A 56,908-nucleotide genomic window follows, 5' to 3' on the forward strand; every position below is an offset into this window, starting at 1 on the left:
GTACGCAGATTGGTGGCGCCCTTTTGCGCAACCACCGGCTGCATGCTGGTCGGCTCACCGACAATCACGTGGGCGGTGGTGGAATAGTGCTCGTAAAAGCGCTTAATGAGACTTGGCGCCCCCACACAGCCGATCTCTTCATCGTAAGAGAAGCCAAGATAAATAGGCTGCTGCAAAGGCGCCTCAACCCACTTGGGTACCATGGCCAGCACGCAGGCGATAAACCCTTTCATATCACAGGTACCACGCCCATAAAGTCGCCCATCGCCGCCATTGCGCAGAGCGAAGGGATCACTCGACCACGGCTGCCCCGCCACCGGCACCACATCGGTATGCCCGGAAAGCATCACACCGCCCGGCGCCGCTGGGCCAATTCTTGCGATCAGGTTGGCTTTGGTACCGCAGGGGCTCATCACCCGCTCGGCGCTAACGCCGTACTCGGCCAAATAGCCTTCCACATACTCAATCAGCGCCAAATTGGATTCGCTGGAAGTGGTATCAAATGACACCAGCTTCGCCAGCAACGTGGTCACGTCAGTCATGCTGTTCTCGTTCGTTGGATTCTTTGTATTACCCTACCTTATATCACCCTATCACCGCCCTCTGTCTTTTCCTATTCAGCAGACCTGCTGGCAGCGTAATGTTGACTGTCACGGCAGGTTCATCGTGCATTCACTAAAACGTCATCTACACTTCTTACTGTTCAGTGCATCCAAAAATCTTAACAAACGCATTGTCGCGAGCTTATGAGCTACTCAGCTGATTAAGCTCAATCCCACAAGGAGCTGTTATGTCTCGTTTTACACTACACGCGCTAGCCGTAGGGGTGGCGACGGCCAGCCTAAGCCTGTCTGCTCAGGCAGCAACGGAGATTAACTGGTGGCACGCCATGGGCGGCCAGCTAGGCGAAATTCTCGAAGAGATGACCCAGGACTTTAACGCGTCCCAGGATGATTACCACGTTACCCCCAGCTATCGCGGCACCTATACCGAAACGATGACGGGCGCGATCGCCGCCTTCCGTGCCAATGAGCAGCCGCATATCCTGCAGGTATTTGAGGTCGGCACAGGCACCATGATGAACGCCAAAGGCGCCATCTACCCAGTGTACGAGCTGATGGAAGAGCACGGCCGCGCTTTCGATAACGACGCCTTCCTGCCCGCCGTTGTCGGTTACTACACCGACACCAGCGGCAATATGCTGTCGTTCCCGTTCAACTCCTCTACGCCGATTATGTACTACAACCGGGACATGTTTGAGGAAGCGGGACTGGATCCCGAGCAGCCCCCACAAACCTGGGAAGAAGTGGCCGATTTTTCACGTCAAATCGTCGACTCTGGTGCAGCCAGCTGTGGTTTTACCACCTCCTGGCCTAGCTGGGTGATGCTGGAAAACTTCTCCGCTTGGCATAACGTGCCGCTAGGTACGTTGGAAAACGGTTTTGGCGGCATGGAAACCGAGCTGACCTTTAACAATGAGCTGGTCGCTCGCCATTGGGACAACCTCCACGACTGGCAGGAAGAAGGTGTCTTTAAATGGGGCGGCCCTGGTTCTGGCCCCGACTCAGAGCCGATGTTCTACTCCCAAAACTGCGCAATTTTCTTCGGCTCTTCTGCTTCACGTGCGGACGTCGCCGCCAATTCAGAATTTGAAGTCGGCTTTGGCATGCAGCCCTACTACGATGACGTAGAAGGCGCACCACAAAACTCGATTATCGGCGGCGCCACCCTGTGGGCGCTGCAGGGCCATAGCGACGATGAGTATGAGGCCGTTGCGGCGTTCTTTGAGTACCTCTCCCAGCCAGAAGTACAGGCACAGTGGCATCAGCAAACCGGCTACTTGCCCATCACCCAAGCCGCTTGGGATTTGAGCAAAGAGCAGGGCTACTACGAAGAGAACCCCGGTGCGGATATTTCGCTTAAGCAGATGACGCTTAACGAGCCAACCGAGAACTCCAAAGGCCTACGCTTTGGTAACTTCGTGCAGATTCGCGACATCATCTCCGAAGAGATGGAAGCCGTGATGACCGGTGGCAAATCGGGTCAGGAAGCAGCTGATGACGCGGTGGCACGCGGCAATGATCTGCTGCGCGATTTCCAATCCGCCAACCAGTAAATAAGCACTCACTTCGCCGCTTACCCCATTGGGTAGGCGGCGATTTCGTTTTAATGCTTATTTACTAATACTTCCCAGAGCTGCCCATGCAAACTAAACGCATGACCTACCCTGGTCGCTTTTTGCCCTACGCGCTGTTGGCGCCCCAGGTAATTGTGACGCTGATTTTCTTTATCTGGCCTGCGGGCCAGGCGCTGTATCAGTCGCTACTGCGCGAAGATGCCTTTGGGCTTCGATCGACGTTTGTGGGGCTTGAGAACTTTGCTCGCCTGTTCCGCGACGGCAGCTATGTCAATTCCCTGTCGGTAACGGCGGTATTCGCCGTCGGCACCACACTGCTATCAATGACGGTGGCGCTTTTATTGGCCAGCACCGTCAACCGGATGATTCGCTCACGCAGTACCTACACCACCCTACTGGTGTGGCCCTACGCCATTGCGCCTGCGCTGGCAGGCGTTTTGTGGTGGTTTATCTTCAACCCCTCCATCGGCATTGTGCCTTATATGCTGGAGATGGTGGGGTATCAGTGGAACCACCGCAACTCGGGAAATGATGCCATGCTTTTGGTGATTTTTGCCGCCGCCTGGAAGCAGATCTCCTATAACTTCCTATTTTTCCTGGCGGGCTTACAGTCCATCCCGCAATCGCTAATTGAAGCCGCTTCCATTGACGGCGCTAGCCCAACCAAGCGCTTCTGGACGATTATTTTCCCGTTGCTCACGCCGACCACCTTCTTCTTGTTGGTGGTTAACGTGGTATACGCCATGTTCGACACCTTCGCGATCATTCACGCCACCACTGCAGGCGGCCCGGCCCAAGCAACCAACATTTTGGTTTACAAAGTGTATGCCGACGGTTTTGTAGGGCTCAACCTGGGTTCTTCTGCTGCCCAGTCGGTGATTCTGATGGTGATTGTGGTGGCATTAACCATGATTCAGTTCCGCTTTATTGAGCGCCGAGTCAACTACTAAGCCTTTGGGAGAACGTTAATGGTTGAAAACCGCCCTTGGGCTAACCTGATTGCCCATATTGTTTTGCTCTCTGGCGTCGCGCTGGTGGCTTTTCCGGTGTATGTCGCAATTGTCGCCTCTACCCACTCCCTGTCGGGTTTACTGCAGGGCACGCTGCCGCTGCTGCCCGGCGGCCACGGGATCGAAAACTACACTCGCATGTGGCAGTCCGGCGTCTCTAATGCCGGTGCACCGCCCGCCGCCCTGATGCTGTGGAACAGTTTTATCATGGCCATGGCGATCACCGTGGGTAAGCTGTCTATTTCACTGCTTTCCGCCTTTGCCATCGTCTACTTCCGTTTCCGCTTTCGGATGTTCTTTTTCTGGATCATCTTCGTCACCTTAATGCTGCCGGTGGAAGTGCGCATTATTCCGACGTTTCAGGTGGTTGCAGATATCAATATGCTCAATAGCTTTGCCGGGCTGTCGATTCCGCTGATTGCCTCGGCCACCGCGACGTTTCTGTTCCGTCAGTTCTTTATGACCATTCCCGAAGAGATGCTCGAAGCCGCCCGCGTCGATGGCGCCGGGCCGCTGAAGTTTTTTAAAGACATCTTGATGCCACTGTCGGTGACCAATATCGCCGCGCTGTTTGTGATCATGTTTATCTACGGCTGGAACCAGTACCTCTGGCCGCTGATTATCACCACAGACCCTGACTATTACACCATCGTGATGGGTATCCAGCGCATGACCTCGGAAGAGAACCCCCAGTGGCAACTCGTCATGGCGGCAGTGGTGATGGCAGCGCTGCCGCCGGTATTAGTGATTCTGTTTATGCAACGCCTGTTTGTGAAAGGCCTGACCGAGACGGAGAAATAGCATGGCCAGCATTACCTTGGAAGGGCTAAAGAAAACCTATAGCGGCGATGTTCACGCCGTCAAAGGCATCGACTTACAGATTGAGGATGGCGAGTTTGTGGTGCTGGTGGGGCCTTCCGGCTGCGGCAAATCCACCCTGCTACGCATGGTGGCAGGTTTGGAAACCATTACCGAAGGCACGCTTAAAATCGGCGATCGGGTGGTCAACAAGCTAGAACCCGCCGAGCGCGATATCGCCATGGTGTTCCAGAACTATGCGCTCTACCCGCATATGACGGTGTACAACAACCTCGCTTATGGTCTGAAAAACCGCGGCTTTAAAAAAGACGAGATTGATCAGCGCGTTCAAGTCGCCGCCAAAATGCTCGAGATTGAGGAGTTTCTGGAGCGCAAACCGCGCAAGCTCTCCGGCGGGCAGCGTCAGCGCGTCGCCATGGGCCGCGCCCTGGTGCGCGACCCGGCGGCGTTCTTATTCGACGAGCCGCTCTCCAACCTGGATGCCAAGCTGCGCGTGCAGATGCGTGTGGAGATAAAGCAGCTACAGCGGCGGCTGAAAACCACCAGCCTGTATGTGACCCACGACCAGCTGGAAGCCATGACCCTAGGCGACCGCCTGGTGGTGCTCAACGCCGGGCAGATTGAGCAGGTGGGCACGCCGATGGAGATCTACGCCCGCCCAGCCACCATGTTTGTGGCCGGGTTTATCGGCTCCCCCGCCATGAACATGCTGCCGGTGGACTACCTGAAAACACCCGGCGCCAACGGCCTGCTGGATAACCTGCCCGAAGGCACCGATACCGTCGGCATTCGCCCGGATGATATGCACTTAACGCCGCCTACAGCGCCTCACTTAACCGTCGACTCTACGCTTGCGCTGTTTGAAGCCGCCGGGGCCGAAAGCCACCTGTACGTGAACCTCGCCGGTAGCGACCAGCCCACGGTGATCCGCGTCTCGGGCCAACCGCCAGTCGCCGAAGGCGAAACCCTGCGATTTTTCGTGACCCGCGACGCGCTGCATCCTTTTAACAGCGCCACGGGTAAACGTACGGGGGATTGAAAGCTGATCACCAAAAAACAAGACAACAAAAACGAGTCAAAGGCTAAACCATGCGCTACGTTTGAGATAACGAGCAGCACGCGTGTCGGCTGCTCACCTCGCCTGTTATCCAAGTAGCGTACGGATTGATGAGTACTGAACCTTTATACGTGGATGGCCTGTATCGCGATCACTCCCGGCGCGTGCAGGCTACGTTGATCCGGCTGCTGGGCGATTTTGAGCTTGCCGAAGAAGCCATGCAGGATGCTTTTGTGGCCGCTGTTCAGCAGTGGCCGGTTAACGGCACACCTGACAACCCCACGGCGTGGCTCATTCGCACCGGCTACCACTGCGGAATCGACCAGATTCGTCGGCGCAGTACGGCACGCCGCCGGGCCCACTTGCTGCTACCCACAGAGTCGTTACTCTCAGAAGAGACGCCGGATCTTGAGCCCACCACCATCGAAGACGACGCCTTGCGGCTGCTGTTCACCTGCTGCCACCCAAGCCTAAGCATAGAAGCACGCATTGCCATGACCCTGCGTGAGATGTGCGGCCTCACCACCGAGCAGGTCGCCAGCGCCCTGCTGATGAAGCCCACGACGTTGGCACAGCGGATCGTGCGCGCCAAACGCAAGATTCGCGATGCGCATATTCCTTATGCCGTGCCACCCCAGGAAGAGCTGCCCGAACGTTTGCCCGATGTGCTCCAAGTCATCTACCTGGTCTTCAATGAAGGTTACTCGCGCAGCACTGGCGCCAGCGTGGTCGATATCAGCCTAACCCAAGAGGCTATGCGGCTGGGCAATGAGCTGGCACGGCTACTGCCTCAGGGGGAAGTATTTGGGCTAATGGCCTTGATGCTGCTTAATGATGCCCGCCGGGATGCGCGCCAGGATAGCGACGGGGAGCTGGTCACCCTGGATGTGCAAGACAGGCGCCTATGGCGCCAGGAAGATATCCAGGCCGGTATAGAGTGGCTGGAAAAAGCGCTGGCGCTCACCCCTACCGGGTACTACACCCTTCAGGCGTCGATTGCCGCCGTACATGCCCAGGCCAGCCGAGCAGAGCAGACCGATTGGGGGCGTATCGTCAGGCTCTACGATGCTCTCTGCCGACGCTTTCCATCGCCGATTCTGGCGCTAAACCGTGCGGTCGCCATTGCCATGAATGGTGCACCCGATGCCGGCCTGAAGCTACTCGACGACATCGCCCATCACCCACAACTGTCCCGCTATCATCTGTTTCATGCCGCTAAAGCGGATTTGCTGCGTCGCCAAGGCCAGCATGAAGCCGCGCGCAGTGCTTATCACCAAGCGCTGCAATTGGCCACCCTGGATCCAGAAAAGCGCTTTTTAAACAGACGGTTGGCAGAGCTCGAAAATATCCCATAAAAAATGCTCAGACTATGTCGATTCAAGACGCTGCCAAACGACTAAAGAGAGTCACTACCCTGACCAACCAGGAGACTCTCAATGAAATTCATGCTGATACGCCGTGCTGATGCCAGCACCGAGAATGGCGCTATGCCCTCTCAGGAGATGCTTGCCGACATGGCTGCTTATAACCAGCGCATGACCGAGGCAGGCGTGTTTTTGAGCGGCGATGGCTTACATCCGACCAGCAATGGGTGTCTGATCCGTTTCGAAAACGGTGAACCCACCATCATCCCCGGGCCGTTGTCGCCAGCCAGTGAGCGTATTGCCGGTTACAGCGTGCTAGAAGCCCCTTCCCTGCAGGCGGCCATTGAGTGGGCCCAACAATGGCCCACCCAGGATGCCGATGGCAACGTGACTCTTGAGCTACGGCGCTACTTTGCGCTGGAAGATTTCGAGCCCGGCGCCGGACTTGAGCAGCACCGCACCCTGGCGCGTGTACCCGATGCCATGAACGTGCACGTTGCCTTTCCCGGTACCTGTCGGGAAGCCATGCAGTTTTATGCCGACGTGACCGGCGGGCAGTTGGAGTGTCTGTTGACCTATGCTGACACGCCCGCCGCTGAACACTCCCCACCGGAACTCCATGACCGCATCATCCACGCCTCGCTGAACCTGCGTGGCCGTCGCTTAATGGGCGCGGATATGGCGGCTGACTGCTATACACCACCCCAAGGGGTAGAGGTTCAGTTGGAGTATCAGGATATAGAACAGGCCGCACGCACCTTTGCCCAACTGGCAGAGGGTGGAAAGATCACCATGCCGTTCGAAGCGACCTTCTGGTCACCTGGGTTCGGCATGACGGTAGATCGTTTTGGCGTGGGCTGGATGGTGAACGTTGCGTCAGATAACTGCCCCTTAGCCACTGAAGGAGATGCCCTATGAAGTACGTAGCGCTGGTGTATTACCAGGAACAGATTATCAACGCCATGAGCGAACAGGCGTGGCACGACCTTAACCAGGAGTGTATCGCCGGGGTAGAACGCCTAAGCGCCAGCGGCCACTACCTGGCCGGGCAGCCGTTACAACCGACGGAGACGGCGACCACCGTGCGCGTGCGCGATGGTGAAACGTTAATCTCGGACGGCCCCTTCGCCGAAACCAAAGAGCAATTGGCGGGTTTTTATCTGCTTGAAGCCCACGACTTGAATGAGGCGCTGCAGCTGGCTAGCCGCATACCACCGGCCCGGCTGGGCAGCATTGAAGTACGCCCCGTTCGAGAACTGCCACCTAAAGCAGCACCACAAACAGAAATAGGAGAATAATCATGAATAATAACGCCTACCCCTATGTCGATGGTTTCGTCGCTGCCGTGCCCAACGCTAATAAAGCTGAATTTATTGAGCATGCCCGTGCCGCGGCCGTTGTGTTCAAGGAACACGGAGCGCTCCGCGTGGTGGAGTGCTGGGGCAACGATGTGCCCGAAGGAGAAGTGACCTCCTTCTCTATGGCGGTTAAGCGCAAGGATGACGAGACGGTTATTTTTTCCTGGATAGAGTGGCCATCCCGCGCCGTGCGCGATGAAGCCATGCCCAAAGTCATGCAGGATCCACGCTTACAAATGGACGTTAACCCGATGCCATTTGATGGCAAGCGGGTCATCTTTGGCGGCTTTGAAAGCGTCATTAATGAGTAAGCTTTAATAAGTGGCCCAGGAATTTACTCAGAATCATCCTGGGCCACATCCTCTTCAGCTACAGCCTCTCCCACTACAGCCTCTTCAGTTGCAGCCTCTTCAACTGTAGCCTCTAGAACTACAGCCTATTGAGCTACATCAGTGATCCGCCCTTCAACTTGGTAGAACACTTCTTTGCGTTCCAGCATATAGTCGCGCAGCATTTCCCAATCCGTATTGCCGACAATGGTGTTACGGCCATCAGCGTAGGCTTCTCCGAGTACCGTATGGCTGTCCCCACCGGCGGCAGTAAAGTTATTGGTGGCGATGGTATAAGTACGCTCTGGATCAACCGCCTGCATCGCGCCTTCCCGGGCAATATTGAGGCTGATCACCCGCTCACCTGGTGGCTCGCTGCTGTCATAGGTCAACGCCACGCCTGCTGACACCTGCAGAAAACCGCCGTTCTCATCGGGCGCATTGGCCAGAGCAATTTCAAAGGTTTCCAGCAGTTCGGCGCCGGTGACGTCAAGCAGCGTTAGGCGATTGCCAAACGGCTGTACGGCGATTAAATCGCCTACGGACACATCGCCCCGCTCAATCGCTTCGCGGATACCGCCGCTATTTTGGATCGCCATGACCGTCTCGGGCGCCACCTGCTGCGCAGCATGCAGCTGGGCATCGGTGATTAAGTTGCCCAACGCTGTTTCATCGGCTCGCACACTCTGCTCATCACCGCTGCCGTGGCGGGGATTGGGCAGCTCTGAGATTGCCTTGGCGCCAACCAAGGTATCCCGCAGTGTTTCAATCTCAGCGGTGTAAGGCTCAAGCCGCTGAGCCGCGTCAGAATCCGCCTCGCGGTCGTCGGCGGCGAGCAGCTCGCCGCTGGCATCCACCACCACGCCGTTCTCGTCGAAGGTGACCTGCATCACCCCAAGATGCTGACCATACTCGCCTGCCTGGCCAATCACCGTCGGTGATGGGAGCGCCTCACCCGCGCGACTCTCACTAAGCAGACTAGGCGGCGAAACCTGGCTATGGCTGTGGCCGCCAATAATAATGTCGATACCGTCAACGTGCTCCGCTAGCAGCAAGTCGTTACCCACGCTGGGGTCGCTGTCATAGCCCAGATGGGTAAGGGCAATAATCTTGTTAATCCCCTGCTCTTCAAAACTTGCCACCATGGCTTCAGCCGCCTGGCGATAATCGCTAATGGTGACGTGACCAGGACTGGAGATCGTCTCGCTGTCCTGGGTGCTTAACCCAAATATGCCGATTGGCTCACCGTTATGCTCAACCACAATACCGTCATAGAGCTGCCCGGCTTGCGGATCTGCGCTAATTGACTCACCCAGCATGTCAGCAAACTCAGGGCCTTCTGAGAAATCCAGGTTAGCGCCTAGAATGGGAAACTCGGCACCCGCAAAAAATGCCGCTAACGCCTGATGCCCCTCTTCTGGGTCACCCAAATCAAACTCATGGTTGCCGGGCACAAAGGCGTCGTAGCCCATTAAATTCATGAATTCGAGGGCATCCTGGCCCTGAAACTCAGTGAAATAGAGCGTGCCAGAAAAAATATCGCCCGCTTCCAGCAGTAATCCTTCGCCGTAGGTCTCCCGCGCCTCATTCAGCGTGGTGATCAAATGGGGATACTGATCGGTACGCCCGTGTAGATCATTGGTGTGAAACAGGGTCAGGGTGTAGTTATCGGCAAAGGCGGGGGGAACGGTGACGAATAACGCTGTCCCTAGCGCCATGCCATAGTGATGAAAACGCATTTAAATGACTCCTTTCATATCAGTGTTCAGACACCTTAGCAGTAAAGGTAGCCTACCAGCGACGTTTCGTCTCCATGATAATTACCACCTTCACTAAACGCCAAAAACCGGTGTGGAATTATCCACACCGGTAAAGATCGAAACATGCGAGCTAACTAAAAGCTAAAGAACTATTACAAAAGCGAATACAAAAAACTAACACAAAGAACTAAAGCAACACTACCGCCAATATCACTCTATGAATTAGAAGTGATAGCGGGCACCCAGTGCGTAGTACATATCTTCTTCAAAGTCATTAACAGCATCCAGGTTACGATCGTTCAGCTCAAGGAACATATCGAAATTGCTAGACAACTTGTACATGGAGCCTAGCGCCCAAGCGTTACGCTCATCGCTAGCGCCATCTACATCGATGTTGTAGTAATCGGCGAAGAACTTCCAGGAATCGATAGCGTATGTAGCACCAACGCCGATTTTATCGAAACCGCCACCGTTAACATCGTCATCACCGCGGGTTTCATAACCTACACGAGCAGCGAAAGCATCTGTAATAGCAAACTCGCCCGTAGCGCCATAACGCACTTCACCGTTACCGCCACCGCGTACCGTATCTTCCACATAACCAAGCGCTAAACGAGCGGGGCCTGTTTCGTAAACAACACCACCCTGAGTGGCGATAACAGATCCTTCGGAAGTCTGCTGGGCTTCAGTCAAACCACGCTCAGAGAAGTGCTTGGCAGAAATAACCGCCTGAAAACCACTCATTTTAGGCGTTTTATAGCCAATCGAATCGCCGCGGGCCTGCAGGCCGCCACCAGCGAACTCGTAGCCGCGCTCAACGTAAACATCGAACGGCGTCATTACGTTTTTATCGTAGAAGCTATCGTAGTTACCGGCCATAAAGGTACCGAACTGCTGGCTTTCCAGACCCAGGTAGCTATTACGCACCTCATCGAAACCAGAGGAGGTATTACGCTCATCCCCCGTAAAGCGCCACTCTACACGGGCGAACGCACGCAGATCAGAGGAGATCTGGTGGCCGGCGGTAATCCGCAAACGCGAGCCGAAATTGCGGAACTCTTCGCCGTTATCAACACCATTGTCGATACCGCCGCCTTCAATCCCCATAGCGATACGACCATAAATTTCCAGATCGGTACCGTCTTGATCATAAACGGTGGCGGCTTGTGCTGCAGAGGCTGCCAATAAACCGCTAACGGCTAACGCCAGTGTCGTTTTTTTAAACATGATTGTTCCCATTGAAGTAGTTAATGCTTGCGCTTTGCGAAGGCACAATGAAGGACGAATAACGCCTCAACGCAGGGAACCTTAAAGGAGTTATATTTCATTAATTTTAAAGTTTTATTTTTTAGGGAACTTATTTTCAATATACTTTTTAATAAAAATGCCATTCAAATTTAACATTTCACTGATATTAAGAACTGGTATTAAAATGGGCACTAAGCAATGACCCTAAGAACGGATGCTCAGCACTGACCTTCAAATAAAACTGTTGCCCTTATCCTACAACCTATTTAAGCGTGTCATCACTTATTCACTTGTTTGTCTCGGCAGTGTCATTCGCCCCGCCCACACTGTTTGAAAACGTGATAAAGGGATGAATCGCTTATGCGGCTCTGCATCGTTAGTGAAACATGGTCACCGGACATCAATGGCGTTGCCCATACGCTAAGCCGGCTAAGCTATGAACTTAACCGGCAAGGAGTGCCGGTTGATGTGGTTCGCCCACGCCCAAGGGGCGCGGGTAATGCGACCGGTATTAACCGCGAACTACAGGTGCAGCGCTTTGCCTTACCCGGTTACACCGATGTACAGGTGGGGCTAGTCAGGCCCGCCACGCTGCGCCGCTTTTGGCGTAAGCATCGGCCAAACATAATCTACGTTGCCACCCAGGGCCCTCTAGGCTGGGCGGCCCGCCAAGCGGCGCGGCAGCTCAATATTCCTTTGGTAGCGGGCTGGCACACTAACTTTGACCACTACTGTGAAGATTACGGCGTCAACTGGCTAGCCTCGACCACACGGCGCTACCTGCGCTACTTCCATAACGGCTGCGATCTGACCTTAGTGCCTACACACCAGCAGGCAAAAGCGCTGCAGCGTCAGGGGATACGAGATGTCCATGTGCTGTCACGGGGGTTGGATGGTGAGCGCTTCTCACCCGCCCACCGTGACCCTGCATTACGCAAAGGCTGGGGGGTAAGCGAGCATCAGCCGGTGGCGCTTTATGTTGGCCGATTAGCCGCAGAAAAAAACCTCACCTTGCTACATGAAAGCTTTCAGGCCATGCGCGAGGTGCGCCCCGATATCGCCCAGGTGATCGTCGGCGATGGCCCCGCACGGGCACAGTTGGAGAAGGCACTTCCCGATGCCCATTTTACCGGTTTTGTGGGGCAAGAATCGCTTGCGCGCCACTATGCCAGCGCCGATATGTTTATTTTCCCTTCACTTTCCGAAACCTGGGGCAATGTGGTGGCAGAAGCCATGGCCAGCGGCTTGGCCGTGGTGGCCTATGACCATGCGGCCAGCGCCGAACTGATTCACAGCGGCCATAACGGCGTCACCGTGCCGGCTGGCAATAGCAGCGCGTTTCAACAGGCCGCGGTGGAACTATGCCAACACCCCGCTGACTACGCTCGTTTAGGCCGAGTGGCGCGCTTACGCGCACTTGAGCAGAGTTGGACGGGTATTGCCGAGCAATTTTTGCGTTATTTAAACCAAGCCCAGGAGGCTCATCATGCGCCCGCGTCCGCTTGTCGTATTCGACCGTCTTGACCTGTTGGAGTGGCAGCTCTGCCAGCGCATATCGCGGCTATCGATCTACCGCCCCTGGCGCATCACGCTTCAGGCCGCCAGCCGTTTAGGCGATTGGCCTGTTTGGGTGCTACTGATTCTCGCCCAGCCCTGGCTTCAGCCCAATGGCGCCTGGCGTGTTTTGCAATACAGCGTTATCGCCCTGTTTGCCGTGGCCGTTTATCGGCTGGTGAAAACCCGCTTATGCCGTGAACGGCCCTTTATTACTTACGGAGAGGGCATGGACGGTGGTGGCATTGAGTGCTGTGAACCGGCCCGCGACCGTTACAGCTTCCCCAGCGGCCACACCATGCACGCGGTGATGTTTAGCGTCTTAGTCGCCGCCCACACGCCCTGGCTGCTGCCAGTGGTGTTGCCATTAACACTACTGATAGCGATCTCACGGGTCGGGTTAGGGCTGCACTACGTAAGCGATGTACTGGCAGGAGCCGCGATGGGCTACGCTTTTGCCTTGGCCAGCCTGTATTGGATGGGGTAATGCTCCCTGTTTTCCCATAACTGCATTTCCATAACTGCTTTCGCATGACTGTTTTCGCGTAATTGGCCACTAAGCGCTATGGTTAATCCAACCTTGTCTTTTCTAAACGCACCCGCCCAGCATTAATCGCGGCGTGTCAGCATCAAGGAGTGATGTGATGACCATGACGGTTGGTGAATTATTTATAGCGCTAGTCACCATTGCGTTAGTGCTTTTAGCCAGTAATGTACTGCGTCTATGGCTTCCCTGGTTAAGACGACTCTTCCTACCTAGCTCCGTCATTGGCGGCTTACTGCTTTTACTGATGGGCCCTGATGTGCTGGGCCGAGCTCTACCCACTTTTTTTGAAGAAAGCCCCGGACTGTTTCCTGCCTATGTGCAGGAGAGCTGGGCAGCGCTGCCGGGGCTATTGATTAATGTTGTCTTCGCGGCATTGTTTATTGGAAAAGCGATTCCCGGACTCAGGACGATTTGGTTGCGCGCAGGGCCGCAAGTCGTCGTCGGCCAAACCATGGCGTGGGGCCAGTATGTGGTTGGGTTGAGCTTGGCGCTGCTGGTGTTGGTGCCGGTGTTTAATATGAACCCTATGGTGGGGGCATTAATCGAAATTGGCTTTGAAGGCGGCCATGGCACCGCAGCGGGCATGGCCGACACTTTCACTGAATTGGGCTTTGAAGAAGGCGCCGATCTAGCCCTAGGGCTGGCGACAGTAGGCATCGTCTCAGGGGTACTGATTGGTACGCTACTGATTAATATTGCCGCGCGCCGCGGCATCATCAAACTCAATGATGATAACCAACAGCCAGAAGATCCCGATGAGTTAATGCGTGAAGATGAGCGCCCTTCTACCGCAGAGTTCAGCGAATTTAAAAAAGATCTGGTGCAAGAGTCAGGCACCACCGATCCGCTCAGCCTACATATCGGTTTAGTGGGTATCGCTATTGTGATCGGCTGGCTAATACTGTCGGGCTTGCAATGGATTGAGCAAGTCACCTGGGCACGTGACGGCGGCTTGGAAATCCTCGCCCATGTGCCGCTTTTCCCTATTGCCATGATTGGTGGGGTAATTGTGCAACTGATTGTGATGCGGTTTGGATTAGAACGCCATGTATCTAGCCGTACCATGTCGCGCATTGCAGGCACCGCGCTGGACTTTACTATCGTGGCCGCACTCGCCACTCTTTCACTGACTACTTTAGGCGAGTACTTCCTGCCCTTTTTGCTGCTCGCTGTGACGGGAATTGCCTGGGGACTGTTCGTGCTGATCGTTATAGCGCCCCGAGTGATTCCAGAAAACTGGTTTGAGCGAGGGGTAGGCGATTTTGGGCAATCAATGGGGGTGACCGTTACCGGCCTGCTGTTGATGCGCATGGCAGACCCCAAGAACGAGTCTGGCGCGCTAGAGAGCTTTGGCTATAAACAGCTTATGTTTGAACCGATTGTGGGTGGTGGGCTTTTTACAGCCGCGGCCTTACCACTGATTGCCGAATTTGGCGCCTTAGCCGTACTGATTTTTGCCGCCTTATTAACAGTCGGATGGCTCGCGTTTGGCTTGCTCTATTTCGGACGCATGGTGCCAGATCGCGGGAAGGGCCGCTGGAAAAACTAACCCGATCCAAAAGCTCGGCCTCAAAAACTGAAACGCCCGCATCAGCGGGCGTTTCAGTTTTTCCTTTCAAAGCAAAAAGTTAGATATCGGGCGGCATATCATCACACTCATCAGCTCTAGCCATGAATGATGTCTTAAACATCATATACACGCCCAGTCCTGAGAACCCTAAGAACAAAACAAACATGCACAACATCAATGCCATTGCCATAATCTTGTCCCTGATAGTAAGCGGTCGTTACGTTGACGTTTTCTAACCGCAGCATTTTGATTTCATCGAAGGATAGACTAAAACAATCCATTAATCTGTGCGGTAGCGATCCGTGCAGGTACCGCATAACAAGACTCGTCGAAAAAGTAATTTAAAATTAATGACTTATTAAAAATTACGCACGCGAAAAAACCACCTCATTTTCATGAGATGGTCGTTTCGCATCAGTCCACTCCTGTGTTTGATGAACAGCGCCTCCCTGCGCTGTAACCAGTGAGTGGGCTAATTGTCCTTTAACATCCTGTTGGTCTTTCGGCGTCCTGCCTTCCTTTTGCTTGTCAGCCCACTCACTCAGTTACTGGTTAAACATTTCAAAATGGCTAGTGCTAAGTAACTGAATTTTTAGCTAACTGGCTAGCGCTTAAACACTCACATAAGTACATGCAGGCAGTGAGCCAACCCATGCCAATATAAACAAAAGCTATTAATAAACAGCACCTTATAAAAATAACAATTGATAAGAAAATCTATTTCAACCCTCTTTACCATGTATAGAAGTGGCACATGCGACATGAGCACAGGCCTTAGGGGCACACTTTTCCAGCTGGGCTATAGCGAAAAGTCCGCGCAAGTATTATTTTGGCTAGGGCCTGTTGACGTTTCATCGCGGCCGTGAATGAAACGTCAACAGGCCCTAAATTATCACTCAGCTTGTCACCAAATTTCAGGCTTCAAAAGCCGCCTCTTTACTTCCTACGGTTGACCCCATACGTTCGAGGAGAGCTATATGAAACGTCCAGTTGCTCTAAGCATACTCATCATCGCCCTAATGCTGGTCAGTGGCTGTAATACCCTCCGCGGTGCGGGTGAAGACCTTGAACAGGGTGGCGAAGCCATCCAGCGTGCAGCGAGTTAAACGCTATGATGACTGTTTATTTATCCCATGGCCTTGAGAGCGGGCCAGGAGCACTAAAAACCCAGGCGCTGAAAGGCGTAGCGGAAAAGCTGGATGACTGTGAACCGGTGGTCATGGACTATCGAGACATAGCAGAGCCTAAGCTGCGCCTGCAACATCTGCTGAGGGTATTAGCCGAGCGCGGTGACGACCCTGCCCGGTGTGTGCTGGCAGGCTCAAGTTTGGGGGGCTGGCTAAGCGCGGCGGTGAGTGCACAACAGCCGGTGTTGGGCTGCTTTCTGCTGGCACCCGCGCTAGGCTTAGCCGACTACCCAGAAACGTCACCGACTATTCAGGCCCGGCACACGCATATCATTCACGGCTGGCGGGATGATGTCGTCGCCCCGGAACCGGTCATTGAGCGGGCCCGCCTGCAGCGTCTATCGCTGCGAATGGTAGACGACGATCATCGTTTGCATGCCAGCCTGGAGACTATTTTGTGCGATTTTGAGCGCTTTTTACGTCAGTGCAGCGCGCCTGAACAATACGCTTCGTAAACCTAGATAAAACAAACATTCGACACGAGCACTCAAAACCTATACAAATGGTGTACATAAAAGCGGATATTGCACCAGAGTTTATATAGCTCTAGAGCTTATAGAGAAAGGAGATTGCTCATGTTAGGCATGTTTAAGCGCGACCCCAAAAAGAAACTTCAGCAAGAGTATGAGCGTAAACTTCAAGCGGCCATGGAGGCTTCACGCAATGGCGATATGCGCGCCAATGCCACGCTTACCGAAGAAGCAGAAGCGTTGCTTGCCGAGATACGGCGCATTGAAGCGACAGAATAGTCGTTTCGGCAGTAGACAACGCTACAGCTTACTCGCGGCTTTTGCGCTTGTTAGCCTACAGACCAGCGTAGCGCTGGCGGGGTGCCCCAGCCCAGGGCAGTGGTGGCAGAATGAGCGGCCGCTCGCGAACAGCGATTTGCTAACTACGGCGGCCCAGCAGCAGGTGGTATTGCTCGGTGAACAGCACGATGACATTGCCCATCACCGCTGGCAGTTGCATACCCTAGCGGGATTGCATGCCCTTCGCGATGATTTAGTGATTGGCCTGGAAATGCTACCGCGCAGCGCTCAGCCTGCTCTGGATGCCTGGATAGCCGGTGAATTGGATGACAATACGCTGCTTGAACAAACCCAGTGGGACGAGGCCTGGGGGTTTGATTCAGCCCTGTATATGCCGATTTTAGCGTTTGCCCGAATGGCACAGATACCGTTGGTCGCGCTTAATATCGCCCCAGAGCTGCGCCAGCGGCTGTTCACTGATGGCTGGGAGCGCGTACCCGCGGATGAGCGCTTTGCGATCCCGGCGCCACAGCCCGCCAGCGCCAGTTACCGCTCACGGCTCACCGAGGTGTTTAATCAGCACGCCATGGGTGATGACCCGGAATCGCTTGAGCGTTTTATTCAGGCGCAGCTCACCTGGGATACCGCCATGGCCCAGCGCTTGGCCGAAGCCACAGAGAGCGGCGCCCTGGCGGTGGGCCTAATGGGGCTAGGCCATGTGACCTACAACGAAGGCGTTGCCTATCAGCTCAATGCCATGGGCATTAACGACACCATTAGCCTGCTGCCATGGCAAATGAGCGACTGCACCTTGCCCGACCCCACCCTAGCCGATGCGGTATATATACTCGCTGACGACTAGGAGTCTGTCTGACTTCTAATAATTACTCGTCAGCGAGTGCCGGTAGCAACGTTTTCAGTTTACGCGTGAGCGTATTGCGCCCCCAGCCTAGCAGCTCGGCAGCTTCACCTTTGCGTCCACCGGTGTGTTTTAACGCCGTCTCAATCAGAATCCGCTCAAAATCCGGCACCGCTTCTTCCAACAGGTGGGTATGGCCCTCGGCCAGAGCATGATCCGCCCAATCGCGAAACGCTGTGCGCCAATCGCCGTGGGCACTACTCTCGGAAGCGCTGGTAGAACGCAGTTCCGGCGGTAGATCTTCGACCAGAATTTCACGCCCCGAGGCCATCACGGTTAGCCAGCGGCAGATATTCTCTAACTGACGCACGTTGCCGGGCCACGGCAAGCGTGTCAGATGAGCCTCGGCTTCGCTGGTCAGCACCTTGATATCGGTGGTCAGCTCTTTCGCCGCCTCGGCTAAAAAGTGTCGGGTTAAGCGGGGAATATCTTCCCGCCGCTCGGCAAGCTTGGGCAGGTGGATACGGATCACGTTCAGGCGGTGAAACAAATCCTCCCTGAAGCGACCGTCGTCCACCAGCACTTCCAGATTTTGGTGGGTAGCGGCGATGATACGTACGTCCACTTTGACCGGTGTATGTCCACCAACGCGATAGAACTCCCCATCGGCCAATACACGCAGTAAGCGCGTTTGGGTTTCAGAGGGCATATCGCCTATTTCGTCTAAAAACAGCGTGCCGCCATTGGCCTGCTCAAAGCGCCCCTGGCGCTGCTGGGCCGCCCCCGTAAAGGCGCCTTTCTCGTGACCAAACAGCTCAGACTCAATCAAATCGCGGGGAATGGCCGCCATGTTGAGCGCGATAAAGGGCTTACCCGCCCGCGGGCTATGCTGGTGAAGCGCCTGGGCAACGCGCTCTTTACCGGTACCCGACTCGCCGTTAATCAACACCGTGATGTGAGAGTGGGAAAGGCGACCAATCGCGCGAAACACCTCCTGCATCGCCGGCGCTTCGCCAATAATCTCAGCGTTTAACCCTTCTGGCACGGTGACCGGACGCTGACGTTCACGGGCGTGGGCCACGGCGCGACGCACCAGTGCCAGAGCCTCGTCAACATCAAACGGCTTGGGCAGGTATTCAAATGCCCCACCTTGATAAGAAGCCACGGCGCTGTCCAGGTCGGAGTGCGCGGTCATCACGATCACCGGCAGGTCGGGATGCGCCTCGCGCACGCGCGCCATCAGATCAAGTCCGTCGATACCCGGCATACGAATATCGGTGACCAGCACGTCCGGAGGGCTTTCCAGCAAACGCGTCAGGGCAACGTCGGCGCGCTCAATACACTCAACGTCCAGGTCGGGTTGCGCTAATGCGCGCTCCAGCACCCAGCGGATAGCGCGGTCATCATCGACAATGACCACCCGCGCAACATCATTACGTGCAGCCTCAGTCATGACGCTTCTCCGGTGAAATTAATAACCATGGGAATCAGTAAACGAAATTCGGTGTGTCCAGGGCGTGAGTCGCATTCGATCAATCCTTGATGTTGGTGCAAAATCGACTGGGCGATAGAGAGCCCAAGTCCGCTGCCTTCCGCACGCCCCGACACCATGGGGTAAAACAGCGTTTCCTGCAGCGCAACGGGAATGCCGGGGCCGTTATCGATCACCGCAACTTCACTGACCAGTCGGTGGCGTTCAGCGCCAAGGGTAAATTGGCGGCGGGCGCGGGTACGCAGTATTAAAGAAGGCTCCGGCGTTTGCGCATCGCTCATGGCCTGCACCGCATTGCGAGCCACATTGAGCACCGCCTGAATCATTTGCGCCTCATCGCCGGAAAGGTCGGGCAGGCTGGGGTCATAATCGCGGCTGATCGTTACGCAAGGGTGCTCGGCAATCAGCAGCGCTCGCACCCGCTCAAGCACTTTGTGAATATTGACCGGCTCGTGCTTAAGAATACGGTTAGGGCCAAGCATGGAGTCGACCAAATCGCGCAGTCTATCCACCTCTTCCACAATGATATGGGTATATTCGCGCAGCGCCGGGTCGTCCAGATCCCGCTCTAATAGCTGGGCGGCACCACGGATGCCGCCCAGGGGATTTTTGACTTCGTGGGCAAGCCCGCGGGCAAGCACCTTGATGGTCTCCTGACGGGTGGTGAGCGCTTCTTCACGGGAGATCTGCATCAAGCGATCCCGCGGCTCAACTTCTAACAGCAACTCATCGTCAGATAGCGGCGTCACCGTGTAGTCAACCGTAAGCGGTTCACTATTAAGCGGCGTAATGCGCGCTTCGCGCTGGGTATAAGGGTGAAACGCATCCCGCGCCTTGGCCAATACATCGTCAATACTTTCATCCCCGCCGAGCAGCGTATCCAGGCTGATCCCGTGAACACGGCTAAGGCTGACCGCTAACAACGCTTCAGCGGCAGGGTTCATCCAGCGCACACGCAGCTCGCCGTCTAGCAGCAATACCGCCGTGGTGAGATGTTCAAGCAAACGCTGATGCATGGTGGTGTCCTGAAAAATCACGTCTTCCATCGCCGTTACAGACCTACAGGTGGATGATCAATGAGGGAACTGCAAAAAGCGCGCCAACTATGCATCTATGCCCAGTTGCACGGCTTGCGGGCATCGCCGGGTACAGGGACGAATCGTTTTAGCGCACCCACAACGGCAAATGCACCTATTGATGCACCACTTTAGTGCATGCAGGCGATGGAAGGGAATTTTAATGCCGGATTTACTCATAAACCGCGTTTAAGAAACGAGCATTAAGGCACCGTAATCGTCACGGCTGCTGTACGGTGCTGCAAACGTTGGTGGCTATCCAGCAACTCTGCCTGAAGTTCGTGCCGCCCTGCGCAAGCCCCGTTAGCCAGAAAACGTCGCTGTGCAGCGCTGTCTGGCTAATATCGCCATTCACTAGCAGCCGTACCTGGTGGTCGTCGCGCAGCGGTGGCGCAATAGCCACTTCCACCGCGGTCATACCGTTTTCCACCCGTGCGCCCTGCTGGGGCAGCGCAATCGAGAAGTGGTCATAGGGCATAAAGGGCTGCCCCGGTTTACCGCGCAGTCGTGCAGCAGCCGGTGTTGGGGCGCTAGGATTGGCGAGCGCAGCGTTTAACCCAGGCGGCAGGCTTGGCAACGGCGTCAACTCCAAGGCCTCGCCACCGCGGCCAGGGTTATCGGTGAAGGTAACGTTGCCGTGCTCATCGGTCACCCGGTAAACCGTTTGCCCGAACGCCGTTGCTGCACTGCCAGCGAGCGCTGCGCCCAACAGGGCTACCCGCACGCCGCGCATCGCTACTGTATTAATGCTCATCGCGCCCCTTGCAGCGCTGCTCAGCCCCCAGTAATAAAAAACCCCGCCGGAGCGGGGTTCTATTAACAATCACCGTTACTCATTAACAGCTGTAGTACATATCAAACTCAATCGGGTGCGTGGTCATACGGATACGCTCCACTTCTTCCATCTTGAGTTCAATGTAGGCATCGATCATTTCGTCGGTGAACACGCCACCTTCGGTCAAGAATGCACGGTCAGCGTCGAGGGCTTCCAGTGCTTGATCCAGGCTGTGCGCGACAGTCGGTACTAACTTGCCTTCTTCTGGCGGCAGGTCGTACAGGTTTTTGTCCATGGCGTCGCCAGGATGGATCTTATTCTTGATGCCGTCGATACCGGCCATCAACATGGCAGAGAAAGCCAGGTAAGGGTTGGCAGTCGGATCAGGGAAGCGCGCTTCTACGCGTTTGCCTTTCGGGCTTGCCGTGTAGGGAATACGGATTGAAGCAGAACGGTTGCGGGCGCTGTAAGCCAGCATAACCGGCGCTTCAAAACCTGGCACCAGACGCTTGTAAGAGTTAGTAGAAGCGTTAGTAAAGGCGTTCAGTGCACGAGCGTGCTTGATGATGCCGCCGATATAGAAAAGCGCCATTTCAGACAGGCCCGCGTACTCGTCACCGGCAAACTGGTTTTGGCCATCTTTCCAGAACGACTGGTGCACGTGCATACCCGAACCGTTATCACCTACCAGCGGCTTCGGCATAAAGGTCGCCGTTTTGCCGTAAGCATGCGCTACGTTGTGGATCACGTACTTCATTTCCTGAACTTCGTCAGCTTTCTTCACCAGCGTGTTGAATTTGACGCCGATTTCGTTCTGACCCGCGTTAGCAACCTCGTGGTGGTGAACCTCGACGGTCTGACCAATCGCTTCCAGGGTATTACACATCGCACCACGAATATCGTGGAAGCTGTCCACCGGAGGAACCGGGAAGTAGCCGCCTTTAACGCGCGGACGGTGACCTAAGTTGCCGCCTTCTACCTGACTATTGGTTGCCCAGGCACCTTCGTCAGAAGTGATTTTATACATGGAACCCTGAATGTCAGACTTCCAATGCACTTCGTCAAAGATGAAAAACTCAGGCTCAGGACCGAAAAACGCGGTATCACCCAGACCCGTAGACTCTAGATAAGCTTCAGCGCGCTTGGCGATGGAGCGCGGATCACGATCGTAGCCCTGCATAGTGGCCGGCTCGATGATGTCGCAACGCAGAACCAGCGTTGCATCCTCGGTGAAGGGGTCGAGGTAGCCTGTACCATCTTCCGGGCTCAGAATCATGTCGGATTCGTTGATGCCCTTCCAACCTTCGATAGAAGAGCCATCAAACATTTGGCCATTCTCGAAAAATTCTTCGTTCACATCGCGAGCGGGCACGGTAACGTGCTGTTCTTTACCGCGCGTGTCGGTAAAACGCAGGTCTACCCATTTAACATCGTGTTCTTCAATTAGCGCGAGAGTCTTGGCTGACATAGTGTCCTCCGGTATGAGCGTGGCTTAAAGCTAACGACAGTAAGCTACCGATAAAAGTGTTGTTCGACAAAATACGTGCTAAACCGCACGTTTGTCATTCTTGTTCGCTCAACGTTTGCCTGACATTTTTCACAAATCGCTCAGCGAGCATTTCAGACCGGCTATCGTTTTAGCACGCCGCAAGGCTTATGCCTACGGCCCGCTAGCCGCTTCCAAATATAATGCAGAGAGCATGCCAACACTGCACCAATATGGCATAAAAAGACAACAACTAACTGTTTTATAACTATTAAAAAATGGATCTCAATGCCTCTTGATGACGCATAATTGTTAAAGCAGGCTTCTAAAGCCGCTTAAAAAAGCCATAACGCACCAAAATAGAACAAAAATAATTATTTATGCGCACTTTTAGTGCATTAAATATACTGAATACTCTTTTGGGGCTCGCAAGTTTTTTTACTTGCTACCCAAATAAACCAGATACTACAATAAATTACAATTTGATAGGTTTGCTCACAGTCGGAGTCGGCAAATGGGATCGGTCTGCTTTATTGTTGACGCCATGGTGACGGGTGAAATGTTGCCACGCCACTTAAAATCCATACGTGAATCCGGTGTTGCCGACCATTTGCTGCCTATTTTGGTGACGGCCACTCATGCCCAAGAACGGCTGAGTGCTATCGAGCAGCGTTACCACACTCACTCGCTAATTACCCCGGTGCGGCCCCTAGGGGCTCGCCTCAATAAAGCGGCGTCTGCCAGTCAAGCAGAGTGGCTAATCATTGCGCTGCAGAAAAAACCACTGCCATCCGACCTCTGGGGTGCGCTCTACCCACAGCTCAACACCTACAGTCTTGACGCCTTAATTATCGGTTTCACCCAACCATCGCTGCCGGAACGCATTCTACGGCGCTTATTGGTTAGCGCCTTGATATTCCCGCCCTACATTGCCGTTAGGCGAGCGTGGCTTGAACGCTTGGGCGGCTTTGACCCTGAGCTGGACGATAGCAGAGCGATAGATGATTTCCTGCAGCGTTTACACGCCTTCCCCACCCGTTTGAAAAGCTACAGCGGACATTTGCTTAGCCAAGCAGAAGAGCCTGCTACCCGCACGTTGCCTAACGCACCCGATACGGTTTGCACGCCTCGTCCCTGATACGCTTTCTGCCGCTACTCACTAGCGCTTTCTTTACCGGCCTGTTTTAACTGGGCTGTCTTTACTGGCTTGTCTTTAACTGGCTTGTCTTTAACTGGCTTATCTTCACTAACCTAGCTTTACTAACCTTGTTTTACTAACCCTGCTTTACTAACTTACCTTCAACCGCTTGCCGAACAGCATCGCACCAAGCGTGGTGGTATTGGCCAGCTTATTAAGCGACGCCGACCCCACTACGCCCACCACCAAAAGCACCAGGGCATACGCTCCTATCGGTAGCGACAAAGGCTCAATAGCCAGATCGGCAAGCACAAAAAACATCGGGTGAGCCAAGTAGATACCAAACGAATACGCATTGATGTGGCGCACCCACATAGGCGCAGGCCGCCCGGCCAAGTAACGCATGGCGCAAAGCGTAAATAGCACGAAGAAAGGAATCACCCACACCTCTTTAGAAGAGAATGCCAGCCAGCCCGCAAAAGTCGCGGCAATAATCAGCACCACCAGCAGCGCCAGCCATACCGGGCGTGCCATTTGCTGCATCCAGGCAGGCCGCGCCAGAAACAAGCCCTCAGGAGCTAACGGGTAGTAGCGCACCAACACCAGCGCCAGGAAAAATACATAGATCCACCCCAGCGGGGCAATCCACAGCAGGTAGCCAGGCCAGTCAACGTCAAACCAATAAGCCAGGCCCCAATACGCCATGCTGATGACACAAGCGCCCCACAGCCAAGGCACCGGGTTCAAGCGCCACAGCTGCCAGCGGGTAAACAACCAATAGGCGGCATAAAACTGCATGGCAATGATCAAAAAATAGCCATGCCAGCCCGCATAAATATAATACTCAACAGCGTTGGCCACGAAGCCTACCGGCTCGTCTGATGCCTGCAACCTTACCCATTCAGCCGTCGAATAAATAAAGCCATACACAAAATACGGCACCATTACATACTTCACACGCTGGGCTAAAAAACCTTCCGGCACGGCTTTGTCGTAGCGAACGGCAAACACAAAGACAGCAATAAACAGGAAAATCGGCGTGCCCAACACCAACGGTATGCGCATCAAATCGGTAGCAACGTTATCGAGGCGTTGATTGACGTGATCTAGTAAATGAAACAAAAAAACGGCCATACAGCCGTAAGCACGCAACCAATAGATCTCTTCAATTTTCCGCATTGGGCCTCCCGCCGCTACCTATTCCTACCCTGGCATTTTGAATGGCGATGATGAATAACTATGCTAACTGACTGTCTTATATGGCTATGATGAACAATGAGGGCCTTCACGCTGTCCGACCCTATTGAACAGTTTTAATTCCCGGAGGAAACGTGTTCATCCCCAAGCCACCGCTGCTTTCATACCGATTTAACGCCCTACTCACTGCATTTATTGGGTGGCTAACATTCAGTGGCCATAGTTTAGCCAGCGAGGTTGAGCACCATCAGTTTTTCTCGCCCACGCTAGGTTACGACTACCCCTACAGCGTTTATTTACCTGACAATTATGACGCCCAAGCGACAGACGCCTATCCCGTTGTGTATATGCTGCACGGCTCGTTTAATACTGACCGCGATTGGGTTTCTCGTGGCAACTTACAGCAGGTGGCGGATAGGTTAATTAGCGCCGGACATATTCCACCGGCTGTTTTCATAATGCCCGGCAGTCGCAGTTGGTGGGTGGATGGTCACAACGAACCTGCCCGTAGCGCGTTTTTTAACGACCTAATGCCTCACGTGGAAGCAACCTATCGCGTGGGACAAGAACGCCACCTGCGTGGCGTGGCGGGCTATTCGGCCGGCGGCTATGGGGCACTCAACTTCGCCCTGGAGCGGCCTGAGCTGTTTGCCGCAGTCGCCGTGTTAAGCCCCGCAAGCTATGCTCCCCTGCCGCCGCGTAACTCCACCGCCTGGCGCCATCCCTCATTTATCAATGATCAGGGGCGGTTTGATCGCGAACTGTGGCAAAGCCTTAACTACACCGCCTATTTGGAAGACTACCGCCTACGCGTAACTCCCCGCGGTACTGAGGAAGAGGGCGATCTTCCCCCCGTGCCGCTGTATATCAGCGCGGGACGTAGCGACGTTTATGACGCGGAATTTCACGCGCGCATCCTGCGTCAAGCCATGGAACGCATCCAACCCAACGATGTGCGGCTTGATCTCTACCCCGGCGGCCACACATGGCAGGTATGGCGCGCCAGCCTACCGGCAGCGCTCAACTTTCTATTTCAGTACGTAGGGCAGGAAAACAGCCCACCGGCGGTGGAAGAACAGAACCTTGGATAAACAGAACACAACCCCGTTGAAGGCACTACACTAAGGCAATGCGCTTCAAAACACGCTTATTTAACCAAGGAAGACATCGATGCATCAGCATATTGAATGGGACGAACCCGGCAACGCCAGTATTGTGCAGTACTTTAAAAAGCACCCGGAGCAGAGCGGCCAACCCGACCCAGGCGACATTATTTCCGCCCGCTATCAAGGCGCCATGGTGCGCGTCAAAGTAGAAGCCTACCGAGAAGATGACGCCGTCAGCATCGGCGAAGTCGCCGCGATCATCGATCCCAAAGGCGGCCGCCACCAAAGCCACCACAAGCTGGAAGTCGGCCACATCGTCCGAGTACCCGACGATAAACGCGCCATGGAAAGATGGGAGGGCGACGAAAAAGACACATGAAGCGTTGCGCGATTTGCGATGCAGCGTCATCAATCGCTTTAATCGCAAATCGCTTGCAAAGCCGCCCATTCAGTTGACGTTAGGACAGCAGTGGTCTCGCCTTGGCTTTCAGCAAAATGCTGGGCCTGGGCACCGCGCCAGTTGGAATCAGGGTGTGTAGATAAACGCTCAGGGATGGCAATATCACCTGCTTCCAACTCCTCAATGCGAGCAAAAAAGTTGGCAAACCCTGCTACATCAACCTGCGCCGCAGCGAGCATGTCGAGAGCAAAACGGTCTGCCTCGACTTCAGCCTCTCGGCTATAGGCGGCGGTAAGCAAATGCTCACTTACCAACGCAGCGCCCGCAAGATCCCCAAACACCATGGAAAGCAGCCCCGCAGCTCCCGCCGCCCGTAATGCTTGCCGCATAGGGTCTCGCCGCTCCACATGACCAATTTCATGCGCCAAAACACCCGCCACCTCCTCGGGGGTCTCAGCTTTCTCCAGCAAAGCACTCAGGATAACCACCTGCCCGCCGGGGGCGGCAAATGCATTGACTCCCGGATGCTCAAAAACCTGAACGGCAATTTCGTAGTGCATATCACGCCCAGCTGTCAGCCTTTCCAGCATCGTATTAAGCGCCGCTATCCCCTTAGGGGAATCACAACGCTGCGTGCTTGCACTTGAGCTGCTTAGCACCCACTCGATTTGCTGGGTAACTGCTTTGCCAAAGGCAACTTCACGCTCAATCGGAATAGCCTCAGCCAGGATATTGGCCATGCCCGGCAAGATAACGAACAGCATCAGCGCAATGGCACCCACCGCGCCCGCTCCCCATCCTGCCATGCGCAGCCAGGTTCTCTTTCGGACATCACGGCGGAAAAGATCAGGCTGTGTGGCGCGCAACCCAGCAATGAAGTCGCTGTCAGTGACAATAAGCCGAGCGGGATCTCTCTCGTCAACAGACGAGGTATAACGGGTCAAGGTTAGCTGCGCTGTACTCGAACTATCACTCAGCGCACGAAGATCGGAAAGTTCCCAGCGAACGGGCTCAGCTAGCGAGTCTGCGTGGATGACCAGCGCCTGCTGGTCATCTAAAACCGAAATGCACACCTCGTGACGATAGGCTGTCACGCCATCAAAGAATTGCGCTTGTAACATTAAAACGCGCCAGCGACATCGAGTGCATCAGCCACGCCCTCAGCGCCAACAGTATCATCTGCCTGACGCTGCTGAATTTGGTTTAAAGGCTCTGGATTAACAATACGGAACGTCTGGATAAAATGCTCCAGTATTGGCTGCGTAATCATCACCATTTTCATTGCCTGCAACAGCACAAATATGAAGACATAGCCCAACACAGTAACGATGAGGCCAACATTAACTGACGACAGGGCCAAATCAAAAATGGCCGTCATCACGCTCCCTATAAACAACAACATCACACTCATCCCGACACCTGCAATGAAGTAGATCCGGATAACAGCAATGGTTTTAGGCTCGGACTTAAAGCTGACCTCATCGCCTAATGTCTTATGGGAATTCATATACGCAAAACTCTTAACCTGGTAATACACAAAACCAATAGCCACCCAGACGCCACCAACACAAAGCAGGGCTGCTGCCAGGCCGTTATACCCGCTTATAAAAACACCTAAACACACCAAGAGAATGACCGTGCCAATAAACAAATGCGTTAGCGCTGGATAAAGACGCATCCAGGAACCACCTTGCTTAATGGGTATATCACCATAGGAACTCCGCTCAGCCATATATTGCTCTAATTTGAATGTAGCCAGCGGCGCGAGCACTCCCAGCGTCACAATGGTAAGCAGCCTATAACCAATGGCACGAACTACATAGCCCCATGCCCCTTTCTCCATGCTAAAACGGATCCCGCGCCACCGCGTGCGTCCCATCATATACCGGCGACTTTGATAACTGGCATAAAAGATAAGCGGTACAATAGCTATAACCTGTACATAAAAAGCCACTAAATAGCGGACTTGCTCCGCCGGATTAGTAGCATCTGACGAGACATCAAAGAACGACAGGCCGAAGTAGAAAAGCACCATCTGGAAAACACCGAGATACCCTGCCAGGATGACAAGTGCAATGAGAAAGCCAATAAATTTTTCAAGCCCTGTACCGGTGTACTCCAAGCTAGAATCATCGGCGCTTGTAGAGGCCCAAAGGTACTTACGGATACGGGTTGTTTGCCAGAACCGGTAAATACCCAGCGTAATAAAAGTGAGTAAGCCGGTTTTAAATGTCAGAAAAAAAAGCGAGAGACCATCAAGATTATGACGAGCTGCCACGCTTTGCGGCTCAGGCGCTAAGTGATGAGTATCCATGCGGGAAAGATCCATGTTTTAACGTTAACGGTATAGTTAATCTAGCGTATAGCTAAATAAGTATATCCCAATGCCGCACGAAAACTAAGTAGGATTTGCCGTTAATTGCGATTAGACGCCAGAAATCGTCAGAAGGATTCAATGCTCGCCGCATCCGCCACTTTTACCTGAACGGCCTGGAAAGCAGAGCACTACGGATGGGGAGACTCGAACTCCCCCACCGTTCTCAAGTTACCTGGGCGATAACACACACTTCCCACTTGTTACGCATCATGCACATTCCGAGTAGCGCGTGGTAAGCCTAAGGCGCACCCGCGACGGCGGCCCGGCGCGAAAGCACCGCGCAGCGGTGCCAAGTGCACATATCTTAAATCTAGCCACAACTGCCTAGCCGGCAGCGAACTTCAAGATTACACGTCTACCTAGAGAATCCGTTCACACGAATTTTTCAAAGTAATTAGCCTTATCTTGAGCTTTTCAGGGAAGAAAATCGGCCCGGAATGGCGAGCCGATAAATCGCTGCTACGGCCAGGTGCTGATATCTTGCAATGTGGGTAACGGTGTTCTCACACGCCACTCACTCGCCATGCGTTGCCCTTCAGTGAGCTGCTCACGCGACAATTCGTTAGCAATAGCATCACGATTTTGGCGGGCCTGTTCATGCCATTGTGCCGCCGCCAGATTGTTCAGCACATTAGCCATGACTAGATTACGGCTTACCCCCTCGCCATTGTAGTAGCTGACCCCAAGTTCGTACTGTGCGTCAGCATGTCCCTGTTCGGCAGCTTTTTGATACCACTCGGCGGCTGTTGAAGAGTTCTGGGTGACTCCCTCACCAAGGTCGTACATGACACCAAGAATGTACTGAGCGTCGACAATGGTGCCGAGAGTGTAATGTCCATCGGTATTGCCTTGCTCAGCCGCTCGGCGGTACCACTCAACAGCCGTTGAGGCGCTCTGGAGAACCCCATTGCCAGTGCGATACATATTGCCAAGATTGAACTGCGCGCGGGCATTTCCCTGTTCAGCGGCCCGGCGGAGCCACTCAACAGCCGTTGAGGCATTCTGGGGGATCCCCGCGCCACTGGCATACATAATGCCAAGATCGGTTTGAGCGATGGCATTGCCCTGCTCAGCCGCTCGTAGGTACCACTCAGCGGCAGTTGAGGAGCTCTGGGGAACTCCCTTGCCATATTCATACATGAGACCAAGACTTTGCTGTGCGTCGGCATCGCCCTGTTCGGCAGCTTTTCGGTACCACTCGGCGGCTGTTGAAGCGTCCTGGGTGACTCCCTCGCCAAGGTCGTACATGAGACCAAGCGTATACTGCGCATCGGCATCGCCTTCTTCGGCCAATGGCTCAAAATGCTTCAGAGCAGTGGCGTAATTGCCATTGTTATAGGCCTCGGTTCCTTTCTCCACTGACTGACCCAGTGCAGGAGACGCCAGGGTGATCGCGGCGGCGAGAACAATGGCTTTATTCAACGAGTACATAAGTGGAAATCCCTTTTAAGAACGCGCCCATACTATCAATTTTAGTTAATAAATGGTTCAGCTATCCAGTAATGAAGGACGACTCTGACCAGCAATAAGCTCAATATTTCGTATTATCTTGAGTTTTGTTTTCTAAGCAGCCTGGGCGGTAAGCCGTATCTTTTTCTAAGCTGCCTAGGCAGCAGCGAACAGGATGTTGGGGTGATAGCTGTTGTCGCTTTGATTCTAAGCTGCCCGAGCTGCATCACAAAATTAATCATAACCACACAAAGTGACGGGGAAACTATCCCCGCACTTCGCTTAGCAACAGTAAGTAGAAGCCATCCCGTTAACTTATATTCACTTCAAGTTTTTCGCCTGCTGTCGTCTTACGTTTACACTAAACAGATGCAAAGCGGTTTTAGAGGAGTATCACTATGGCCGTACATTATGAACGCGATGCCTACTCCTGGGCGCTTGAGCAAGCAGGGTTTCTGCGGGCTGGAAAACTGGAACAACTTGATCTTGAGCATCTAGCCGAGGAGATTGAGAGCATGGGCAAAACTGAACGGCGCCTGCTGGTCAGTCAACTGGTTCGCCTGTTAATGCACCTGCTTAAATGGGATCACCAGCCTGAACAGCGCTCACGTAGCTGGCGGTTGACGATCATCGATGCTCAAGCCAAAACAACCCGCCTGCTTAACGACAACCCCAGCTTGAAAGCATTACTACCTGAACTGATGAACGAAACGTATGGAGATGCCCGCCGCGCAGCAGCGATTGAGACTGATAACGAGCTGCACGCCTTTCCAGAGCAATGCATGTACGGTTTCGATGAAGCGGTCACATTTCAACCTGTTGAGCATTAAGTCGTATCATAGTTCACAGACCACCTTACTCGCCCAGTGCACATTTCGAGTAGCGCGGCGTAAGCGTCAGCGCACCCGCGGAAGCACCGCGCAGCGGTGCCAGATGCACATACCTTAAATCTATCTGCAACTGCCTGAGCGGCAGCGCACGTGTAGTCGATGGTAAAGACTAGTTGCGCCTCTTTTCTGAGCTGCCTGCACGGCAGCGAGCGTGCCGAAAAGACCGGGACAACGATCCTCGTGTTTCTGAGCTGCCTGCACGGCAGCGAGCTGGGGCAGGTATGCCGTCCGTGGCATTAACCATTTCTGAGCTGCCTGCACGGCAGCGAGCGCGTCGTCGGGCGGCTGGTCGGAAATGTACACTTTCTGAGCTGCCTGCACGGCAGCGAGCGCGTCGTCGGGCGGCTGGTCGGAAATGTACACTTTCTGAGCTGCCTGCACGGCAGCGAGCCGCGGCATTATCGGCGAGCAAACCGTGTCGCTTTTCTGAGCTGCCTGCACGGCAGCGAGCCTAGCCGCCCAAGAGGCGGTTTTATTTTGTCTTTTCTGAGCTGCCTGCACGGCAGCGAGCGCGTACAGCAAGCGCTCGAAAGCTCTTCTTATTTTCTGAGCTGCCTGCACGGCAGCGAGCATTCCGAACGCACCTACTGCCAGCAGCCGAGCTTTCTGAGCTGCCTGCACGGCAGCGAGCATTCGTCAGCCTGGTTCTCTTGTTCGGCTGCATTTCTGAGCTGCCTGCACGGCAGCGAGCGCCTTGGCGTTACCGGGCCATATCACGATGCTTTTCTGAGCTGCCTGCACGGCAGCGAGCTACAATAGTCGTTACACTGTAGGGACTAAACATTTCTGAGCTGCCTGCACGGCAGCGAGCTATGACGTGAAGGGCTTGATCCTCCGCGTGCCTTTCTGAGCTGCCTGCACGGCAGCGAGCCGAACCTAACTCTGAATAAATGAGTCCGAATTTTTCTGAGCTGCCTGCACGGCAGCGAGCGCCAGCGGCGATTCGATCTTTTCCAGCGCTTCTTTCTGAGCTGCCTGCACGGCAGCGAGCACGCAGAGGTGCCCAACTTCCGCACGGCCACTTTTCTGAGCTGCCTGCACGGCAGCGAGCTACGAATTCAGATAGAAAAAAGGCGGCGCTGTTTTCTGAGCTGCCTGCACGGCAGCGAGCTAAAACGTCTTCCTTGTTCAAGTTGCCTTCAGTTTCTGAGCTGCCTGCACGGCAGCGAGCTCGTTAAGCAGCTGAATATATCCAAAGAGGAATTTCTGAGCTGCCTGCACGGCAGCGAGCATTGAGCAAATCCAGCAAGCGCTGGTCGATCATTTCTGAGCTGCCTGCACGGCAGCGAGCCAAATCTCTGGCGTCAGCATATTCCGCTCGCTTTTCTGAGCTGCCTGCACGGCAGCGAGCGGCGTTGACCTGCTGCAACGCCGTGGCGACTTTTTCTGAGCTGCCTGCACGGCAGCGAGCGGAATTGCGGCAGCGGGGGCATTTCGGGCATATTTCTGAGCTGCCTGCACGGCAGCGAGCATCGTCAACAGTGCGAGTATTGCCGCCCAGCGGTTTCTGAGCTGCCTGCACGGCAGCGAGCACAGTGGCGCGCCCCTACGGCTTGGGAGATCCTTTCTGAGCTGCCTGCACGGCAGCGAGCTCCCGAAGGTCTTCGTCGGCTCTCCTTTCTTCTTTCTGAGCTGCCTGCACGGCAGCGAGCACTAAGTGCGCTTTTCGATACCCCACCTTTTTTTTCTGAGCTGCCTGCACGGCAGCGAGCTGTTTCCAGTTGGGGCGGTGGCCTATTTTGTGTTTCTGAGCTGCCTGCACGGCAGCGAGCGCAATGCAGCCCACCACCGCGCCGCCGGTGCCTTTCTGAGCTGCCTGCACGGCAGCGAGCATCTGAAAGGCTTGGAGGCGCGAGCGCATCTATTTCTGAGCTGCCTGCACGGCAGCGAGCGTAACCAAGACCAACATCCTGGACGTGCTCGTTTTCTGAGCTGCCTGCACGGCAGCGAGCGCGTGCTGGCTGGTCGTTGATATGCTGGGGGTTTTCTGAGCTGCCTGCACGGCAGCGAGCTTGTGAGTGCCACCTGCGTGCTTGCTTAACCATTTCTGAGCTGCCTGCACGGCAGCGAGCGAGTTTCAGCAGTTGACCGGGCGGCGGCAGCATTTCTGAGCTGCCTGCACGGCAGCGAGGGCGCTGCTAGCGCTTTGCTGGGCGCTGCATCCTTTCTGAGCTGCCTGCACGGCAGCGAGCCGTACAAACTTAAGCGCCGTCCTAACGTTATCTTTCTGAGCTGCCTGCACGGCAGCGAGCCGTACCCGTAATGTTCAGCGGTGACAGTAATTTTTCTGAGCTGCCTGCACGGCAGCGAGCGTTCGGTTGTGGTTTGCATAGGTAAACGTCCGTTTCTGAGCTGCCTGCACGGCAGCGAGCGAAAAGCAGAGCGAAACCGAAGAGCTCAGCTGTTTCTGAGCTGCCTGCACGGCAGCGAGCCGCGGCGTGTGCCTTGGCGTTTTGCGCTGCGATTTCTGAGCTGCCTGCACGGCAGCGAGCTCTTCATACCAGGAGCGGGTGCGTTCGGTGCATTTCTGAGCTGCCTGCACGGCAGCGAGCCCGGAAGAGTTCGCGAAGGCTATGCCTAATCATTTCTGAGCTGCCTGCACGGCAGCGAGCCCGTGCCTTTCAACCAGTTTGTTCAGTTTTGATTTCTGAGCTGCCTGCACGGCAGCGAGCAACGATCTTTCGTGAATGCTAAGCTTGTCGCATTTCTGAGCTGCCTGCACGGCAGCGAGCCGCAAGATCCAGCATATTGAAGCGGGCGCGTTTTTCTGAGCTGCCTGCACGGCAGCGAGCCTCAATCCCCGCCGCAACCGCCCAATCATCCGTTTCTGAGCTGCCTGCACGGCAGCGAGCATTGGTTGGGGTGTTGCAGGTGGCGTGCTGCTTTTCTGAGCTGCCTGCACGGCAGCGAGCCTACTTTCCAGTTCTGCCTGCACTGCCCGGCTTTTCTGAGCTGCCTGCACGGCAGCGAGCCGGAGCTAACCGCAAAAAACTAAACGACCTTGTTTCTGAGCTGCCTGCACGGCAGCGAGCGCGGCGAACTCCCATTGCTGAAGCGTTTGCACTTTCTGAGCTGCCTGCACGGCAGCGAGCGGAGCCAATATGGTTGATTGCGACATTACCCCTTTCTGAGCTGCCTGCACGGCAGCGAGCGTGCATATCACCGATAGCGCGCCCACCGGACATTTCTGAGCTGCCTGCACGGCAGCGAGCTCCAACCCGTGTACGGTTCGCCACCATCAATTTTTCTGAGCTGCCTGCACGGCAGCGAGCCAAGCCGTCATACAAGAACGCGACGCCCTGGCTTTCTGAGCTGCCTGCACGGCAGCGAGCCAGATTAAAGACCCTTATGTGCTAATGGCCCTTTTCTGAGCTGCCTGCACGGCAGCGAGCAATTCGTCGTCGCCTTCTACTGCCAGCCAACGTTTCTGAGCTGCCTGCACGGCAGCGAGCGCCGCCCGCATGGTGCAACTCTGCCAGCAGCATTTCTGAGCTGCCTGCACGGCAGCGAGCTAGAGCATATCAAAATTAATGTGTTGATTGTTAAAGAGCTTTAGCCGAAAAAAGCGGTATCACCCTTTTTTGAGCGATACCGCTAAGTGGTTGATTATTAGTGTCCTATTTTATCGCTGAAAAAAAGGGTCAAAACCAGGGCACCGTGGCGTTGGGGCTTAGGCCGTAATGGCTAAACGTGCCCTCCGTGGCAGATGCGGCCGGTTTGCCATGTTCAATAAACAAGCTAAAGCGCTGCTGTGTGGAGCGGCTATTGATCTGCACAAATGGGAGCTCAATACGCCGTTCGGCCAACTTAGCGTAAATCTGTTGCGCTTCCTCTTCCGAGATGTCATGCCGTTTGGCATAGCGCTTGGCACGACTTGGGCTGCCCGTATTGAACTGCTTACGCGCCACGTTGATATGTTGAGCACCAGCAGGCACCGCAAGCACCTCGCTCGCCTGAGCGTGATCACGCATACCGGTTAGCCAGTCCGCACTCATTAGCTGCTGCAAACGCGTTTGTGTGCCGTGCAGGCGAAAGTGATTTCCCAGTGTGCGAGCGCGAACACCGTGCTTATAGCAAGGGAAGCTGATGCCTACATCTTCGGCCTGTAAATCAAACAGCGCCCGATGTAGTTTGTTATAAAGCGCGCCCATTAACATTGCCGGGGCAAAGTCAGGGTCTGGCCTTAATCGGATATCGATATAGTGATCCATGGCTTACCCCGCTTCGCCGAATACGCCACCGCGAATCAGCGTTGCCATCACAAAGTGCTGATCCTCTTTGGAAGGCACTTGGTCTTTGATCATCCAGTTATCCAGCAGTGAGTAGAAGTCGGCCTTCTGCTTGGGCTGGCGATACGCTTTGCCCTGAGTAGTCACCGAGCCATAGGGTTCCACGGCAATAGGGCCAAGGTCTTCATCGTTCTCATTGGGGTACCAGGTATCAATGGTGCGAATGGCGTTACCCAGTTTCTGCGAGTGAATACCGGCGATCTTGCTAACGTGATAAAGCGTTTTGCTCTTATCGCCCCGGCCCCGATCAAGAATCAATTCTTGCGAAGGAAACACTTCTTGGCCACTGCCTACGCGCACGTAGGCCACCACCTCTAGCAGTAAGTGCTGCTCACCGGCCAGTGCAGAGGCAATAACACCGGCGAGCTCTTTAAGCTCGGCGGTGTCCTCGAAAGCCCGCAATGAGAGCGACAGTGCATCAAACGTCCACTCTTTGGTGGTTTTGCCCTGGGCCAATTGGCGAACACTGACCTCGACTTGCTCTGCGCCCATGCGGTTGCGCCACAGGAACCGACCATTCGCGAGGTTATTGGCATAGCGATGCGCCAGCTCGCCAAAACCTTGCGCCTGCTTATATTCGGCGACGGCTTGTTCCAGCTTGGCTTGGTACTCGGCGTTGTTACAGGCTGAAGGTTTTCCGGCACCGGCCAATACACGTAGCGTAAAACGAGTAACTAAAGTATCTGCATCGTGGGGCAGCGTGGCGACATCGACAGTTTGCAGGTTGGGATTTTCAATCGCCGCGTCTAGTTTAGCGGGGTCTTGGTCTTTGGCTTTCAGGCGGTTGGAAATGGTGCCGCGCACCGATTTTTCGCGCACTTCTACCGGCTGCCACTGCTGCTCATCTTGCCGCTTTTCCCAGTTGCTGGCGTAAAGCAGGGCATCGGAAGGGTCAAGCTTGCGTTCAAAGGCGAGGACGGAAGCGGTTTTAAGGGTGTCGTTTTTAGCCATGATTAAGCTCCTTGTTTACTGTGCTGAGGCGCGAAGGTGGTAATCGTTGTTGAGTCGGTAAAGTCCCGCTTCTTCGTCGTTATCAACGTACCAAAGCAGGTCTTCAGGTTGCTTCATGCGGTGGGGGCTGACCCATTCGCCAATGGAGTAGAGGCTTTCAACAAAGCGAAACTTAGTCTTGTTATCCCGGGCGTTAGCCACTTCTCCAGGATTAAAAAGATCAGAGATTTTGCCGTAACCTACGGGGATCGGAACCAGCCAGCCACGATAGGGGCGCTGCACCTGCCAAACAGGCTTTTCGTTGGATTCACCTTTATTTTCAAGGGCGCAATAGTGGTTAAGCCGTGAAAGGTCTAGCCACGCATCCAGCAAACTGGCCTCCGGGTTTTGCTGTTGCAGCGTCTGATGGTGTTCGGTGAGGTAGTCATCGCGCAGGGTTAACGCAAAGCCCGGCAGCCAGCGCCGCTTTAGGCGCGCGAACTGCTTTTGCCGTTCTTCTTCATTGTCATCAAGCGCGACCCATTGCGGGCGTTGTTTGTGGCTTGGCACGGCGCGGTTGGGGATGACACTGCCACCGGCAATACGCATACCCGCAACGATCTCACCAATTTGTTTGGCAATATCCTCATGCTCATTTTCTGCCGCCGCTGAATCAATCGTGAAGATCAGCGTGATATCCAGATGGATGCGCCCTTCTTCCACAATGGCCGCTGTGCCGCCGGTTTTGTCCACCGGATTACGGGTCAAATGAAAGCCCCGAATGTAGCCACCCTCTGTAGCCTGGGCGTCAAAATCGTGGCAAATAACGCCGACGTTACTAAGTGAAACGTTGATACCTGCTGCATAGAGCTTGCGCTCGAGGGCGTGCATCAAGCCCACAAAAGCGCTCATGGCAGGAAAGCCCCAGGTCATTGGGCTGGAAATCGCGTTGGCGTTTTGTACCCGCAGGCGCGGCAAGACTAGAAGGTTTTTAACATCACTCATCGTCATCACCTCCTGGCAGGTTGGATAAGTCTTCCATTAGGCTTTCCATCCAGCGGCGATCACGATCCAACATGCCTTGATGAGTCGCATCTTTTGCCAGCGTTTTCTGCCAGTGGCGAAACTCCACATCGCCTAATGGGAGCTTTTCGCCTAACGCGGCATTAAGCCAGTTAGCAAAGCGGTGGCGAATCTCGTCTGCCCACTCCACGCTGTTTCGCGCTTCACGAAAAGCGGCATCTTCCTCGGCTCGGCCAGGGTCTAGCCAAAAGGTTTCTTCGGCGACCAGTTCGCATTTTTCATCGTCGCTCCAACCCGCTGGCACGCTATGCATTTGCATGGCAAACAGCGCCAGCTCATCCATCAGCATGGCCGTGTAGTCATCGCGTAAATCGCGGGTGTGCATATCAGTGGAGGGGTTGGTCTCCAGAAAGCGCTTGAGGTCTTTAACAAGGGAGCGCACTTCTGAGCGGCTGCCAAATATTCCTGGGTTGGAGAAAACCGATGCTACTTTTAGCGGTGGGCGAATATCACGGACATTCCAACTGGGTGGAAGCGATGCCATCAAATAGTTGTTACCGCCGCGCTCGCTGTTAAGTTGCGAGATATTTTGCGGCTTGGTACCACCCATTTTTTGTACGGCCAGGTTGGGGTAGCTGTGCACGGGTTGCTCGGCGTATTTGCCTTCCCGCTTGGCTTTTCGTGCCTCTTTAGCTTCTTCGCTAAAACGGTCATGGTTAATGGTTTGGAATACCCGGTGGGCCAGCGAGGTGGCATAGAGTGGTGCAAGCAGACGGAAGTTATCGGCGTCATTTTCTAGGTCTGCGGCATCATCACCCACTAGCCAGTAGAGCTGTTTGCCTCGGGTATGTGAGGCGTGCTCGCCACGCGGTTCGGTAATAGCCGCAAAGGCGCTGATCCACGCCTGGGCTTGTTTGGGGTTATCGCTTAACGCTTTGGCAAAATCGCTGTCATTTTCTAGCGCACGCTCAAGCAGCGATTTTCCTTCGAACTGCAGCTTCAAGAACTTATACACATCCAAGGCTGCGGCGTTGCCCACCACATCGCCCGCAAAATCAGCGGGTAGTACATGACTACCGACAAGATAGTGGTTGTTTAGCGATTCAGGCGGGGCGTAAAGATTGGAACCTTTGGCATCGGGGTGGATAGGTTTTAGCGAGTGGGTTACGACTTGCAGTTGACCAACGCGCCTTGCTGCATCGTTGATCCAGGTATCGAACTGGAACTGCTCAACTAATGCCTGGTATTTTGGATCGTCGGGAGCTAGCTTTTCCGCCTTGGTATCGAAGCGCTCTTTTAAGAAGGCTTTAATCCCAGAGCGAATTTCTGCTGCTCTGCTATTATCTGCCATACGTTTTCCCTTTGGTTATCACACTCTGTTGGAATAGAAATGATGATAAATCACAGCGATCACATCTTTAGTATTCTTTGGTCTGAAGAAGACCAACAATTTGTAGGCTTATGCTCACAATTTCCAAGTCTTTCCTGGCTTGCTAATGACAGCGCTGATGCGCTTGCTGGCATACAAGCGCTGGTTCGCGAAACGCTCGCAGATATTAACCAGCATGCTTAACGTCATTTGCTCCGCCAAAACCCCAACACCGAGTGATACCCCCACCGCTGGTTTCTAGCCGAGGCCGTTACCGTGCCGAAGGTTCGGGCGGCGTGATCCAGAGAGATATCCAAGTCTTCGGCCAAGTCAGCCAGAGCTGTTAAATAGTCGCTGGCACCCCAAGGCTGAATCCGCTCGCCCTGCTCTTTTGCCAGGTCTACCCGCACCAGCAGGCTCTCTTCTACTGGCACATAGAGCTTTTCACCCCGCCTTGCGCCGTCGTCTACGCGGTGTAGCGTCCAGGTTTCACCGCCCTCATCGGGCAGCAGCGCTAGGGTTATTTCAGGTTCGAGCTGCTTGCGAAATGGGTCACGCTGAATCAAAACACCGGTTAAATGCAGCTGCGGCATGACATGCCAGCTATAGGCCCCTAACGGCGGTGGTTTGGGCTGCTTTTTTAATCTTATGTCTTTTTTGGTTAACGGTTCGGCGGGCTGTTCGATCATCAGTTGATGCAGCCGCTCATGCTCTAGATCGACGAGACTTTCTGTGGCCTGCAGCGTTTCCCGCGCCAGCACGCGGGGGCGGGCGTCAATTACCTGGTACTCATCCGGCGTTAACAAGGTGTTAAGTGAGTGGTTTTTGAGACGCCAGGTAGCGTTTGTTTCAAAGCCTGGCTTATGAAAAGCAGGTTCTCCCGGTCGCTCAAGGTCTTTTAGATTGGTCTCTAACAGCAAAATATTAGGCACTTCACAGGCCTGTGCGCGGTGGCGGCGTACGCGGCCCGCTAGCTGGATAATCGAGCGCATGGATGAAGGCTCGACTATCGCCCAGTCGTAATCGTGGTCGCGGCCCACTTCCGTTACCGGCGAGCCCAGCACAATAAACAGGTGGTCGTTTTCTTCACTGCTATCTAATAGGCGGCGGATATCGGGCTGCTGAAACACGCGCTCGGGTTCGGCGCGTTGCAGCGTTTTATCCAACCGGCGTTCAATCTCCGAGCGCATCACCAGCGGGTGGCGGGAATGGTAAACGCAGAGGTGAATGCGCACACCTTCCGGTGCGCCCTGCTGGAACAGCGTTCTGGCCACATCCACCAAGGGGTCGATATTGGCCATACGAATAAGGCCAAAACTAACGCGTTTGCGGGTGTGAGGATCAACGGAATGATGCTGCTGGTGTAGCGCCAGCGCGTGCTCGCGCAGCAGCGCTGCAATCGCGGGTCTGATCTCCTCCGGGCGTTTGCCCAACGCTGGCAACGCTAAAATATCGCCACGGCGGCGCACCGGGCTAGACGATAGGCGCTCTAACCGGCGTTTGGCTAAGGCGTGATGCGCGGCCTTGAAGGTCTCATTACTTGCGCAGTTTTCATGCTGGCGGTCGTGCTCGTCGAACCAGGCGCAGCAGATATCCACCGCCAAACCCGGTTCGCCTCGGTGGCGCTGAAAAGCTTCGCGACCGCTGCGGTAGGCTTCATACAACCCTTCGACCAGCGCTGGCGGCAAGGTGGCCGATGAAAGCAGCACCCGCGATCCCAGCAGCCCCGCCCAATTCACTAATCGAGTCAGTGCAGGCAGGTCGTTGATATCGAAATCGTCGATTTCATCGAGCACCAAGTCGCTGCTCATTAGCCGCAGCATGGGCACGATCTGCCGCCCGCCGCGGGTGCTTTCCGTGGCGGGCACCAGGTGGTCAACGGTGCATACCAAAATGGGCGCTGCGATCAGGGCGCGAGTGCCCGGTTCATTATTCAGGCGGCGCAGCACCGGGTGGTTATCGAAATTGCCGTCAAACACCACGTGGGCGTCTTCTTCGATCAGCGCCTGTTGAGACGCCGAGCCACTGGCTTCGGCTTCTTGTTCGTAGTGCTCAAACAACGTTTTATTGGCACTACCACCCACACGCACAGCGAGCTCATCCTCCCCCAGATGCAAGCGTTCACGAAGGGCTTGACCGGTTTGCAGCGTTAACGTGCGTAGCCCGAGCGCAATACTGAAGCGCGCGCCCTGCTGAGGGTCGGCCAGCGCGTACATGATGCGCCCATTCGCCAGGGTTTTGCCGCAGCCGGTGGAGGCCATATTGATGCCAAAAAAGCCTTGCCGTTGGCTGCGCTCTCTAAGCGATTGAGCCAGATCAAAGGCTTTATCCTGCCAGCGAAAGCGCGGGTGACTACTGCGTTTACGAAAGCCTTTATGGCGGGCTAAACGCGGTAGGTGGCTGTCGACGCTAGGCAGTGCGCGTGCTATCGCGGCGGCGTGTTTTTCAACGCCCAAGATGTGTTCATCCAAGGGCTGATTGGGCTTGCCGGTTTTGCGCACGGTATTGGCTATTAGCGGATAGTTGGGTTCGCCGCGCACGCGATGCTGTAGGTCTTCCAGGCTTGAGTAGTGATGGTCGGCGAGCATTAAGCTTAGCCGCGCCAAGTGCATGACGTAGTGGCTTTCCAGCCAGTGACGATCCGCTTTTAGCCGTGCCTGTAGCCTAGTGGCGAGCTTCGTAGCACGTTCACGCCAACGGGATGTACTCAGCGGCAACCCACCGCTAAATTGCCAGTACGGGGCTATACGCTTAGGGTCTTGGGTTTCGGGAATCTCGTTCCACTCGGCATGAATAGACGCAAACAGCCGGCCCAGTTGCTCCGCCTGAAGTGGCGCCTTTCCTCTGCCCCAGCGCCTTTCATTACTGCCATCATTCTCCGGCGGTTTTAACGGTAGGCGGTGGTGGCTAAGCACTAACCAACCCAGTGCAGCAGCCAGCGGCGGCAAGCGACTAAACACCGCCGAGGTGGGGCTATCTAGTCCGTCACGCTCTAAACCCTCCAGCCAGTCCTGCTCTCGGTAGTCGCTTTCGGCTAGTCGCGCCAGCCAAGTAGCGTCGTCATCACTCCCCACAAAGGCTTGGAATAGCCTTAACGATACCCACTCATGGCGGTATAAGTTGCGCCCTTCCAGCTTGCCTTTAAGCCGCTGCTGAAAGGCGTCGCAGGCTTTGCCCAGGTCGTGCAGTAACGCGGCCATAGCGGTGAGCAGAAGAATATCTTCGCCGTTGTGCCAGTCGTTCTCATCCTGGCGGCGCAGAATATCGCGGGCAGTGGTATTGGTCGGCACTGCGCCATTGAGATTGAACTGGGCGGCATCTCCCACCACCCACAGCAGCTCGCTGTGGTCGTGGCCTCGAATCCAGTGGCAGGCGACGGCGGTATTCTTGCGGGCGGTTTTGCGCAGTAGTTTGCGCAAGGTATCCAGCCCGGCTTGGGTGATGGGTGTTTGCCAGGTGCGGTCGCCGCGGCGTTCGGCAAACTGATCAAGCACGCGGCGGGTTTGTTTCAGGGCGTTCTTGTTGCACTGGGAAATCAGCAGCACGTTCATGCTTCGCCGCTCCCCAGCTCTTGCCCCGGCTCTTTCCCCTGCCCTTGCCCCAACTCCTGAGCAACTTCTTTGAGCGTATCAATCATAAAATCGAGGGATTCGGTGCGGGTTAAGCGCTCGATACAGGCTTGGCGGAATTCCTGCTCTTCATCGCCGCGCATGGCGGAAATAAACGCCTGGGGCAGAATCACCGCGTCTTTGACTAAGTCCGCCACATCAAACACTAAACCGCCCCGGCGGGTTTTACCGTGGAGTACCGCAAGCCCGTGTGGAATACCCAGCACCCAAGTGGCGGTTGCCGCCAGGCCGTAGGCTAAATAGTTGCCGTGATCGAGAAAGCGGTTAGCGGGGTCGGTGCCCGAACCTCGCTTGGCGCGGGTGAAGTCACCGTAGTCGACGGCGTTCACCGCCAGTTTGAACAGCGTTTTGGTTAACCGCGCTTCCAGGGTGAGCAGATCAACGGTGCTGGGGGCTTTTTTGATCGCTTCGCGGTGGTGAGTCAGTGCGCTGTGCAGGTGATCGGTGGAAATACTAAAGCCTGCGTCTTTCATCACGCGGCTTGTCCATAGGGCTTCGATGCGGGCAAGGCGGGCTTGCTGAAAGGCGCGGGCGGCATCCAGGCGTTTTACATCGTCAAACCAGAAGCGCACCCAATATTGCAGGTACTCCGTGGGTCGGTACTCGCTTTGCGGGGTCAGCCAGGCAACGTCTACATCCACCTCGTTGGCCGCAAATAGCGGCGTGCCACCGCCGCCGCAAAACCCGACTAATACACCTGCCTTGGCTAGCTCGCGCATCGCCGCTTGGGTAATCGAGGTGCCGGTGCCCAGCAATATCGAAGTAGTATTGGCAATGGGGATGTTCCAGTAGCGGGATTTGCTGCCCTCATCGGTGACGTACTCTACGCGACCACCGTTCACCAGCACTCGACAATGTTGCAGGTAATAGAGGTTGGCGCGCTTGGAGTGAAGAATGGTTTTTAGGTCACTGGGCGAAAAGTCATCCATGCGGCGCTCCTGGTTGTCATTTTCCATATCTAATCATCCTTTATAGTGCAACGCCATTGACCTTAGTCATACTTCGCCAACCTTCAATCCTCCTCGTCTGATTGGTTTTGCGTGCTACGCTTAGCGCTACTGCTCCCCTATATAGGCACCTTTTCATGCATGCTTCTCGTCTTCTCACCGCGTTGGTGACCACCCTGGTGGTCGTTCTGCCTGTCTCTCTACAAGCACAAGCCCAGGCACAAACGCCGACTCAAACCGGCGTGCAGTGGAATGAGTACGATGCGGTATTTGAGAACGGCGCTAGCCACGCCAACGTTTGGCAGTGGGGCTGGACGGGCATTTATGGCACCAGCCTGGCGGTGAATGCGTACCAATCCAGCGAGGCGAGCGACCCGGATGACCGCTTTGATGCCCGGGTAGGCGTGGTGAAATCAGCCCTGGCCGTTGCCGGTATGCTGACGGATCGCCAGCCGCACCCGGCGGCGTTGGCCGAGTATGAGCGTTTGAAAGCCAGCGGCGATTTAAGCGGCGTGCAGGCGCTGGGGTTGCAGCTCGCTCAAGCCGAGCGCGAGCGGCGTGGCTGGGGTGCTCGGGTGAGTTCGTTGTTGGTGAACGGTGTGGCGGGCGCGGTGATTGCCGCCGATGGCCGGGAAAGCGACGGCGCCATTAACTTTGCTACCGGCATGCTGGTCAATGAGGTGCAGATTTGGTCGCAGCCCAATCAGGCATCGTCAGCGATTAATCGCTTCCAGCCCGCCAACCTCTCGCTGGGGCCGATCACGATTCCCGGTGAATATGCGCTGCATGTGGCGCCTCAGCAAATTGGCGCTACCTGGCGTTACTAGGTTTCAGGCAAACGGCCTACGCCACTCCCCCCTTTTTTGTGCACCTCTAAAGCGCTGGCGGCAAATCGTCGCCAGCGCTTAATTATTGCCAGCTCGGTATGGAGGAGTGCGGTATGGGGGAGTAAAATACCCAGCAATTTTTTGGCTTTGCCAAACGTTATGTTATAACCTATTCGCCATTATACGAGGCCGCTTGATGAGTGAGCATACGCACCGCCATAACAAGGAGGGCCCCTGCCACTTCTCCTTGATGTCGCTATCGGCTACTAAACGGCTGCTGTTTGTTGCCGTGCCGCTGTTGGCACTATGGGGTTTGGTGGTTTGGGCTGGCGGGTGGTTGGGATGAGTCAGCGCGCTTTATCTCGCTTGCAGTTGCACAATCTGCACTTGGCCCAGGCGCGTCGCACGGTGCTGGAACACCTTGAGGGCGACTTCAAGCCGGGCGCCATTACCGCGCTGATCGGCGCCAACGGTGCCGGCAAAAGCACGTTAATTCAGGCCATTATGGGCGAACTTCGGCCCATTAGTGGCGAAGTGGTGTGCACCGTGCCCAAGGAGCGCCGGGCGTGGTTGCCCCAGCAGTTGGCGTTAGACCTGACCTTCCCCATGAGCGTGGAAGAGTTGGTGATGACCGGCAGTTGGCCCAGCCACGGCGCGTTAACCGGCTACTGTGCGGGGCATTACCGCAAAGGCCGCGAGATTATGGCGCGGCTGGGTATTTCCCATTTGGCCCACCGTCCGTTGGGCGAGCTTTCCGGCGGCCAGCGCCAGCGTGCCCTGATTGGCCGCACGCTAATGCAGGAAGCCGAGCTGTTACTGCTAGATGAGCCGTTTGCCAATGTGGATAGTGAAACCGTGGATATTTTAATCCGCATCCTACGCCAGATGGCGGATGACGGTGCGACGATTATTGTCGTGCTCCACGATATGGATCACCTGCGCCGCCTGGCCGATGAAGTGCTGATGCTTAACGGCGGCCATGGCCGCTGGGTGGCGCCCAGTGCGCTTAATCCCCAACATGCACCTGCTCAAGTGGTGCCGTTTATCATGGGAGGACGCCATGCTGGATCTGCTTAACGCCTGGTTTGTCAGCCCGTTCGATTACGGTTTTATGCGCCGGGCGGTGGTGGGCGGCTTGGCACTTTCGCTGGCCGCCCCGCCGCTGGGGGTATTTTTGGTACTGCGCGGCATGAGCCTGATTGGCGACGCCATGGCCCACGCGATTTTGCCCGGTGTGGCGCTGGGCTTCCTGCTGGCGGGATTTTCGCTGCCGATTATGAGCATTGGCGGGGTGCTGTTTGGGTTAATGGTCGCGCTGCTGGCGGGGGCAGTGTCGAAAATGGGTGGCCAGCGGGAAGATGCCGCCATGGCGAGCTTTTTTATTATTTCACTAGCCGCGGGCGTGATGCTGATTTCGCTGGGCGGTAGCAGTGTTGATCTTACCCACGTGCTGTTTGGCTCGATTTTGGCGATCAACTCTACCGCGCTGCTGCTGATCGCGGGTATCAGCACGCTAATTGTGGTGACCCTGGCGGTGGTGTTCCGTGCCCTGGTCGTGGAGTGCCTTGACCCGCTGTTTTTACGCGGCCAGAGCCGTCGCAGTGGCTGGGTACACAGCGTGTTTTTAGGTCTGCTGGTACTCAACCTAACCGCCGGTTTTCAAACCCTGGGTACGCTGATGGCAGTGGGGCTGATGATGCTGCCCGCCACTTCGGCGCGCTTTTGGAGCAAACGCTTAGAGGGCTTGATCGGCATTGCCATTGTGCTGGCCATGGTGGCGAGCACCGGCGGCCTGCTGCTCTCGTTTCATTTGGATATCCCTTCGGGCCCCAGCATTATTTTGCTGGCCGGGTTCGGTTACCTCTTCTCAGCCCTGTTTGGTCGTTACCACAGCTTGGCAGCCAAACTGCGGCGTAAAACAACGCCGCTAACTGTTGAGCACGGGGCTTAATTTTTAGCCCTTATGTTTACCTTATGTCTAAACATGAGGTTTAAACGTAAGGCTTCACTGTAAGGAGTGCTGTATGTCTTTTGCCTCTTCATCACGCTGGTTAGTCGGCGTCTCCGCCATGCTGGCGCTGCCTGCGGCCATCGCCAATGAGCGCGTTCAGGTGGTGACTAGCTTCTCTATCCTGGCGGATATGGTGAAAAACGTAGGCGGCGAGCACGTTGATGTGACCTCTCTGGTCGCTGCCGATGGCGACGCCCACGTTTACTCCCCTAGCCCTGGCGATGCCCGCTCCCTGGCCAATGCTGATTTAGTGGTGTTCAACGGCCTGCTATTTGAGGGTTGGATGGAGCGTTTGATTAGCGCCAGCGACTACTCGGGCGCGTTGGTTACCGCGACCGATGGTATTGAGCCGCTCTCCTACGCTGGGCATAACGAGCATGGGCATGACCATGAAGAGCATGCCCACGAAGAGCACGACCACGATCATGAAGACCATGACCATGAAGACCATGACCATGACCATGATGAGCATGATCACGCAGAACATGCGGATGAGCACGCCGGTCACGATCATGGCAGTCAAGATCCCCACGCCTGGCAGGATATGCACCAGGCCGAGGTGTATGTGGCCAATATCCGCGATGGTTTAATCGCTGCGGACGCTGACAACGCCGACGAATATCGCGCCAATGCGGAGCAGTATTTACAGGAAATGGCCGAGGTAGACGCCGAGATCCGCGCGCTGATTGAAGAGATCCCAGCCTCCACCAGCGTGATTACTGGCCACGACTCCTTTGGCTACTTCTCAAGCGCCTATGGGGTAACCTTCCTCTCTCCGGTAGGGCTTTCTACGGAAGCCGACCCCAGTGGCGCCAGCATGGCGGCGCTAGTGGATGTGATTGAGCAGGAGAACGTGCAAGCGCTGTTCCATGAAAACATGACCAATCAGTCGATCATCACCCAGCTCGCCGAGGAAACCGGCCTGCCGATCGCCGGCACGCTTTACGCCGATGCGTTAGCTTCGGAAGGCGAAGCCAGCACCTACCTGGGCATGATGCGCCACAATGCCCATGTGCTGCACGATGCGCTGGCCCAGCCTGGTGGTCATAAAGACGGGCATGAAGAGGCTGGCCATGACGATCATGAGCACAGTCACGATCACGAAGACCATGACCATGACCATGACCATGACCATGACCATGACCATGACCACAGTGAGCATAGCCACTAAGCGGGCCGGATAAACAAGCGCAGCTCAGGCATTAATCGCCGTGAGCAGCCACTCCCGGAAAGACGCCATAGCGCGGGTTTCCGGGCGTGTTTGCAGGCGAGTCAACCAGTAACCTCCCAAACTGACAGCAGTGTCAAAAGGCTGTACCAGCGCGCCGCTGCTCAGTTGGCGGGGAAACATCAGCGGTGGCGCCAGCGCCACGCCTACCCCTTGTATCGCGGCTTCCACCATGGCGATGGAAGAGTCGAACACAATGCCGTTAGTCATCGCAACGCTGCGCGGTAGCCCCGCCGCTAATAGCCACTCGGTCCACTCATCGGCGCGGTAAGAGCGCAGCCAGGTCTCGCCTAATAGATCGGCAGGCGTGTTAAGCCGTGCAGCAATGGTAGGCGTGCACATGACCGACAGTGACGCCGGTAGCAGCGGCTGCGCCGCGGTGCCGTGCCAGGCCCCCGTGCCAAAACGTATAGCAAAGTCGAGCCCTTCACCGGCAATATCTGCGCGGTTGTTATGGGTGGAAAGACGCAAATCGACAAACGGGTACTTGTCCTGAAAATCCGCCAGCCTTGGCAGCAGCCAGCCGACGGCAAAGGTTCCCACCACCCCGACATTTAACACTTCCCGGTAGCTGCTCTCGCCCACCCGTTCCAGGGTATGGGAGATCTGATCGAATGAACTCTTCAATACTGGCAGCAGCAGCTCACCCTCCTGAGTCAGCATTAGCCCCCTAGGCAAGCGCTTGAACAGCGGCACCTTCAGCTGCGTTTCGAGCAGCTTCACCTGATGGCTGACCGCCGCCTGGGTGACATGCAGCTCTTCAGATGCTCGGGTAAAGCTTAGATGCCTGGCCGACGCTTCAAAGGCGCGCAGCGCTTTTAACGGCAGGTAGGGACGCACCACCTTGACCCCCAAATTTTTCTAATAGCTCGGGCAAAATATCGCTGTTTGTGAATTCACACAGCGCGCCGTAAATTAACCCCTGCCACGCTCTTTACGGTGGGTGATACCACCCAGCTTTCTCTCAACGCTAAACACAACAGGATATTGGTATGGGTAAGATATTATCAGCAAAATCCGGACTTATCATGACAGGTTCTCTTCTTATCGGCAGCTATGCATGGGCATCTGATACTGCTGAAAACGCCGATGTCGAGGCACTGGTGAACGACACTATTGCGCCTTTGATGGCGGAGCACCGTATTCCAGGCATGGCGGTCGCTGTGAGCATCGGTGGCCAACAGCATTACTTTAATTATGGGGAAGCTGACCAAGAAGCGGGCATTCCAGTTACCGATGAGACGCTGTTCGAGCTCGGCTCCATCAGTAAGATCTTCACGGCGGCGTTAACAGGCTATGCCCAGTCCAGCGGCGCCCTTTCGCTTTCTGACCCGGCCAGCCAGTATCTGCCCGCCCTTGAAGGCAGCGTCTTCGATGAGATCACGCTACTGGAACTGGGCACCTACACGGCAGGCGAGCTGCCGCTGCAGTTTCCTGATGCGGTACAAAGCGAAGCGCAAATGCTCGACTACTATCGCCAGTGGCAGCCTGAATCTGCCCCCGGCAGCCAACGCCTCTACTCCAACCCGAGCATAGGCCTGATGGGCTATCTAACCGCCCAACGCCTTGGCAAACCGTTCGAGACGCTGATGGAAGAAGCAGTGTTCGCCCCGCTAGGGCTTGAGCATAGCTATTACCAGGTACCGGAAGCGCAGCAGGCGCACTACGCCTATGGTTACTCAAAAGAGGATAAGCCCATTCGGGTCAACCCAGGCATGCTGGATGCTCAAGCTTACGGTTTGAAATCAACAGCCGCCGACGTGCTGACGTTCGTGGAAGCCCATATGAATAGCGCACTAGACGAGCCAGTTAGCCAAGCCTTGGCAGCTACGCGCACAGGCTACTTTGAGTTCGGTGATATGACCCAAGGGCTGGGTTGGGAAAGCTATGCCTACCCGGTGGCGCTTGAGCAATTACTGGCGGGCAACTCCCTTGAGATGATTTTGCAGCCCAACCCCGCCAACCGCTTAACCCCGCCGCTCGCCCCCAGACAGCAAGCGCTTTACAACAAAACCGGCGCGACCAATGGCTTTGGCGGCTACGTGGCCTTTGTGCCCAGCGAGCAAATTGGCATTGTGCTGCTGGCCAACCGCAACTACCCCACCCCAGCACGTATCGAGGCAGCCCACCATATTCTTACCGCGCTCACTGAAGCGCCCTGAATAAGCGTCCAGACACCTTGCCGCCGCCTTCGGGCGGCTTTTGGGTTGCATTTTTCGCTGTTGATAAGGAGACTAGCAGCCTGCTAACACCCCTTCCCGTTACTAACCTTCACTGCGAAGAGCCCTTTCCCATGCGTTTAAACGCCGATTTTAGCCACTTTGCCTGTGTTACCCCGGAAGAGTATCAGTGGGTCGACTCCCCCAGCGCGGGGGTAGAACGCATGATGTTTGACCGCATTGGCGACGAAGTTGCCCGCGCCACCAGCCTTGTTCGCTATGCCCCTAACACCCAGTTTGAGCGGCATACCCACGGCGGCGGCGAAGAGATTCTGGTGCTGGAAGGCGTGTTCGCCGATGAGCATGGACGCTACGCGGCGGGCAGCTACCTAAGAAACCCCATCGGCACTGGGCATACGCCAACGATTGGAGAGGAGGGTGCGCTGATCTTTGTCAAACTACACCAGTTTGACCCTAACGACACGCTACAACTGGCAGTGCCTGCCCACCGACTGCCCTGGCAGCCAGACCGGCGCCCGCGCATTGCCTATAAGATGCTGCATACCTATAAACAGGAACGCACCAGTCTGGAACGCTGGTCGGCAGGCACGTCTATTGCCTACCCCACCCTGCGCGGCGGCCTGGAGTTTTTGATTCTGGAAGGCACACTGAGTGATAGCGAGCATAGCTACACGGCGGGCACTTGGTGTCGTTATCCTAGCGGCGCGGCACCGGCGTTAACCGCCGGCGATGATGGCGTGATGATGTACCTCAAGCGTGGCCACCTGCCAACGGCTTAGGCACGCGAAAGGCCCAGAAAGGGCAGCAGCGTTAGGGCCGCAATCAGGCCCACCGCTAACAGTACTAGCACCACCTGCAGCGGGTGGGCTGCCAAACGTTTCCATAGCGTCATTTGCTCGCCCCGCTCAACCGCTGCCTGATGTTCCCGCTGGGCGCGCTCAAGGCGCTCCGCCTGATAGGCTTCTAACGCGGCGATGGCCGCGTCGTGCTGGTGCGGGTTGCGCAGCCAGATAGCATCTACGCCCAGGCGGAAAAAACCCGCCTGGGTTTCATAGGTATCGAAGCCATGGTCGGCCAGCAGGTCACGCACTTCCATGGCTTCTTCGTCGGTCACGTGGCGCAGCCGGAACAGTAGTTCAGCCATTGGTGTGCCTCAAGCGTCGCCCTTCCCCGCCATCAGGTCTGCCTGAATCACTTCGATCCAGTAACCGTCAGGGTCTTTAACGAAGATAACATCTTTCATCTTGCCCTGATCGGCGCGTTTCACAAACGTTACATTATGCTCGTCAAACCACGCTTGGGCCGCCGCTAGATCCGGCACGTTAAAGCAGATATGTCCGAAGCCTTGGGGTTCGGCGTTGCCATCGTGGTAGGCAAAGTCGTCCTTATGCTCGGTGCCCCAGTTATGGGTCAACTCTAACAGCCCCTTCTGACTAAATGTCCATGCAGTTCGCGCTTGCGCATCTTCCGGCACGTTGTCGTTGGGCTCCACGTTGGCCAGAAAATACAGCGAGAACTGCATTTCTTCAAAATCCAACCGCCGCATCACCTGCATGCCAAACACCTTTGAGTAGAACGCCAGCGCTTGCTCAGGGTCTTTCACCCTCAGCATGGTGTGGTTTAAGCGAAACCCTTGGGTTTGGGGCGGTGTGGCGACGACGCCGGGATGCTGCTCGCCTTGAAAACTCATTTCGCTCTCCTGTCGTTTATGTAGACCATTCGCTGATGTGAACCATTCGCTGATGTGGATCATTCGTTGATGTGGATCATTCGTTGATGTGGATTATCGTCTCTTACATACCGCTTACCATGGGGGCTTTAGCACCATAATACCAGCCCCTACAAGCACATAGGCAGCGTCACATCAGACTACCAATAAGCGCACTGGCAATCATAAACAAAACCCCTACACTTATTATTCACAAGCTTTACAAAAATGGTGCCTGCCACATAAGCGACGCTCTTCATTGACAGCGTCCTCTAGGAGTTTTCCATGAGTGCAATTGATATGACGCTGGGTGACCAGCTGACGTTAAAGCAACTTTCCAATGCCCTGCATAACGGCTTTTCACCCATTGTAGAAGTCGAGTCCATGGATGGTATTTACAAAGTGCGCTTTCATCACGCTAACGGCGTGTCTGACCTGAGCGACAACAAGGGCCATGTCAGCACTTTTCTGGGCACGGGTGAGATACGCGACACCCTCGGCCAACTCGGCCTAACCCACGGCGTGCTGACCTTCGCCGACCAGTGCGGCGATGAGATGATTGGGGTTGAGGGTAAAGCCATAACGCCTGACGAGATGCTCACCTACGGTACCCGTATTTCGTTTCGCTAGATGGCCATCGTCCGCATCCGGGGCTTTACAGGGCTACTTCAGGCAAGGATAGTAAGCCTTCGACAGGGGCGCCCTCCGTTACGGCTGGGCTGAGACGCACCCTTTGAACCTGAACCGGATAATACCGGCGTAGGGAGTCGTGGTACCGCTTACCACCTCCCTGCCGGGAGGATGCTATGACCCTACGCCCGCTTGGCGATTACCTTGAGACGCTGCGCGCAGTGACACCCCTGGTTCACTGCATGACCAACTATGTGGCTATGAACAGTACGGCCAACCTGCTGCTAGCCACTGGTGCATCGCCTGCTATGCTGCATGCGCCTGAAGAAGTCGCCGAATTTACGGCTATTTCTGCAGGGCTTTCCATTAATATCGGCACGATCTCTTCCCACTGGGCTGACGCGATGCTGACCGCCACAGCGACCGCCCATCAACACGCGATCCCCTGGGTATTAGACCCCGTCGCCGTTGGCGCAACGCGCTATCGCCAAACGCTCTGCACGCAGCTGCTTGCGTCTAAACCCAGCGTTATTCGCGGCAATGCGTCGGAAATCCTTGCCCTGAACGGCTTAGCCAGCCAAGGCCGCGGCGTGGATTCCACCGCTGCCACCGGCCAAGCCGTCAACGCAGCGATAGCGCTGGCGCAACAACACGGCTGTATTGTGGCGATGACCGGTGAAAGCGACTGGGTGACGGACGGCACGCAGCACTACCGTATTAATGGAGGGCACCCTTTGATGCCCCGCGTGACAACCCTAGGCTGTGGGCTAAGCGCGCTGGTAACGGCCTTTGTGGCTGCCAATCGTGAGGCACCTTTGGCAGCCACCACCGCCGCGCTGGCCTGCTTTGCTGTCGCAGGCGAGCGTGCCGGCAGCAACGCCCAGGGGCCTGGTAGCTTTCAGGTGGCACTGCTGGATGCGCTGTATCAACTCACCCCTGACGACCTCACCACCCATGCCCAGCTGGAGGCCCTTCATGCCGCTTGATCTATCGCTCTATTTAGTGACCGACGCAACGCTGTGCCGCAATATTGGCTTGGAGCAGACGGTCGAGGCAGCGGTAATGGGCGGCGTGACCATCGTGCAGTTGCGTGATAAGCATGCCAGCGATGAACAGATGACTGCCCAAGCCAAACGTTTAAAAGCGCTACTGGCGGGTACCGGCGTGCCGCTGATCATTAACGACCGCTTGCAGGTGGCACTAGAAAGCCAGGCAGATGGCCTGCATGTCGGCCAGAGCGACGCCGCGGTTCAGGAAGCGCGCCGGTTGTTAGGTGAGCAGGCGATTATCGGTCTGTCGATCAATACTATCGCTCAGCTGCAAGCCACCCCGTTTGAGCTGCTTGATTATGTGGGGATTGGCCCGGTGTTTGCCACCGTGAGCAAGCAGGATCACGCCCAGCCTATCGGCTTTGGCGGCTTGGCATCGTTGGTCAAGGCCTGCCCGCTGCCCAGCGTCGCCATTGGTGGGTTGAAAGCCAACCATGCGATTAGCGTGCAGCGCGCGGGAGCCAACGGCCTGGCGGTGATCTCGGCTATTTGTGGCCAGCCCGACCCTTATCAGGCAGCGCGGGCTTTTCAGGTTTTTCAGGCCGTTACGGCGCCATGAACCAGCTAGAGCATATCGTCGCTTTTGTGCGGGTGGCCGAGCTGGGCAGCTATACCCAGGCTGCTGAAGCGCTGGATATTTCGCGCACCCGGGTATCCCGCCAGGTCATGGCACTGGAAGAGGCATTGGGGGCGCGACTGATACAGCGCACTACCCGGCGACTGCATCTCACGGAAGCCGGGGAGCGCTATTTAGCCCGCGCCCAAGGAGTGCTGCTAGCACTCGATGAAGCCGCCGCCGAAGTAGGCCAAGGCACCAGCGATGTGCGTGGGCGGCTGCGTGTTAATGGGCCGATGAGTTTTGGTACCCGCTACCTAGCGCCTCTTGTTGCTCAATTTATGCAGACCCATCCGGCGCTTGAAGTGCGCTTGGATCTAAATGACCGCCGCGTTGATCTGTTGGAAGAGGGTTACGACGTTGCAATTCGCATCGGCAGCCTTCCAGACTCAAGCCTGGTGGCGCGCCGCTTGACCCGTTGCCGTCTGCTGTTTTGCGCATCACCTGAGTATCTTGCCACCTACGGTGAACCCAGCAGCGTTAAAGCCCTCGCTGAGCACCGCTGCCTACGCTATCGCAGCGGCCAGCAAAGCGCTGACTGGCAAATTGACACGCAGTCATTGGCAGTCAGTGGCCCGCTGGAAAGCAATAACGGCGATGTGCTCACCCACGCCGCAGAAGCGGGCCTAGGTATCGCTCAGCAGCCCAGCTTTCTGGTCACGGAGAGTATCGCCAGCGGGCGTTTAGTGCCCATTTTGATCAATGAGCCACCGGTGCGGCTCGATGTTCACGCGCTCTACCCCGCCCGGCGTTACCTGCCTGCCAAGGTGGAGCGCTTTATCGACCTGCTCACAGACGCGTGGGGCGATCCGCCGGTGTGGGAGCAGAACATTGGATTATCGCCAATATCGCAACAGTGATGTGCATAATGCGCTGATTATCCCGATCTTGTTCGGCTGTAAAGTAGCGTCATCAACCACTCGCTGGAAGCTACTACGATGACCACACATACTCACTCCTCCTCTCTACAGCCCTTTCTACAACCCTCTCTACAGACCCATGCCATCTCGCTACTGCGTATCGCATTGGGTGTTATGACCCTTTCCCACGGTTTACTCAAGGTGTTTGTGTTTACCCTGCCGGGCACCGTCGGCTATTTTGAATCACTGGGTTTACCTGGATTTCTGGCCTACTTGACCATTGCTGCGGAAGTCGGCGGCGGTATCGCCCTGCTGCTTGGCGTGTATACCCGCCGGGTGAGCCTAGCCCTGGTGCCGGTGCTGCTTGGAGCTGCTTTGGTGCACTTTGGCAACGGCTGGATGTTTTCTAACCCCGGCGGCGGTTGGGAATTCCCCGTGTTCTGGGCAATTGCTCTGATCGTGCAAGCGGGGCTGGGTAGCGGCCGCTGGGTGTTAAGCCCCCGCTTCGCCTAACACCTAACACCTCACACCTAACACCTAACACCTAACACCTAACACCTAACACCTAATCCTATCGCCAGCGCTTGCCTCACCGCCAGCGCTGGCACTGCGGTGGAGAGTGGCGCATGTTACCTAGCCTATTTATTTCCCATGGTTCACCTATGCTGGCGCTTAATAAAACACCGGCTCATGCCTTTTTACGCGAACTGGGCAAACAGCTTTCGCCCAAGGCAATCGTAGTGGTCTCAGCGCACTGGGAGAGCCTGGCGCTCAAGGTCAGTATCAGTGCCAAGCCAGAAACCATTCACGACTTTGGCGGCTTCCCACGGGCGCTTTTCGAATGCCAGTACCCTGCACTCGGCGCACCTGAACTGGCTGAGCGGCTAGCCGTGTCACTGGGCGCAGAGCGGGTAGAGCGCGGCCTTGATCACGGCGCCTGGGTGCCCCTTTCGCTGATGTTTCCTGATGCCACTGTGCCGGTTGTTTCGCTGTCGCTTCCGGTGCGCTGGAGCAATGCAGAGCTGATAACACTGGGCGAGCGCCTGTCGGCACTGCGGGAAGAAGAGATTTTGGTGATCGGTTCGGGCAGCCTGACCCATAACCTATATGAAATCATGCCTCAAGACAGCCCTATGCCCGCCTGGGTAGATGAATTTGCCACTTGGGTGAGCGACCGCCTTGTCGCCAACGATCGTGAGGCACTGCTTAGCTGGGAGCGCGCACCCAACGCGCTGAAGAACCACCCGACCCCTGAACACTTCCAGCCGTTGATGGTGGCCATGGGGGCAGGAGGAGAAGCCCGCCAGCTACACCACAGCGTGGAGCACGGTGTGCTTGCTATGGACGTCTATCAATTCGCTTAAGCGTTATTGCTAGGCCGTAGGGCGGCGTTTTAGGGTCGTCCGGCGATCGTGGTACGCCACCGCTAGCCCGCTGCCCATTATTAAGGCGCTGCCTACCCAAACCCAGAGATCCGGCATTTCGCCCCAGAACCACCAGCCCAACAGTACCGCCCAGAGCATGGCGGTGTAATCAAACGGCGCGGCGATGGCCGCAGGCGCAAACCGAAAGGCCAAGGTGATAAAAGCAGTGGCAGCGACACCAAGCATGCCAGACGCGAAAAAACCCATCCAGTGCCAAGGCTGCGGCGTTTGCCACACCCACGGCAGAGTCAGTCCCGTCACGATTAATGGCACAAAGGTCATGTAAAACAGCATTGCCCATAAGTGCTCGCGAGCGCCGTAGCGACGAGCGGTAATCATCATCAGTGCATAAAATAGCGCGGCGGCCACGAGCACTAATGCGCCTACCTGAAAGGCATCACCGTTAGGGCGAACCACAATCAGTACCCCAGCAAACCCCACTAAAGACGCAATGAGAACCAGCGGATCAATTCGCTCACCCAACAATGGCACCGAGAGCAGAGTTACAAACAGCGGTGCCACAAAAGCGATGGCCGTGGCTTCCGCCAGGGGTAACAGCGTTAAGCCCCAAACGAAACAGACCATGGTGGCGGTATAAATTAATCCGCGCAAAAAATGCACGCCCGGTCGTTTAGTTCGCAGCTTGCGCAAACCACCGGCAAAATGTGCCAACACTGCAATCATCGGTAGCGAGACTAACGCACGGAAAAAAATAATCTGCAGCGGCGAATGCACCTCGCCTAACCATTTGGAAACGGCGTCGCCTAGGGCCAAAAACAGAACGCCCAAACACATGCAGAGTATGCCCTTGAGTGACGTTGTCACCGCAACCTCCTTTTTTATTATCGCTTAAAAGCAAAAAACCCCGCCAACTTGCCATTGGCGGGGTAATAGCCACACACCACCTTATAGGCTGGCGTTAACCACCATACAGTCCATCCCCTGAGAGTGTAGTTCGCGACACGCTTGGCGGGCACGCTGTTCATCTAGCGCCATTAGCCGGGCGCGATACACCGGGGTTTGGCCCTCTACGGTGTCGACGGCTACTCGCCCACCTAAGTTCTGGGCGATGCGCTGAGCCGCCTGTTGAGCCAACTGACGCGCTTGGGCTTCTTGACTGAAGGCACCGACCTGCACACCCCAGGCTCCGCCAGTTTCGTTGGCAGCAGCTAACTGCCGCTCACGCTCAATAAAAGCCTGCAGTGGGTCGGGCTGCGGAGCCTCGCTTTCGGGGGCGGGCCGCTGAATGGTGGC

At 55.6% G+C, this 56,908-nt stretch carries 55 protein-coding genes, 1 CRISPR repeat array and 1 riboswitch (2 of these 57 only partly in view); of the genes, 33 read left to right on the plus strand and 22 right to left on the minus strand.

Going from position 1 to position 56,908, the window contains the following annotated elements; translation table 11 throughout:
- Positions 1–542: the start of an acetylornithine deacetylase gene (gene argE / locus A6R74_RS13515; protein WP_064235037.1), read on the minus strand. Its footprint begins 625 nt before the window's first position; 542 of the gene's 1,167 nt are visible here — the first part of the coding sequence; its start codon is at positions 540–542; its stop codon lies off the left edge, out of view.
- 248 nt (positions 543–790) lie between these two features.
- On the opposite strand from argE, the gene ugpB reads away from it, so the two are divergent.
- From ugpB to A6R74_RS13555, 8 genes are all read left to right on the plus strand, one after another.
- On the plus strand, positions 791–2,116 hold the full coding sequence (gene ugpB / locus A6R74_RS13520; RefSeq protein WP_064235038.1) for a sn-glycerol-3-phosphate ABC transporter substrate-binding protein UgpB: 1,326 nt from the start codon (positions 791–793) through the stop codon (positions 2,114–2,116).
- Between the two features lie 86 nt (positions 2,117–2,202).
- Positions 2,203–3,087 carry a sn-glycerol-3-phosphate ABC transporter permease UgpA gene (ugpA, locus tag A6R74_RS13525; protein ID WP_064235039.1) on the plus strand — a complete coding sequence of 295 codons (885 nt, stop codon included), beginning with the start codon at positions 2,203–2,205 and terminating at the stop codon, positions 3,085–3,087.
- Between the two features lie 18 nt (positions 3,088–3,105).
- Entirely contained in the window at positions 3,106–3,948 is an 843-nt protein-coding gene (gene ugpE, locus A6R74_RS13530) for a sn-glycerol-3-phosphate ABC transporter permease UgpE (RefSeq protein ID WP_064235040.1), read from the plus strand.
- Between the two features lies 1 nt (position 3,949).
- Positions 3,950–5,005 (plus strand): sn-glycerol-3-phosphate import ATP-binding protein UgpC, encoded by a 1,056-nt coding sequence (locus A6R74_RS13535; RefSeq protein WP_064235041.1) that lies wholly within the window; start codon positions 3,950–3,952, stop codon positions 5,003–5,005.
- Between the two features lie 128 nt (positions 5,006–5,133).
- Positions 5,134–6,378, plus strand: coding sequence for an RNA polymerase sigma factor (locus A6R74_RS13540; protein WP_064235042.1), 1,245 nt, complete (start codon positions 5,134–5,136; stop codon positions 6,376–6,378).
- Between the two features lie 81 nt (positions 6,379–6,459).
- Positions 6,460–7,305 carry a YciI family protein gene (locus A6R74_RS13545; protein WP_064235043.1) on the plus strand — a complete coding sequence of 282 codons (846 nt, stop codon included), beginning with the start codon at positions 6,460–6,462 and terminating at the stop codon, positions 7,303–7,305.
- Positions 7,302–7,685, plus strand: a complete 384-nt coding sequence (locus A6R74_RS13550) for a YciI family protein (protein WP_064235044.1) — start codon at positions 7,302–7,304, stop codon at positions 7,683–7,685. Before A6R74_RS13545 ends, A6R74_RS13550 begins: the two co-directional genes overlap by 4 nt.
- A 2-nt stretch (positions 7,686–7,687) precedes the next feature.
- Positions 7,688–8,056: a DUF1428 domain-containing protein gene (locus tag A6R74_RS13555; RefSeq protein WP_064235045.1), complete on the plus strand. Its 369-nt coding sequence runs from the start codon at positions 7,688–7,690 to the stop codon at positions 8,054–8,056.
- Positions 8,057–8,181: 125 nt separating this feature from the next.
- Here A6R74_RS13555 and A6R74_RS13560 read toward each other — a convergent pair whose 3' ends face one another.
- Positions 8,182–9,813: a bifunctional metallophosphatase/5'-nucleotidase gene (locus A6R74_RS13560; RefSeq protein WP_064235046.1), complete on the minus strand. Its 1,632-nt coding sequence runs from the start codon at positions 9,811–9,813 to the stop codon at positions 8,182–8,184.
- Between the two features lie 243 nt (positions 9,814–10,056).
- Entirely contained in the window at positions 10,057–11,061 is a 1,005-nt protein-coding gene (locus tag A6R74_RS13565) for a porin (protein ID WP_064235047.1), read from the minus strand.
- 381 nt (positions 11,062–11,442) lie between these two features.
- Between A6R74_RS13565 and A6R74_RS13570 the strand changes: the two genes are divergently transcribed.
- The 7 genes from A6R74_RS13570 to A6R74_RS13595 all read left to right on the plus strand — a co-directional run bounded on the left by A6R74_RS13570 (position 11,443) and on the right by A6R74_RS13595 (position 17,551).
- On the plus strand, positions 11,443–12,606 hold the full coding sequence (locus tag A6R74_RS13570) for a glycosyltransferase family 4 protein (protein ID WP_064235048.1): 1,164 nt from the start codon (positions 11,443–11,445) through the stop codon (positions 12,604–12,606).
- Positions 12,569–13,123: a phosphatase PAP2 family protein gene (locus A6R74_RS13575; protein WP_064235049.1), complete on the plus strand. Its 555-nt coding sequence runs from the start codon at positions 12,569–12,571 to the stop codon at positions 13,121–13,123. The genes A6R74_RS13570 and A6R74_RS13575 overlap by 38 nt, the downstream gene beginning before the upstream one ends.
- 157 nt (positions 13,124–13,280) lie before the next feature.
- A complete protein-coding gene (locus A6R74_RS13580; RefSeq protein WP_064235050.1) occupies positions 13,281–14,732 on the plus strand; it encodes a sodium/glutamate symporter in 1,452 nt (483 codons plus the stop codon).
- A gap of 998 nt (positions 14,733–15,730) precedes the next feature.
- Positions 15,731–15,859 carry an entericidin A/B family lipoprotein gene (locus A6R74_RS13585; RefSeq protein ID WP_064235051.1) on the plus strand — a complete coding sequence of 43 codons (129 nt, stop codon included), beginning with the start codon at positions 15,731–15,733 and terminating at the stop codon, positions 15,857–15,859.
- Between the two features lie 5 nt (positions 15,860–15,864).
- Positions 15,865–16,395 (plus strand): YqiA/YcfP family alpha/beta fold hydrolase, encoded by a 531-nt coding sequence (locus A6R74_RS13590; protein WP_082906681.1) that lies wholly within the window; start codon positions 15,865–15,867, stop codon positions 16,393–16,395.
- Positions 16,396–16,515: 120 nt separating this feature from the next.
- Entirely contained in the window at positions 16,516–16,689 is a 174-nt protein-coding gene (locus A6R74_RS22555; protein WP_121499403.1) for a DUF6435 family protein, read from the plus strand.
- A complete protein-coding gene (locus tag A6R74_RS13595; RefSeq protein ID WP_064235052.1) occupies positions 16,673–17,551 on the plus strand; it encodes a ChaN family lipoprotein in 879 nt (292 codons plus the stop codon). The genes A6R74_RS22555 and A6R74_RS13595 overlap by 17 nt, the downstream gene beginning before the upstream one ends.
- A gap of 22 nt (positions 17,552–17,573) precedes the next feature.
- Here A6R74_RS13595 and ntrC read toward each other — a convergent pair whose 3' ends face one another.
- From ntrC to glnA, 4 genes are all read right to left on the minus strand, one after another.
- The gene (gene ntrC / locus A6R74_RS13600; protein ID WP_064235053.1) at positions 17,574–19,001 is read right to left on the minus strand and encodes a nitrogen regulation protein NR(I); all 1,428 of its coding nucleotides are present in this window, start codon (positions 18,999–19,001) and stop codon (positions 17,574–17,576) included.
- Positions 18,998–20,056, minus strand: coding sequence for a nitrogen regulation protein NR(II) (gene glnL / locus A6R74_RS13605; protein WP_064235099.1), 1,059 nt, complete (start codon positions 20,054–20,056; stop codon positions 18,998–19,000). The genes ntrC and glnL overlap by 4 nt, the downstream gene beginning before the upstream one ends.
- A 280-nt stretch (positions 20,057–20,336) precedes the next feature.
- Positions 20,337–20,870: a DUF4124 domain-containing protein gene (locus A6R74_RS13610; protein ID WP_240488232.1), complete on the minus strand. Its 534-nt coding sequence runs from the start codon at positions 20,868–20,870 to the stop codon at positions 20,337–20,339.
- Positions 20,871–20,952: 82 nt separating this feature from the next.
- Positions 20,953–22,359: a glutamate--ammonia ligase gene (gene glnA, locus A6R74_RS13615; protein ID WP_064235054.1), complete on the minus strand. Its 1,407-nt coding sequence runs from the start codon at positions 22,357–22,359 to the stop codon at positions 20,953–20,955.
- A gap of 532 nt (positions 22,360–22,891) precedes the next feature.
- Between glnA and A6R74_RS13620 the strand changes: the two genes are divergently transcribed.
- A complete protein-coding gene (locus tag A6R74_RS13620) occupies positions 22,892–23,515 on the plus strand; it encodes a glycosyltransferase family A protein (protein WP_064235055.1) in 624 nt (207 codons plus the stop codon).
- A gap of 150 nt (positions 23,516–23,665) precedes the next feature.
- On the opposite strand, the gene A6R74_RS13625 is transcribed toward A6R74_RS13620, so the two are convergent.
- A complete protein-coding gene (locus tag A6R74_RS13625) occupies positions 23,666–24,694 on the minus strand; it encodes an acyltransferase family protein (RefSeq protein ID WP_064235056.1) in 1,029 nt (342 codons plus the stop codon).
- A gap of 152 nt (positions 24,695–24,846) precedes the next feature.
- Between A6R74_RS13625 and A6R74_RS13630 the strand changes: the two genes are divergently transcribed.
- Positions 24,847–25,803 (plus strand): alpha/beta hydrolase, encoded by a 957-nt coding sequence (locus tag A6R74_RS13630; protein ID WP_064235057.1) that lies wholly within the window; start codon positions 24,847–24,849, stop codon positions 25,801–25,803.
- 79 nt (positions 25,804–25,882) lie between these two features.
- Positions 25,883–26,197: a hypothetical protein gene (locus A6R74_RS13635; RefSeq protein ID WP_064235058.1), complete on the plus strand. Its 315-nt coding sequence runs from the start codon at positions 25,883–25,885 to the stop codon at positions 26,195–26,197.
- A gap of 38 nt (positions 26,198–26,235) precedes the next feature.
- Here A6R74_RS13635 and A6R74_RS13640 read toward each other — a convergent pair whose 3' ends face one another.
- The 3 genes from A6R74_RS13640 to A6R74_RS13650 form a co-directional block, all read right to left on the minus strand.
- The gene (locus A6R74_RS13640) at positions 26,236–27,339 is read right to left on the minus strand and encodes a M48 family metallopeptidase (RefSeq protein ID WP_064235059.1); all 1,104 of its coding nucleotides are present in this window, start codon (positions 27,337–27,339) and stop codon (positions 26,236–26,238) included.
- Positions 27,339–28,532, minus strand: a complete 1,194-nt coding sequence (locus A6R74_RS13645; RefSeq protein WP_064235060.1) for a DUF898 family protein — start codon at positions 28,530–28,532, stop codon at positions 27,339–27,341. Before A6R74_RS13645 ends, A6R74_RS13640 begins: the two co-directional genes overlap by 1 nt.
- A gap of 522 nt (positions 28,533–29,054) precedes the next feature.
- Positions 29,055–30,026, minus strand: coding sequence for a tetratricopeptide repeat protein (locus A6R74_RS13650; RefSeq protein ID WP_064235061.1), 972 nt, complete (start codon positions 30,024–30,026; stop codon positions 29,055–29,057).
- A gap of 416 nt (positions 30,027–30,442) precedes the next feature.
- Between A6R74_RS13650 and A6R74_RS13655 the strand changes: the two genes are divergently transcribed.
- Complete coding sequence (locus A6R74_RS13655) at positions 30,443–30,874, plus strand: DUF29 domain-containing protein (protein ID WP_064235062.1); 432 nt, start codon at positions 30,443–30,445, stop codon at positions 30,872–30,874.
- Positions 30,875–31,057: 183 nt separating this feature from the next.
- Positions 31,058–34,446: direct repeats of the CRISPR family, unit length 28 nt; unit sequence TTTCTGAGCTGCCTGCACGGCAGCGAGC.
- A gap of 129 nt (positions 34,447–34,575) precedes the next feature.
- Here the strand turns inward: A6R74_RS13655 and cas6f are convergent.
- The 4 genes from cas6f to csy1 are packed head-to-tail and all read right to left on the minus strand — an operon-like array spanning position 34,576 to position 38,527.
- Complete coding sequence (gene cas6f, locus A6R74_RS13660) at positions 34,576–35,145, minus strand: type I-F CRISPR-associated endoribonuclease Cas6/Csy4 (protein WP_064235063.1); 570 nt, start codon at positions 35,143–35,145, stop codon at positions 34,576–34,578.
- Positions 35,146–35,148: 3 nt separating this feature from the next.
- Positions 35,149–36,174 (minus strand): type I-F CRISPR-associated protein Csy3, encoded by a 1,026-nt coding sequence (gene csy3 / locus A6R74_RS13665; protein WP_064235064.1) that lies wholly within the window; start codon positions 36,172–36,174, stop codon positions 35,149–35,151.
- A gap of 15 nt (positions 36,175–36,189) precedes the next feature.
- Positions 36,190–37,158 carry a type I-F CRISPR-associated protein Csy2 gene (csy2, locus tag A6R74_RS13670; RefSeq protein ID WP_064235065.1) on the minus strand — a complete coding sequence of 323 codons (969 nt, stop codon included), beginning with the start codon at positions 37,156–37,158 and terminating at the stop codon, positions 36,190–36,192.
- The gene (gene csy1 / locus A6R74_RS13675) at positions 37,151–38,527 is read right to left on the minus strand and encodes a type I-F CRISPR-associated protein Csy1 (protein ID WP_064235066.1); all 1,377 of its coding nucleotides are present in this window, start codon (positions 38,525–38,527) and stop codon (positions 37,151–37,153) included. Before csy1 ends, csy2 begins: the two co-directional genes overlap by 8 nt.
- A 39-nt stretch (positions 38,528–38,566) precedes the next feature.
- Between csy1 and A6R74_RS13680 the strand changes: the two genes are divergently transcribed.
- Entirely contained in the window at positions 38,567–38,749 is a 183-nt protein-coding gene (locus A6R74_RS13680) for a hypothetical protein (RefSeq protein ID WP_064235067.1), read from the plus strand.
- Between the two features lie 2 nt (positions 38,750–38,751).
- Here the strand turns inward: A6R74_RS13680 and cas3f are convergent, their stop codons facing one another.
- Both cas3f and cas1f read right to left on the minus strand, forming a co-directional pair.
- Positions 38,752–42,096 carry a type I-F CRISPR-associated helicase Cas3f gene (gene cas3f, locus A6R74_RS13685; protein WP_064235068.1) on the minus strand — a complete coding sequence of 1,115 codons (3,345 nt, stop codon included), beginning with the start codon at positions 42,094–42,096 and terminating at the stop codon, positions 38,752–38,754.
- Entirely contained in the window at positions 42,093–43,103 is a 1,011-nt protein-coding gene (gene cas1f / locus A6R74_RS13690) for a type I-F CRISPR-associated endonuclease Cas1f (RefSeq protein ID WP_064235100.1), read from the minus strand. Before cas1f ends, cas3f begins: the two co-directional genes overlap by 4 nt.
- Positions 43,104–43,258: 155 nt before the next feature.
- Between cas1f and A6R74_RS13695 the strand changes: the two genes are divergently transcribed.
- The 5 genes from A6R74_RS13695 to A6R74_RS13710 all read left to right on the plus strand — a co-directional run bounded on the left by A6R74_RS13695 (position 43,259) and on the right by A6R74_RS13710 (position 47,130).
- The gene (locus tag A6R74_RS13695) at positions 43,259–43,948 is read left to right on the plus strand and encodes a hypothetical protein (protein WP_064235069.1); all 690 of its coding nucleotides are present in this window, start codon (positions 43,259–43,261) and stop codon (positions 43,946–43,948) included.
- A gap of 196 nt (positions 43,949–44,144) precedes the next feature.
- Positions 44,145–44,294: a hypothetical protein gene (locus A6R74_RS22810; RefSeq protein WP_007111964.1), complete on the plus strand. Its 150-nt coding sequence runs from the start codon at positions 44,145–44,147 to the stop codon at positions 44,292–44,294.
- Entirely contained in the window at positions 44,291–45,025 is a 735-nt protein-coding gene (locus tag A6R74_RS13700; protein ID WP_064235070.1) for a metal ABC transporter ATP-binding protein, read from the plus strand. Before A6R74_RS22810 ends, A6R74_RS13700 begins: the two co-directional genes overlap by 4 nt.
- Positions 45,009–45,899, plus strand: a complete 891-nt coding sequence (locus A6R74_RS13705; protein WP_064235071.1) for a metal ABC transporter permease — start codon at positions 45,009–45,011, stop codon at positions 45,897–45,899. The genes A6R74_RS13700 and A6R74_RS13705 overlap by 17 nt, the downstream gene beginning before the upstream one ends.
- 73 nt (positions 45,900–45,972) lie before the next feature.
- On the plus strand, positions 45,973–47,130 hold the full coding sequence (locus tag A6R74_RS13710) for a metal ABC transporter solute-binding protein, Zn/Mn family (protein WP_064235072.1): 1,158 nt from the start codon (positions 45,973–45,975) through the stop codon (positions 47,128–47,130).
- A gap of 24 nt (positions 47,131–47,154) precedes the next feature.
- Here the strand turns inward: A6R74_RS13710 and A6R74_RS13715 are convergent, their stop codons facing one another.
- The gene (locus A6R74_RS13715; protein ID WP_064235073.1) at positions 47,155–48,030 is read right to left on the minus strand and encodes a LysR family transcriptional regulator; all 876 of its coding nucleotides are present in this window, start codon (positions 48,028–48,030) and stop codon (positions 47,155–47,157) included.
- Between the two features lie 149 nt (positions 48,031–48,179).
- Here A6R74_RS13715 and ampC point away from each other — a divergent pair, with 149 nt between their 5' ends.
- Together ampC and A6R74_RS13725 are read left to right on the plus strand one after the other, a co-directional pair.
- Positions 48,180–49,349, plus strand: a complete 1,170-nt coding sequence (gene ampC / locus A6R74_RS13720) for a class C beta-lactamase (protein ID WP_064235074.1) — start codon at positions 48,180–48,182, stop codon at positions 49,347–49,349.
- Between the two features lie 131 nt (positions 49,350–49,480).
- A complete protein-coding gene (locus A6R74_RS13725) occupies positions 49,481–50,146 on the plus strand; it encodes a cupin domain-containing protein (RefSeq protein ID WP_064235075.1) in 666 nt (221 codons plus the stop codon).
- Here the strand turns inward: A6R74_RS13725 and A6R74_RS13730 are convergent.
- Positions 50,143–50,511, minus strand: a complete 369-nt coding sequence (locus A6R74_RS13730) for a DUF6164 family protein (RefSeq protein ID WP_064235076.1) — start codon at positions 50,509–50,511, stop codon at positions 50,143–50,145. The genes A6R74_RS13725 and A6R74_RS13730 overlap by 4 nt on opposite strands.
- A 9-nt stretch (positions 50,512–50,520) precedes the next feature.
- Positions 50,521–51,057 (minus strand): lactoylglutathione lyase, encoded by a 537-nt coding sequence (gloA, locus tag A6R74_RS13735; RefSeq protein ID WP_064235077.1) that lies wholly within the window; start codon positions 51,055–51,057, stop codon positions 50,521–50,523.
- 303 nt (positions 51,058–51,360) lie between these two features.
- Here gloA and A6R74_RS13740 point away from each other — a divergent pair, with 303 nt between their 5' ends.
- The 6 genes from A6R74_RS13740 to A6R74_RS13765 all read left to right on the plus strand — a co-directional run bounded on the left by A6R74_RS13740 (position 51,361) and on the right by A6R74_RS13765 (position 55,594).
- Complete coding sequence (locus tag A6R74_RS13740) at positions 51,361–51,705, plus strand: hypothetical protein (RefSeq protein ID WP_064235078.1); 345 nt, start codon at positions 51,361–51,363, stop codon at positions 51,703–51,705.
- Positions 51,706–51,759: 54 nt separating this feature from the next.
- Positions 51,760–51,858: riboswitch (TPP riboswitch) on the plus strand.
- A gap of 23 nt (positions 51,859–51,881) precedes the next feature.
- The gene (gene thiM, locus A6R74_RS13745) at positions 51,882–52,691 is read left to right on the plus strand and encodes a hydroxyethylthiazole kinase (RefSeq protein WP_064235079.1); all 810 of its coding nucleotides are present in this window, start codon (positions 51,882–51,884) and stop codon (positions 52,689–52,691) included.
- Positions 52,681–53,313 (plus strand): thiamine phosphate synthase, encoded by a 633-nt coding sequence (gene thiE, locus A6R74_RS13750; protein ID WP_064235080.1) that lies wholly within the window; start codon positions 52,681–52,683, stop codon positions 53,311–53,313. The genes thiM and thiE overlap by 11 nt, the downstream gene beginning before the upstream one ends.
- Positions 53,310–54,230, plus strand: a complete 921-nt coding sequence (locus A6R74_RS13755) for a LysR family transcriptional regulator (RefSeq protein ID WP_064235081.1) — start codon at positions 53,310–53,312, stop codon at positions 54,228–54,230. Before thiE ends, A6R74_RS13755 begins: the two co-directional genes overlap by 4 nt.
- A gap of 78 nt (positions 54,231–54,308) precedes the next feature.
- Positions 54,309–54,743 carry a DoxX family protein gene (locus tag A6R74_RS13760; protein ID WP_064235082.1) on the plus strand — a complete coding sequence of 145 codons (435 nt, stop codon included), beginning with the start codon at positions 54,309–54,311 and terminating at the stop codon, positions 54,741–54,743.
- 113 nt (positions 54,744–54,856) lie between these two features.
- A complete protein-coding gene (locus A6R74_RS13765) occupies positions 54,857–55,594 on the plus strand; it encodes a DODA-type extradiol aromatic ring-opening family dioxygenase (RefSeq protein WP_064235083.1) in 738 nt (245 codons plus the stop codon).
- Between the two features lie 9 nt (positions 55,595–55,603).
- Here A6R74_RS13765 and A6R74_RS13770 read toward each other — a convergent pair whose 3' ends face one another.
- Both A6R74_RS13770 and A6R74_RS13775 read right to left on the minus strand, forming a co-directional pair.
- Positions 55,604–56,479, minus strand: a complete 876-nt coding sequence (locus A6R74_RS13770; protein ID WP_240488234.1) for a DMT family transporter — start codon at positions 56,477–56,479, stop codon at positions 55,604–55,606.
- An 81-nt stretch (positions 56,480–56,560) separates the two neighbouring features.
- A protein-coding gene (locus A6R74_RS13775; RefSeq protein ID WP_240488235.1) for an SPOR domain-containing protein crosses the window boundary here: on the minus strand, positions 56,561–56,908 show its final stretch. Its footprint extends 1,041 nt past the window's final position; 348 of the gene's 1,389 nt are visible here — the last part of the coding sequence; its start codon lies off the right edge, out of view; it ends in the stop codon at positions 56,561–56,563.

The sequence above is a fragment of the Halomonas sp. ALS9 genome, assembly GCF_001651035.1.
Lineage (GTDB): Bacteria > Pseudomonadota > Gammaproteobacteria > Pseudomonadales > Halomonadaceae > Vreelandella.

Coding starts and splice junctions, on each gene's coding strand:
- csy3 (WP_064235064.1), bottom strand. CDS start 36,174: ATGGCTAAAAACGACACCCTTAAAACCGCTTCCGTCCTCGCCTTTGAA.
- A6R74_RS13730 (WP_064235076.1), bottom strand. CDS start 50,511: ATGGCTGAACTACTGTTCCGGCTGCGCCACGTGACCGACGAAGAAGCC.
- A6R74_RS13580 (WP_064235050.1), top strand. CDS start 13,281: ATGACCATGACGGTTGGTGAATTATTTATAGCGCTAGTCACCATTGCG.
- thiM (WP_064235079.1), top strand. CDS start 51,882: ATGACCCTACGCCCGCTTGGCGATTACCTTGAGACGCTGCGCGCAGTG.
- A6R74_RS13620 (WP_064235055.1), top strand. CDS start 22,892: ATGGGATCGGTCTGCTTTATTGTTGACGCCATGGTGACGGGTGAAATG.
- cas3f (WP_064235068.1), bottom strand. CDS start 42,096: ATGAACGTGCTGCTGATTTCCCAGTGCAACAAGAACGCCCTGAAACAA.
- A6R74_RS13570 (WP_064235048.1), top strand. CDS start 11,443: ATGCGGCTCTGCATCGTTAGTGAAACATGGTCACCGGACATCAATGGC.
- A6R74_RS13710 (WP_064235072.1), top strand. CDS start 45,973: ATGTCTTTTGCCTCTTCATCACGCTGGTTAGTCGGCGTCTCCGCCATG.
- A6R74_RS13540 (WP_064235042.1), top strand. CDS start 5,134: ATGAGTACTGAACCTTTATACGTGGATGGCCTGTATCGCGATCACTCC.
- A6R74_RS13585 (WP_064235051.1), top strand. CDS start 15,731: ATGAAACGTCCAGTTGCTCTAAGCATACTCATCATCGCCCTAATGCTG.
- A6R74_RS13555 (WP_064235045.1), top strand. CDS start 7,688: ATGAATAATAACGCCTACCCCTATGTCGATGGTTTCGTCGCTGCCGTG.
- A6R74_RS13705 (WP_064235071.1), top strand. CDS start 45,009: ATGCTGGATCTGCTTAACGCCTGGTTTGTCAGCCCGTTCGATTACGGT.
- A6R74_RS13680 (WP_064235067.1), top strand. CDS start 38,567: ATGATGATAAATCACAGCGATCACATCTTTAGTATTCTTTGGTCTGAA.
- A6R74_RS13590 (WP_082906681.1), top strand. CDS start 15,865: ATGATGACTGTTTATTTATCCCATGGCCTTGAGAGCGGGCCAGGAGCA.
- A6R74_RS13565 (WP_064235047.1), bottom strand. CDS start 11,061: ATGTTTAAAAAAACGACACTGGCGTTAGCCGTTAGCGGTTTATTGGCA.
- A6R74_RS13535 (WP_064235041.1), top strand. CDS start 3,950: ATGGCCAGCATTACCTTGGAAGGGCTAAAGAAAACCTATAGCGGCGAT.
- ugpA (WP_064235039.1), top strand. CDS start 2,203: ATGCAAACTAAACGCATGACCTACCCTGGTCGCTTTTTGCCCTACGCG.
- ntrC (WP_064235053.1), bottom strand. CDS start 19,001: ATGACTGAGGCTGCACGTAATGATGTTGCGCGGGTGGTCATTGTCGAT.
- A6R74_RS13575 (WP_064235049.1), top strand. CDS start 12,569: ATGCGCCCGCGTCCGCTTGTCGTATTCGACCGTCTTGACCTGTTGGAG.
- A6R74_RS13550 (WP_064235044.1), top strand. CDS start 7,302: ATGAAGTACGTAGCGCTGGTGTATTACCAGGAACAGATTATCAACGCC.
- csy1 (WP_064235066.1), bottom strand. CDS start 38,527: ATGGCAGATAATAGCAGAGCAGCAGAAATTCGCTCTGGGATTAAAGCC.
- gloA (WP_064235077.1), bottom strand. CDS start 51,057: ATGAGTTTTCAAGGCGAGCAGCATCCCGGCGTCGTCGCCACACCGCCC.
- A6R74_RS13740 (WP_064235078.1), top strand. CDS start 51,361: ATGAGTGCAATTGATATGACGCTGGGTGACCAGCTGACGTTAAAGCAA.
- A6R74_RS22555 (WP_121499403.1), top strand. CDS start 16,516: ATGTTAGGCATGTTTAAGCGCGACCCCAAAAAGAAACTTCAGCAAGAG.
- A6R74_RS22810 (WP_007111964.1), top strand. CDS start 44,145: ATGAGTGAGCATACGCACCGCCATAACAAGGAGGGCCCCTGCCACTTC.
- A6R74_RS13700 (WP_064235070.1), top strand. CDS start 44,291: ATGAGTCAGCGCGCTTTATCTCGCTTGCAGTTGCACAATCTGCACTTG.
- A6R74_RS13545 (WP_064235043.1), top strand. CDS start 6,460: ATGAAATTCATGCTGATACGCCGTGCTGATGCCAGCACCGAGAATGGC.
- A6R74_RS13725 (WP_064235075.1), top strand. CDS start 49,481: ATGCGTTTAAACGCCGATTTTAGCCACTTTGCCTGTGTTACCCCGGAA.
- thiE (WP_064235080.1), top strand. CDS start 52,681: ATGCCGCTTGATCTATCGCTCTATTTAGTGACCGACGCAACGCTGTGC.
- cas1f (WP_064235100.1), bottom strand. CDS start 43,103: ATGGATGACTTTTCGCCCAGTGACCTAAAAACCATTCTTCACTCCAAG.
- ugpB (WP_064235038.1), top strand. CDS start 791: ATGTCTCGTTTTACACTACACGCGCTAGCCGTAGGGGTGGCGACGGCC.
- ugpE (WP_064235040.1), top strand. CDS start 3,106: ATGGTTGAAAACCGCCCTTGGGCTAACCTGATTGCCCATATTGTTTTG.
- A6R74_RS13645 (WP_064235060.1), bottom strand. CDS start 28,532: ATGGATACTCATCACTTAGCGCCTGAGCCGCAAAGCGTGGCAGCTCGT.
- A6R74_RS13635 (WP_064235058.1), top strand. CDS start 25,883: ATGCATCAGCATATTGAATGGGACGAACCCGGCAACGCCAGTATTGTG.
- A6R74_RS13560 (WP_064235046.1), bottom strand. CDS start 9,813: ATGCGTTTTCATCACTATGGCATGGCGCTAGGGACAGCGTTATTCGTC.
- A6R74_RS13695 (WP_064235069.1), top strand. CDS start 43,259: ATGCATGCTTCTCGTCTTCTCACCGCGTTGGTGACCACCCTGGTGGTC.
- ampC (WP_064235074.1), top strand. CDS start 48,180: ATGGGTAAGATATTATCAGCAAAATCCGGACTTATCATGACAGGTTCT.
- A6R74_RS13765 (WP_064235083.1), top strand. CDS start 54,857: ATGTTACCTAGCCTATTTATTTCCCATGGTTCACCTATGCTGGCGCTT.
- A6R74_RS13625 (WP_064235056.1), bottom strand. CDS start 24,694: ATGCGGAAAATTGAAGAGATCTATTGGTTGCGTGCTTACGGCTGTATG.
- A6R74_RS13755 (WP_064235081.1), top strand. CDS start 53,310: ATGAACCAGCTAGAGCATATCGTCGCTTTTGTGCGGGTGGCCGAGCTG.
- glnA (WP_064235054.1), bottom strand. CDS start 22,359: ATGTCAGCCAAGACTCTCGCGCTAATTGAAGAACACGATGTTAAATGG.
- A6R74_RS13610 (WP_240488232.1), bottom strand. CDS start 20,870: ATGAGCATTAATACAGTAGCGATGCGCGGCGTGCGGGTAGCCCTGTTG.
- A6R74_RS13640 (WP_064235059.1), bottom strand. CDS start 27,339: ATGTTACAAGCGCAATTCTTTGATGGCGTGACAGCCTATCGTCACGAG.
- csy2 (WP_064235065.1), bottom strand. CDS start 37,158: ATGAGTGATGTTAAAAACCTTCTAGTCTTGCCGCGCCTGCGGGTACAA.
- A6R74_RS13655 (WP_064235062.1), top strand. CDS start 30,443: ATGGCCGTACATTATGAACGCGATGCCTACTCCTGGGCGCTTGAGCAA.
- glnL (WP_064235099.1), bottom strand. CDS start 20,056: ATGCATCAGCGTTTGCTTGAACATCTCACCACGGCGGTATTGCTGCTA.
- cas6f (WP_064235063.1), bottom strand. CDS start 35,145: ATGGATCACTATATCGATATCCGATTAAGGCCAGACCCTGACTTTGCC.
- A6R74_RS13760 (WP_064235082.1), top strand. CDS start 54,309: ATGACCACACATACTCACTCCTCCTCTCTACAGCCCTTTCTACAACCC.
- A6R74_RS13650 (WP_064235061.1), bottom strand. CDS start 30,026: ATGTACTCGTTGAATAAAGCCATTGTTCTCGCCGCCGCGATCACCCTG.